The sequence below is a fragment of the Pontibacter sp. Tf4 genome (assembly GCF_014212495.1).
In the GTDB taxonomy this organism is placed as follows: domain Bacteria; phylum Bacteroidota; class Bacteroidia; order Cytophagales; family Hymenobacteraceae; genus Pontibacter.
In genome coordinates, this window is record NZ_JACKZC010000007.1 from 1 (window position 1) to 57,671 (window position 57,671).

General features: G+C 48.4%; 47 protein-coding genes (1 of these 47 running past the window's edge). 26 read left to right on the forward strand and 21 right to left on the reverse strand.

The window, feature by feature from the left end; translation table 11 throughout:
• Positions 1-941 precede the first annotated feature (941 nt).
• Positions 942-2,015 (forward strand): NADPH dehydrogenase NamA, encoded by a 1,074-nt coding sequence (gene namA, locus H7F15_RS12285; RefSeq protein WP_185197286.1) that lies wholly within the window; start codon positions 942-944, stop codon positions 2,013-2,015.
• A 367-nt stretch (positions 2,016-2,382) separates the two neighbouring features.
• Here namA and ligD read toward each other — a convergent pair whose 3' ends face one another.
• The 3 genes from ligD to H7F15_RS12300 form a co-directional block, all read right to left on the reverse strand.
• Complete coding sequence (gene ligD / locus H7F15_RS12290; RefSeq protein ID WP_185197287.1) at positions 2,383-4,917, reverse strand: DNA ligase D; 2,535 nt, start codon at positions 4,915-4,917, stop codon at positions 2,383-2,385.
• 160 nt (positions 4,918-5,077) lie between these two features.
• Positions 5,078-5,863, reverse strand: a complete 786-nt coding sequence (locus tag H7F15_RS12295; protein ID WP_185197288.1) for a Ku protein — start codon at positions 5,861-5,863, stop codon at positions 5,078-5,080.
• Between the two features lie 26 nt (positions 5,864-5,889).
• Positions 5,890-6,225: a hypothetical protein gene (locus tag H7F15_RS12300; protein WP_185197289.1), complete on the reverse strand. Its 336-nt coding sequence runs from the start codon at positions 6,223-6,225 to the stop codon at positions 5,890-5,892.
• 150 nt (positions 6,226-6,375) lie between these two features.
• Here H7F15_RS12300 and H7F15_RS12305 point away from each other — a divergent pair, with 150 nt between their 5' ends.
• Positions 6,376-7,674, forward strand: a complete 1,299-nt coding sequence (locus H7F15_RS12305; protein WP_185197290.1) for an NCS2 family permease — start codon at positions 6,376-6,378, stop codon at positions 7,672-7,674.
• On the opposite strand, the gene H7F15_RS12310 is transcribed toward H7F15_RS12305, so the two are convergent.
• Positions 7,671-8,396 (reverse strand): Mut7-C RNAse domain-containing protein, encoded by a 726-nt coding sequence (locus H7F15_RS12310; RefSeq protein WP_185197291.1) that lies wholly within the window; start codon positions 8,394-8,396, stop codon positions 7,671-7,673. The two genes, H7F15_RS12305 and H7F15_RS12310, sit on opposite strands and share 4 nt — an antisense overlap.
• Before the next feature lie 180 nt (positions 8,397-8,576).
• Here H7F15_RS12310 and H7F15_RS12315 point away from each other — a divergent pair, with 180 nt between their 5' ends.
• Positions 8,577-11,054, forward strand: coding sequence for a penicillin-binding protein 1A (locus H7F15_RS12315; RefSeq protein ID WP_185197292.1), 2,478 nt, complete (start codon positions 8,577-8,579; stop codon positions 11,052-11,054).
• A gap of 644 nt (positions 11,055-11,698) precedes the next feature.
• Here H7F15_RS12315 and H7F15_RS12320 read toward each other — a convergent pair.
• The gene (locus H7F15_RS12320) at positions 11,699-12,160 is read right to left on the reverse strand and encodes a DUF4268 domain-containing protein (protein ID WP_185197293.1); all 462 of its coding nucleotides are present in this window, start codon (positions 12,158-12,160) and stop codon (positions 11,699-11,701) included.
• Positions 12,161-12,203: 43 nt separating this feature from the next.
• A complete protein-coding gene (gene glgX / locus H7F15_RS12325) occupies positions 12,204-14,378 on the reverse strand; it encodes a glycogen debranching protein GlgX (protein ID WP_185197294.1) in 2,175 nt (724 codons plus the stop codon).
• Positions 14,379-14,638: 260 nt separating this feature from the next.
• Between glgX and H7F15_RS12330 the strand changes: the two genes are divergently transcribed.
• From H7F15_RS12330 to H7F15_RS12400, 15 genes are all read left to right on the forward strand, one after another.
• A complete protein-coding gene (locus tag H7F15_RS12330; protein WP_185197295.1) occupies positions 14,639-15,076 on the forward strand; it encodes a CBS domain-containing protein in 438 nt (145 codons plus the stop codon).
• 41 nt (positions 15,077-15,117) lie between these two features.
• Positions 15,118-15,549 (forward strand): NADH-quinone oxidoreductase subunit A, encoded by a 432-nt coding sequence (locus tag H7F15_RS12335; protein WP_185197296.1) that lies wholly within the window; start codon positions 15,118-15,120, stop codon positions 15,547-15,549.
• A gap of 131 nt (positions 15,550-15,680) precedes the next feature.
• Positions 15,681-16,319 carry an NADH-quinone oxidoreductase subunit B gene (locus H7F15_RS12340; protein WP_185197297.1) on the forward strand — a complete coding sequence of 213 codons (639 nt, stop codon included), beginning with the start codon at positions 15,681-15,683 and terminating at the stop codon, positions 16,317-16,319.
• A 181-nt stretch (positions 16,320-16,500) separates the two neighbouring features.
• Positions 16,501-16,773, forward strand: coding sequence for a DUF4242 domain-containing protein (locus H7F15_RS12345; RefSeq protein ID WP_185197298.1), 273 nt, complete (start codon positions 16,501-16,503; stop codon positions 16,771-16,773).
• A 96-nt stretch (positions 16,774-16,869) separates the two neighbouring features.
• Entirely contained in the window at positions 16,870-18,621 is a 1,752-nt protein-coding gene (gene nuoC / locus H7F15_RS12350) for an NADH-quinone oxidoreductase subunit C/D (protein ID WP_185197299.1), read from the forward strand.
• 71 nt (positions 18,622-18,692) lie between these two features.
• On the forward strand, positions 18,693-19,157 hold the full coding sequence (gene nuoE / locus H7F15_RS12355; protein ID WP_185197300.1) for an NADH-quinone oxidoreductase subunit NuoE: 465 nt from the start codon (positions 18,693-18,695) through the stop codon (positions 19,155-19,157).
• Between the two features lie 17 nt (positions 19,158-19,174).
• Positions 19,175-20,476, forward strand: coding sequence for an NADH-quinone oxidoreductase subunit NuoF (gene nuoF, locus H7F15_RS12360; RefSeq protein ID WP_185197301.1), 1,302 nt, complete (start codon positions 19,175-19,177; stop codon positions 20,474-20,476).
• Positions 20,458-23,193 carry an NADH-quinone oxidoreductase subunit NuoG gene (gene nuoG, locus H7F15_RS12365; protein ID WP_185197302.1) on the forward strand — a complete coding sequence of 912 codons (2,736 nt, stop codon included), beginning with the start codon at positions 20,458-20,460 and terminating at the stop codon, positions 23,191-23,193. Before nuoF ends, nuoG begins: the two co-directional genes overlap by 19 nt.
• Entirely contained in the window at positions 23,163-24,125 is a 963-nt protein-coding gene (gene nuoH / locus H7F15_RS12370) for an NADH-quinone oxidoreductase subunit NuoH (protein WP_185197303.1), read from the forward strand. The genes nuoG and nuoH overlap by 31 nt, the downstream gene beginning before the upstream one ends.
• A 137-nt stretch (positions 24,126-24,262) precedes the next feature.
• Complete coding sequence (gene nuoI, locus H7F15_RS12375) at positions 24,263-24,778, forward strand: NADH-quinone oxidoreductase subunit NuoI (protein ID WP_185197304.1); 516 nt, start codon at positions 24,263-24,265, stop codon at positions 24,776-24,778.
• Positions 24,779-24,782: 4 nt separating this feature from the next.
• Complete coding sequence (gene nuoJ, locus H7F15_RS12380) at positions 24,783-25,328, forward strand: NADH-quinone oxidoreductase subunit J (RefSeq protein ID WP_185197305.1); 546 nt, start codon at positions 24,783-24,785, stop codon at positions 25,326-25,328.
• Positions 25,325-25,633, forward strand: coding sequence for an NADH-quinone oxidoreductase subunit NuoK (gene nuoK / locus H7F15_RS12385; RefSeq protein ID WP_202923385.1), 309 nt, complete (start codon positions 25,325-25,327; stop codon positions 25,631-25,633). Before nuoJ ends, nuoK begins: the two co-directional genes overlap by 4 nt.
• Positions 25,634-25,639: 6 nt before the next feature.
• Complete coding sequence (gene nuoL / locus H7F15_RS12390; protein ID WP_185197306.1) at positions 25,640-27,526, forward strand: NADH-quinone oxidoreductase subunit L; 1,887 nt, start codon at positions 25,640-25,642, stop codon at positions 27,524-27,526.
• The gene (nuoM, locus tag H7F15_RS12395) at positions 27,523-29,121 is read left to right on the forward strand and encodes an NADH-quinone oxidoreductase subunit M (RefSeq protein WP_185197307.1); all 1,599 of its coding nucleotides are present in this window, start codon (positions 27,523-27,525) and stop codon (positions 29,119-29,121) included. Before nuoL ends, nuoM begins: the two co-directional genes overlap by 4 nt.
• Before the next feature lie 6 nt (positions 29,122-29,127).
• On the forward strand, positions 29,128-30,588 hold the full coding sequence (locus H7F15_RS12400) for an NADH-quinone oxidoreductase subunit N (RefSeq protein WP_185197308.1): 1,461 nt from the start codon (positions 29,128-29,130) through the stop codon (positions 30,586-30,588).
• Between the two features lie 678 nt (positions 30,589-31,266).
• On the opposite strand, the gene hemA is transcribed toward H7F15_RS12400, so the two are convergent.
• From hemA to H7F15_RS12430, 6 genes are all read right to left on the reverse strand, one after another.
• On the reverse strand, positions 31,267-32,529 hold the full coding sequence (gene hemA / locus H7F15_RS12405; protein WP_185197309.1) for a glutamyl-tRNA reductase: 1,263 nt from the start codon (positions 32,527-32,529) through the stop codon (positions 31,267-31,269).
• A gap of 205 nt (positions 32,530-32,734) precedes the next feature.
• Complete coding sequence (locus H7F15_RS12410; protein ID WP_185197310.1) at positions 32,735-33,244, reverse strand: hypothetical protein; 510 nt, start codon at positions 33,242-33,244, stop codon at positions 32,735-32,737.
• 29 nt (positions 33,245-33,273) lie between these two features.
• The gene (locus H7F15_RS12415) at positions 33,274-34,335 is read right to left on the reverse strand and encodes a response regulator (RefSeq protein ID WP_185197311.1); all 1,062 of its coding nucleotides are present in this window, start codon (positions 34,333-34,335) and stop codon (positions 33,274-33,276) included.
• Positions 34,332-35,570, reverse strand: a complete 1,239-nt coding sequence (locus H7F15_RS12420; RefSeq protein WP_185197312.1) for a hybrid sensor histidine kinase/response regulator — start codon at positions 35,568-35,570, stop codon at positions 34,332-34,334. Before H7F15_RS12420 ends, H7F15_RS12415 begins: the two co-directional genes overlap by 4 nt.
• Positions 35,571-35,717: 147 nt before the next feature.
• Positions 35,718-36,167 (reverse strand): response regulator, encoded by a 450-nt coding sequence (locus H7F15_RS12425; RefSeq protein WP_185197313.1) that lies wholly within the window; start codon positions 36,165-36,167, stop codon positions 35,718-35,720.
• Between the two features lie 11 nt (positions 36,168-36,178).
• A complete protein-coding gene (locus H7F15_RS12430) occupies positions 36,179-37,717 on the reverse strand; it encodes a PAS domain S-box protein (protein WP_185197314.1) in 1,539 nt (512 codons plus the stop codon).
• 381 nt (positions 37,718-38,098) lie between these two features.
• Between H7F15_RS12430 and H7F15_RS12435 the strand changes: the two genes are divergently transcribed.
• Positions 38,099-39,535 carry a M48 family metalloprotease gene (locus tag H7F15_RS12435; protein ID WP_185197315.1) on the forward strand — a complete coding sequence of 479 codons (1,437 nt, stop codon included), beginning with the start codon at positions 38,099-38,101 and terminating at the stop codon, positions 39,533-39,535.
• A gap of 301 nt (positions 39,536-39,836) precedes the next feature.
• Here H7F15_RS12435 and H7F15_RS12440 read toward each other — a convergent pair whose 3' ends face one another.
• The gene (locus H7F15_RS12440) at positions 39,837-41,765 is read right to left on the reverse strand and encodes an ABC-F family ATP-binding cassette domain-containing protein (RefSeq protein WP_185197316.1); all 1,929 of its coding nucleotides are present in this window, start codon (positions 41,763-41,765) and stop codon (positions 39,837-39,839) included.
• 200 nt (positions 41,766-41,965) lie between these two features.
• Between H7F15_RS12440 and H7F15_RS12445 the strand changes: the two genes are divergently transcribed.
• Positions 41,966-42,517 (forward strand): 2'-5' RNA ligase family protein, encoded by a 552-nt coding sequence (locus tag H7F15_RS12445; RefSeq protein ID WP_185197317.1) that lies wholly within the window; start codon positions 41,966-41,968, stop codon positions 42,515-42,517.
• Positions 42,518-42,688: 171 nt separating this feature from the next.
• On the opposite strand, the gene H7F15_RS12450 is transcribed toward H7F15_RS12445, so the two are convergent.
• From H7F15_RS12450 to H7F15_RS12475, 6 genes are all read right to left on the reverse strand, one after another.
• Complete coding sequence (locus tag H7F15_RS12450; RefSeq protein ID WP_185197318.1) at positions 42,689-43,945, reverse strand: outer membrane beta-barrel protein; 1,257 nt, start codon at positions 43,943-43,945, stop codon at positions 42,689-42,691.
• Between the two features lie 114 nt (positions 43,946-44,059).
• A complete protein-coding gene (locus H7F15_RS12455; RefSeq protein ID WP_185197319.1) occupies positions 44,060-45,031 on the reverse strand; it encodes a deoxyhypusine synthase family protein in 972 nt (323 codons plus the stop codon).
• 147 nt (positions 45,032-45,178) lie between these two features.
• A complete protein-coding gene (locus H7F15_RS12460) occupies positions 45,179-45,496 on the reverse strand; it encodes a multidrug efflux SMR transporter (protein WP_185197320.1) in 318 nt (105 codons plus the stop codon).
• A 67-nt stretch (positions 45,497-45,563) separates the two neighbouring features.
• Positions 45,564-46,130: a Crp/Fnr family transcriptional regulator gene (locus H7F15_RS12465; protein WP_185197321.1), complete on the reverse strand. Its 567-nt coding sequence runs from the start codon at positions 46,128-46,130 to the stop codon at positions 45,564-45,566.
• A gap of 11 nt (positions 46,131-46,141) precedes the next feature.
• Positions 46,142-46,684: an ATP-dependent protease subunit HslV gene (gene hslV / locus H7F15_RS12470; RefSeq protein ID WP_185197322.1), complete on the reverse strand. Its 543-nt coding sequence runs from the start codon at positions 46,682-46,684 to the stop codon at positions 46,142-46,144.
• 171 nt (positions 46,685-46,855) lie between these two features.
• Positions 46,856-48,673 carry a glycoside hydrolase family 15 protein gene (locus H7F15_RS12475; protein ID WP_185197323.1) on the reverse strand — a complete coding sequence of 606 codons (1,818 nt, stop codon included), beginning with the start codon at positions 48,671-48,673 and terminating at the stop codon, positions 46,856-46,858.
• Positions 48,674-48,899: 226 nt separating this feature from the next.
• Between H7F15_RS12475 and H7F15_RS12480 the strand changes: the two genes are divergently transcribed.
• Positions 48,900-49,448: a DUF922 domain-containing protein gene (locus H7F15_RS12480; RefSeq protein WP_185197324.1), complete on the forward strand. Its 549-nt coding sequence runs from the start codon at positions 48,900-48,902 to the stop codon at positions 49,446-49,448.
• Positions 49,449-49,945: 497 nt separating this feature from the next.
• Here H7F15_RS12480 and H7F15_RS12485 read toward each other — a convergent pair whose 3' ends face one another.
• Entirely contained in the window at positions 49,946-51,670 is a 1,725-nt protein-coding gene (locus H7F15_RS12485) for a pyruvate dehydrogenase complex dihydrolipoamide acetyltransferase (RefSeq protein WP_185197325.1), read from the reverse strand.
• 84 nt (positions 51,671-51,754) lie between these two features.
• On the reverse strand, positions 51,755-52,420 hold the full coding sequence (locus tag H7F15_RS12490) for a histidine phosphatase family protein (RefSeq protein ID WP_185197326.1): 666 nt from the start codon (positions 52,418-52,420) through the stop codon (positions 51,755-51,757).
• 58 nt (positions 52,421-52,478) lie between these two features.
• On the opposite strand from H7F15_RS12490, the gene H7F15_RS12495 reads away from it, so the two are divergent.
• From H7F15_RS12495 to H7F15_RS12515, 5 genes are all read left to right on the forward strand, one after another.
• Entirely contained in the window at positions 52,479-52,901 is a 423-nt protein-coding gene (locus H7F15_RS12495) for a PaaI family thioesterase (protein ID WP_185197327.1), read from the forward strand.
• A gap of 194 nt (positions 52,902-53,095) precedes the next feature.
• A complete protein-coding gene (locus tag H7F15_RS12500) occupies positions 53,096-54,274 on the forward strand; it encodes an isochorismate synthase (protein ID WP_185197328.1) in 1,179 nt (392 codons plus the stop codon).
• A 158-nt stretch (positions 54,275-54,432) separates the two neighbouring features.
• A complete protein-coding gene (menD, locus tag H7F15_RS12505; protein ID WP_185197329.1) occupies positions 54,433-56,124 on the forward strand; it encodes a 2-succinyl-5-enolpyruvyl-6-hydroxy-3-cyclohexene-1-carboxylic-acid synthase in 1,692 nt (563 codons plus the stop codon).
• Positions 56,125-56,976: 852 nt separating this feature from the next.
• Positions 56,977-57,432, forward strand: coding sequence for a DoxX family protein (locus H7F15_RS12510; protein ID WP_185197330.1), 456 nt, complete (start codon positions 56,977-56,979; stop codon positions 57,430-57,432).
• Positions 57,433-57,619: 187 nt separating this feature from the next.
• Positions 57,620-57,671, forward strand: the beginning of a protein-coding gene (locus tag H7F15_RS12515) for an AMP-binding protein (RefSeq protein ID WP_185197331.1). 1,061 nt of this gene lie beyond the right edge of the window; 52 of the gene's 1,113 nt are visible here — the first part of the coding sequence; it begins with the start codon at positions 57,620-57,622; its stop codon lies beyond the right edge, outside the window.

Sequence of the window (57,671 nt, forward strand, 5' to 3'; positions counted from 1 at the left end):
TCCACCTCAGCCACTACCTGGAGCTTAAAGCCTAAGGTATAATCGCGCTGACTACGCTTGCTTTTTTTCTCTGCTACTTTTTCCATAATAGGTTAATTTTAATGTCAACCTATTTTAGGACGGGACAATTTAAGCTTAAAAGCCGCTCGAACTATAGTTTGAGCGGCTTTTTGTTTGTCTGAATCAGGATTTACAGGATGAAAGGATTTTTAGGATTGGAGTTTAGCTATAAGTTCACAACTATAGTTTCATAGTTGCTGTAGATCAAACCACCCCTGCCCCTCCTTATCCAAGGAGGGGAACCCTAATATTGCTATAGGCTCAGCTACAGTTCTATAGTTTAAGACCACAAGCAGGACAGGTTTACCTGTTCCTTTGCGACTACAACCACGAGAAAAGCAGATCTGCTTTGACTAAGAGCAAGTAAAGCAATTATAGTTGCTGCCGTAGCTATCGAATGTATTATCAGTCTTTGGGTTGAGCGCCTTTGACTTGTTGCGGTGCCGCAGGCAATCCGAGGCACGAGGATAGCAAGAAGGCAGCAGCGCGATGCCCGAAGACGGGGCCTCCCGGCCCAGGAGGGAGCCAACGAAACTATAGCACTGTAGGTATGTAGAGCTCCCAGGAATAAAAGAAGCTATGGAATTGATGGCTTGTTTCGGTTAGTAGGCAAGGCAAACTATAGAGCTATAGCCTTTGAGTATCAACTATATTCTGAAATAGATTTCTCACTTTGTTCGAAATGACAGAAGAGTAGAAATGAGCTATCAGACATATAAGATGTCACGGCTGCGCTCGACATGACAAAGCTGAAACTTTAGCACAAGTATATTCCACTGACTTCGCTTGGGATAACGTGCAAAACGCCAAATCCATAATATTTATAAACTTTCTGAATCGCTTGTAGTTGTTATAAATTGTAACCAATAGCTCAATAAAGAATGGCCAATTTGTTCACTCCATTAACTATAAAAAACATCATCCTTAAAAATAGAATTGCTGTATCACCGATGTGCCAGTATTCCAGCGAAGATGGCTTTGCGAACGACTGGCATTTGGTGCATTTAGGAAGCCGCGCCGTAGGTGGTGCCGGGTTGGTAATTGCGGAAGCAACTGCTGTGTCGCCGGAAGGCAGGATTACACCAGATGATATTGGTCTTTGGAAGGATGAACATATTCCGATGTGGCAGCGCATTAATGCTTTTCTGGAAGAACATGGTGCTGTTCCGGGTGTACAGTTAGCGCACGCAGGCAGAAAAGCAAGCCATAAAAGCCCATGGAAAGGTGGGAAAGCATTAACTCCTGAGGAAGGTGCCTGGCAAACAGTTGCCCCAAGTGCCATCCCTTTTACAGACGCAGAGCCAGCCCCACTGGACTTAGACAAAGCAGGTATTCAGAAAGTGATCTCTGATTTCAGGGCGGCGGCAGTAAGATCCCTGGAAGCCGGCTTTAAAGTAATTGAGATCCACGCGGCCCATGGTTATTTACTCCACGAATTTTATTCTCCGCTCAGTAACAAACGTACCGATGAATACGGAGGCTCTTTTGAGAATCGTATACGCTTGCTGTTGGAAGTAACCGAAAGTGTAAAGGAAGTTTGGCCTACTGATTACCCGCTATTTGTGCGCATTTCAGCAACCGACTGGACCGAAGGCGGCTGGACTGGTGAAGACTCTGTAGCGCTGGCAAGAATTCTAAAAGAGAAGGGTGTTGACCTGATCGATTGCTCTACTGGAGGTAATGTACCGGCTGCCAAAATTCCGGTGGGTCCACTGTACCAGGTGGCGTTTGCAGAGAACATCAGAAAAGAAGCAGGTATTATGACCGGAGCAGTCGGCATGATTACGACAGCGCAGGAAGCGGAAACTATAGTTACAACCGGCCAGGCAGACATCGTGTTACTGGCCCGAGAACTTCTTCGCGACCCGTACTTCCCGATGCATGCTGCCCTGGAACTTGGCTACGACCATACCTGGCCATCGCAGTACGAGCGGGCAAAGCCACGGAAGTCATAATTGTCTGAACCGGGATTAATAGGGATTTAGTGAATTAGACAGATATTGTAGAGACGCAATACTTTGCGTCTCCACTTTGAAACTATAGGTCTGAATGAGGAATGGCCCTGTTTTGATATACAGGATGAGCCAGAAAATAGCGTCTTCCTGAAAATCTATTCACCCCCCTAATCCCAAGTTTCATTTTGTAAATAATAGTAACTATAGCGCGAGCGTCATCGCTCGTGTCGAACTATAGTTTGGGCCTCCGGCCCAGTTGGATCACAGATCCAACAATAACAGATAAGTCACGGATCACAGATCCGCGCCAGCAAGAGATAATTCCTATTAATCCATCTAATCCACATTAATCCCGGTTCAGACAAAATTAACCAAGTTTCTCCAAGCATTGCTGCAAATCAATACCTTTGCCTAGTACTCCTTTAAACAAATCGCCTTTTTCCTTAATCCGTGCCGGTACATTTCTGATGGTGAATGCTTCCGGAGTTAAGCCTGGTTTTACTTCATCCCAACCGAGCGGTGTGGAAACAGAGGCTCCAGGCTTTGGCCGAACGGTATAGGCTGTAGCTATAGTTTGGCCAATTGAATTCTGCAGAAAATCCAGGTACACTTGCTTTCTTCGCTCTTTCGGACTGCGCTCCAGGCTGGTGAGTTTCGGCAGTTTTTTGTGTATCAGTTGCGCTACCAAATGGGCAAAATCACGTGCCTGATCGAAACTATAGTTTGCGCCGAGCGGTACGAAAATATGCATACCTGTTGCGCCAGATGTTTTGCAATAAGCTTCTGCTCCTGCCCTATCCAGCACTTCTTTCGTAGCCAGCGCCACTTCTACCACATCATCATAGGTATTTTCCCCCGGATCTAAATCTATCACCATGTAATCCGGTCTTTCTAAATCTGATATTCGGGAGTTCCAGGGATTAAGCTGAATGCAACCCAGGTTGTTCATATAGGCCAACGTGGCTTTATCATCGCAAACAAGATATTCCACATCTTCCCCAGTGCTTTCAGCACGTAGTTTTATAGTTCGTACCCAATCCGGTGCATTTGTTACGTCCTTCTGGAAAAAGCCGGGTTTTACAATGCCTTCCGGGTTGCGGAAAAGGGACTGTGGTCTGTCCTTCAGGTAAGGCAAAATGACGTCGGCTATAGTTTGATAATAGTCTATGATATCGCCTTTTGTAATCTGCTCATCGGGCCAGTATAGTTTATCCAGGCTGCTGAACTGTACTTCCTGACCGGCTATAGTTTGAGTCGTCCGGTTTTTGTCTTTTGCTGTCGCCACTTTCTTCGTCTCCGTCTCTTTTGCTTTAGGTTGATGTTCTGCTTCTTCTACTGCTTCAGTGGTATGGATAGCTTTTTCGCGCACTACATCAGTAGCTTTTTTGTCTTCGCGCAATCCTTCATAGATCGCCTGTCGCATGATGCCTTCCTTTGTCCATTCGGCAAAGGTTATTTCTGCAACCAACTCTGGCTTAACCCAGGTGGCAGGGGCATTTGGCTTTACCTTGCCCACAAACGGCGATTCAGGCTGTACCAGTTTATCAAGTTTAGCTTTCAGCGCTTCCAGCGATTTAGTGTTAAAGCCGCTCCCGCTCTGTCCAACATAGGTAAGCTTTCCATCTTCATACACCCCGAGCAACAACGCGCCGATGTGTTTGCGTTTGCCCTTTGGTTCTGTAAAACCGGCGATTACGGCTTCCTGGCGCATGTGTGTTTTGATCTTGAGCCATTCTGGGCTACGCTTGCCGGTGCGGTATGGACTGTCGGCTTTTTTAGCCATAATACCTTCCACATTATTTCGCTGTGCTTCTTTAAAGAAAGCTACCCCATTTCCTACCACATGGTCAGAGTAACGCACTGCCGGCAACTCATCAACTAACAATTCTTCTAAACGTTTTTTACGCTCCAGCAAAGGCAGGTCTCGCAGGTCTTCTCCATTTAAGTACAGCAGGTCAAATACATAAAAGTAAAGATGCTCCGATGGCGTATTCTGGTAATTTTGCAGCTGCTGAAACGTCGCATATCCCTTATCATTTAGCACCACAATTTCACCATCCAGCACCGCATCCTGCCCCAGCTGTTTTAAACCATCCAGTATGGGTTTATAAGTTTCGCCATAGGATTTACCGTTGCGCGAGTATAGTTCAACGTTGTCACCCTGCACTTCGGCCACTGCCCTGAAACCATCCCACTTTATTTCATAAATCCAGTCATCGCCATCAAAAGGACCGTCGGTGAGTTTCGCCATCATGGGCACAATATGGTGCGGCATCTTTGCCTTTTTAGCGGTTGGCTTCGTCTTGGTTGATTTAGCAGAAGCACTTTTAGAAACCGACTTTGCAGGTGTTGTTTTAGGGATTCTGCCTAAGTGCTCTTCGCTGTCATAAGCATCTGCAACGGCATGATCGTCTTTCTTCTTCACCAGCAACCAGGCACCTTCCTGCCGGCCTTTCATTTTTATCAGTGAGAAAGCTCCCTGTAGTTTATCTCCATCCAGCACAAAACTAATGCTTCCGTTTTCCAGCCCCTGCAACAGCAGCTTCTCCCCTTCTTGCGGATTGTCGGTTTCAACAGAACTATAAAAGCCTTCGTCCCAGATATCCACATGCCCGGCGCCATAGTTGCCTTCCGGTATATCACCTTCAAAGGTGCGGTATGAGTACGGATGGTCTTCTACCTGCATAGCTAGGCGCTTGTCTGCCGGGTTCATAGACGGACCTTTAGGCACTGCCCAGCTTTTGAGCACGCCTTCCATCTCCAGCCTGAAATCGTAATGCAGTGTGGATGCCTGGTGGCGCTGCACCACAAATCGCAGCTGGCCTTTATGTTTCTGCTGCTTTCCTTCCGGCTCGGGTGTCTCGCCGAAATTACGCTTCTGGTTATATTGCAGTAAAGCCATGGTTTGGTTGCTGGTTGTTAGTTGTTGGTTGTTAGAATTAAGGGAGTCAATGATTTTATGTTGTTTATAGTTTGCTATAGTATTACCAGTTGCAGCATAAAAGTCAGTTTAACCATTCTAAAAAGACCTAATAACTAACAACCAGCAACCAATAACTATACTAAGATGCCCGCATGCGTGGCTGCCCAGAACTCAGGCTGGCCTTGAGCTGAGCCATCAGGTCTTTTGTTTTGGTTGGGATGGTTTCCACCTTTTTAGCTGTTGGTTTCTTTTTGCCTTTTGCTTTGGCCTCAATGGTCTTCATAAGCTTTTCGGTATAGGTATCGCGGTAGTCGCGTATGTCGAAATCGGTAGTAAACTGGTTGATGAGTTCTACGGCCATATCTAACTGCGCGCCGCCGATGTCTACTTTATGTGGTAGGTCCAGGTCTTCGGTTTTGTTCACTTCTTCTACAAAGCGTAGTTTCTGCAACACCAACGCATCGCCCAGCGGCCTGATCACCGCCAGATCTTCTTTGCCACGCATTACCACAGTAGCAATACCTACCTTGCCGGTTTTGCGCATGGCATCGCGCAGCAAACCATAGCCGGTTTTGTTGCCTTTTTCAGGAGTCAGGTAATAAGGCTTTTTAAAGTAGATCTCGTCTATGTCTTCTTCCTCTACAAAAGAATCCATTTGTATGATGGTGTTTTTTTCCTGTTCGGCGCGTTCCAGTTCTTCATCGGTCAGCTCTACGTATTTGCCTTCGTATTTATAAGCTTTCACGATCTCGTTATAAGGCACTTCTTCGCCGGTTTTCTCGTTCACACGTTTGTTGCGCACACGGGCATGGTTACGGCGGTCAATCAGGTCGAAGTCCAGGCGACGATCTTTGGTGGCGCTATACATTTTTACCGGGATATTTACCAGGCCAAAGCCCAGCGATCCCTTCCAGATTGTTCTCATAGTTTTATAGTTTGTGTTGTTTATAGTTAGCTTCGGGTGTCAAGGTTTTTGCCCATATCCGGCACTTGCCGCATAAAGGCCTCTACCTGAGAATCTGAATAGGGACCATAGGCGTCTGAAATGGTACCTTTCTCACCGGTATTGGTTTCCAGCACATAAAGTATAGCCATGTCATCGGGGTTGCTTTCGCCTTCAAACCGGTAAAAATTCACGATCTTTAGCTGGTCCGGACCGAACTTCAGCTTGCTGTCCATAGTGTGCATCAGGCCATCGTCACCAACCATAAAATCGGTAGTGTACCCTTCCTTACGTACGTGGGCAAGTACATTTATAAGTGTTTTTAACTGTTCTTTATCCTGCATTTCCGGGGTTGTTTATATGTTTAATAGACTTTAACGCTATAAGTTGCTATAGGTATAGCATTTAGCTTTTTTATGCTTTGCTAAGGCGTATTTTTAATACTTTTGCGGGATTACCGTAAGGAGTTTATAGTTGCCAAACCTGCGTTACCTATGCCTGACTTTTTCGAACTGAAGAAAAATAACACCACGTTGCAGACCGAGCTGTTTGCCGGAATTGCATCCTTCCTGGCCGCATCCTATATCATTGTCGTTAACCCGGGCATACTCAGCGAAGCCGGGCTGCCATTTTCGGGCGTGCTCACGGCTACCGTGCTGGTATGTTTTATAAGTAGCGTGGCGATGGGCCTTTATGCCCGGAACCCTGTACTGATCGCGCCTGGCATGGGCCTGAATGCTTTCTTTACTTACTCCGCTGTTATCGGCATGAACATACCGTGGACTGTTGCGCTGGGAGCAGTGTTCTGGTCTGGCATTGTGTTTCTGCTGCTGTCGGTGTTCAACATCCGCACTTACATTATTAAAGCTATTCCAAAGCCGCTACGTTATGCCATTGCCGCCGGTATCGGTTTATTTGTTACCCTGATCGGGTTGGCAAATGCACGCTTTATAGTTCAGGCTCCCGGAACTATAGTTGGCGTAAACGAGCTGAGCCCTGCTATCATCACCTTCCTGGTGGGTTTACTGATTACAGCGGTGCTTCTGGTTAAAAATGTAAAAGGTGGAATCCTGATCGGGATCATCGTCACTACCTTCCTGGCTTACCCCCTAGGCCGCTGGTGGGGTACCGAAACGATCGTTAATTTCCAGGGCATCTTTTCGGCACCGGATTTCAGCCTGCTCCTGAAACTCGACCTTGTAAATTCGCTGCAGTTTGCGTTGTGGCCCGTAATTTTCGCCTTTGTTTTTACCGATCTGTTTGATAGCCTGTCGACATTTGTAGGATTGGCCGAAGCCGCTAACATGGTGGATGAACATGGCGAACCGCTCAACATTAAACGTTCGCTGTTTGTGGATGCCGTGGCTACTACCATTTCGGGCTTGCTGGGTTCCAGTCCGGCTACAGCCTACGTGGAGTCAGCGGTAGGAATTGAAGCGGGCGGCCGCACAGGACTGACTGCGGTAGTGGCTGGCATGTTGTTTCTGCCTTTTCTGTTTCTGGCTCCTCTTTTATCAATGATTCCCGCGATTGCCACGGCTCCGGCGCTGGTGCTGGTTGGGGCGTTTATGATCCGCCCGGTTATACGGATTAACTGGCTGCACCTTAGCGATGCGATACCGGCTTTCCTGGCGATGGTGCTGATTCCCTTTACTTATTCTATTACGCAGGGCATTATTTGGGGCTTCCTTAGCTATACCTTGCTAAAAGTAGTTGATGGCGAGTACCGCAAAATTCCGATCACACTCTGGATCATCGATGTGTTCTGCGTGCTTGCCTTATTTGTGCACTAAGCCAAGTTATTGATAAACTGCTGCATGCGCTCGTAATGGGAGCCTTTCCAGTAAACGCGCCGGCAGTGCTGGCACTGGTAAAATTCGTGAAAGTATAGTTTGGTTTTAGGTGGAAGAAGCTCCTGAACCTGCTCTTTAGGCACCTGAACTATAGTTCCGTTGCAAACCATGCAGCGTGTAAAAACACTAAACTCACCAGCTAAACTATAGTAGCGGATCACTTCCAGTAACTGCTCTTCCGGTTGCTGTGAACGGAGCCAATAGCCATGAACTATAGTTTTGTATTTCAGGATGTTTACGCCACGGCTCAGCAAGATCCGGTTTTCTTCTACAGCTATCCTTACCAGTTCTTTTTCAGAGAGTTCGGGATCGAAAAAGGTATCAAAACCCAGCAGCCTAAGAAACCGCACCAGCTTGCCTAAGTGTACATCCAGCACAAACCGGTAAGGCAGACTATAGGTTGGGGTCAGGTTTATAGTTGCCGGAAAGCCTTTTGGGTAAACCTCTACTTCATCGCTGGGCTGTAATTTATAGGTAAAGTCTACTTTATTGCCATTTACAACTATAGCATTTACTTCAGGATGCGGCACGCCCATAGCTTCAATGGCATCTTTTACAACCGGGTTTTCCGGGAAACTATAGTTGATCCAGCTTTCCTGTTCCTGTTTAGGTAGAAAATCATTCAGCGAAGCATAAAATTTAAAATGCGCCGTACCTGCCATAATTAGGTTATAGTTAAACTATAGATACGTAACCTACCCACGGAATTTAAACTATAATTGCACAATTTTACCGGCATTTACGTTACTAACCGGACCCGGAAGTGGCGCAGTATTTGTGCAACACCTACCAACTGCCTCAGCTTAAAACTATAGTTGCGGGCAGCGAATTTAACAGCATACATGAAGCGAGCGCTTTTAAAATTAATCAGACTTATCGTTATCGGCATCCTGGAGCCACTGGCCAGGTTTATGAAGGTAGAATGGTCGGCCTTTTTCAGGAGTCAGAAACCGAAACTAACTATAGCTTACTGGGAACAGAAATGGGCTCGGCTGCGCACCTTTAATTGGCAGCGCGACCGCAGATCAGTACTGCGTATTGCTTACCGAACAGGCCTGTACCTGGTGCTGCTTTTCACGTTTTTTTACCTGCTGGTATACATGGGTGCGATGGGTGCCATGCCCTCGCGTAACGAGCTGAAATCGGTGCAGAACAACACGGCTTCGGAAGTATATGCTGCCGGTGGTGAACTGCTGGGCCGCTATTACATACAGGACCGTACCAACGTGAAGTACAGCGACATTGCCCCTGCTGCCATTCATGCGCTGGTTGCCACCGAAGATGCCCGTTTTTACGAACATGCCGGTGTAGATGTACGCAGCCTGGGCCGGGTTATAGTTAAGTCGATATTAATGCAGGACCAGAGTGCCGGCGGTGGCAGTACGCTTAGCCAGCAGCTGGCCAAAAACCTGTATCCTCGCAAAAATTTCTGGTTCTGGGATATGCCGGTAAACAAGCTCCGCGAGATCATTATTGCCCGTAAACTGGAAGGCATCTATAGCAAAGAAGAGCTGCTGGAACTATACCTGAATACGGTGCCGATGGGTGGAAACCTATACGGCATCGAGCGGGCATCCAGCCGTTTCTTTAACAAATCAGCAGCAGACCTGAAAATTGAAGAAGCAGCCGTGTTGATTGGCATGCTGAAAGCTACCACCACCTATAACCCACGTCTTAACCCCGAAAAGTCGAAAACAAGACGTAATGTGGTGTTGAACCAGATGGTGAAATATGGCTACCTGGAAGCTGACAAAGCCGAAGAACTGAAGAAGAAGCCCCTGAAACTGGACTATAATGTAACCAACCACAACGATGGCATAGCACCTTATTTCAGGGAGCAACTTCGCCTGGAACTGGTAGAATGGGTGGCAACCAAAAAAAATAAAAACGGCGACCCTTATAACCTGTATACTGATGGTCTGAAGATCTACACCACGATTGATGCCGGTATGCAGGCACACGCCGAAAAAGCTGTTCGCAATAAAATGGCGGCCTTGCAACTCACGTTCGATGCCCACTGGAAAGGCCGTAATCCGTGGGGCCGCGATGCAAACTTTTTACAGGAAGCCATGCGCCGAACCGACCGCTACAAAAAAGCCAAAGCCAACGGAAAAACCGATACCGAGATAATGGAAGCTTTCCGGAAAGAGCGGCCGATGAACGTTTTCAGCTGGCAGGGTAACAAGCAACGCACCATGTCGCCGATGGATTCGCTGGCCTATTACCAGAAATTTCTGAATGCTGGTTTACTATCGATGGACCCGTACACCGGCGAAATAAAAGCCTGGATAGGCGGCATCAACCATCATGTTTTCAAGTACGACCATGTGCGTTCTCGTCGCCAGGTAGGCTCTACGTTTAAACCTATAGTTTATGCCGCAGCCTTAGAGCGTGGCGTAGCGCCGTGTACCTGGTTCCCGAATGAGCGGGTGGTATATTCGGAATACGATGACTGGTCGCCCAGAAATGCGAATGAGCAGTATGGAGGTGAGTATACCATGCGTGGCGGACTGGCCCATTCTGTAAACACGGTCTCTGCGCAGGTAATGATGAAGGCCGGTGTGAACAAAGTAGTAGATGTGGCACATCGGTTAGGAATAAAAAGTGATATCCCCGAAGTGCCATCTCTTGCGCTGGGCGTGGCAGATCTGTCGCTTTATGAAATGGTAAATGCCTATGCAACTATAGCAAACCAGGGGTATAAAATAGAGCCTATTTATATCAGTAAGATAGAAGACCGAAGCGGTAAAGTACTTTTAAAGAATGACCTGGACAGGCCTGTGCGAAGGGCTATCTCAGAGTCTAATGCGGCCATTATGTTGTATTTGATGCAAGGTGTGGTAGAAGAAGGAAGTGCGGCAAAACTACGTTCCCAGTTTGGCTTGCAGATGGATATTGCAGGCAAAACGGGTACGACGCAGGATCATGCCGATGGCTGGTTCATCGGCATTACGCCGAACCTGGTTACCGGTGTGTGGGTAGGCGCCGAAAGCCCGAAAGTCCGTTTCCGAACCTTAGCATTAGGCCAGGGTTCCAATACAGCCTTGCCTATCTGGGGCGATTTTACCAGACGTGTTGCCATTGATCCTGGCTATGAAGGTTATTACAGAAGCCAGTTCCCGGAGTTGTCGCCTTACCTGCAAACCCTGGTAGATTGCGCCTCTTTCCGGGAAGAGCCGCCACACAAAGGCTTTTTAGACAGGCTGTTCGATACGTTGGGTGAAAAAGTGAAAGATACTTTTAAAGACTGGAAAGAAGAGCGTAAAAAGCGTCGCGAGGAACGCAAGCGCGAGCGGGAAGAGCGGCGTAACCGGGATTAAGGTTGTTTGAATCTTTAAATAGGGCCCCTACCCTAGATGAATGGATTTTCAGGATCTGGGCTTTTGCTATAGTTATAGTTACAGTTCTATAGTTGCTTTAGGTCCAACCACCCCTACCCCTCCTTATCCAAGGAGGGGAACTCTGTCTTCGCTATAGTTTGAACTATAGTTCTATAGTTACAGACCACGAACAGGACAGGTTTACCTGTCCCCTCAAAATTATAGACACGAGAAAAACCGGTCTGCTATAACTACAAGCAGGTAAACCAACTATAGCTAAGGCAAAAGCTATCGAATGTGATATCAGTCTTTGGGTTGAGCGCCTTTGACTTGTTGCGGTGTCGCAGGCAATCCGAGGTACGAGGATAGCAAGAAGGCAGCAGCGCGATGCCTGAAGACGCGGCCTCCCGGCCCCAGAGGGAGCCAAATAAACAATAAAACAGTAGGCTCTTAGAGCTCCCAGGATTAGAGGTAACTATAAACAATGACTTGGTTCAAGTAGTAGGCAAAGCAAACTATAGAACTATAGCTTTTCAGCATCAACTATAAACAGAGATAGATTTCTCACTCTGTTCGAAATGACAATAGTGGAAGTATAAGACATATAAGATGTCTCGGCTGCGCTCAACATGACAAAAATGCTCTTACTTCAACGCTTCAAAACTATACTTTGCATCGCTCCAGAACTCATCCAACGCCAGAATACGTGGCTTAAAGAATGATATCAGTTCGGGCCAGTCATCCTTATTGAAAACATTAACCGGAGATATTTCCCTGTAAATGCGGCTTATCGTCCTGCCTTCTTCATCCAAACTGTGCATTTCCCACTCCCACTCTTCTCCAAGCGTTTCGTGGAGCAGGGTTTTCAGCTCCAGGAACTGCTCGCAGTACAGTTCCTGAATTTCCGGGTCCGGGTGGGTGAGCTCGATGCCAATGTAGGCAGTTTTCTTTTCGGCGCGCATCCGAAAGTACACATGTTTAAAACCGGTCTTATAGTTAGACCAGTTGGTACGGTAACCATCTGCCGATAAATGCGGAGCGATATACTGCCCAAAGGTTGTCCAGAAAGCCTGCCGTAGTTGTGATGCCTGTTCGCGGGTATACATGCTGCAATTTGGTGATATCTCCGTAAAAACAGAACATACGGCCCTACATCTTTATAGCTTCTTTATGGGCCTGCGCTGCTACCTTAGGGAGTTTTTTGGTCTGAGAATGCAACAATACCACCGACCGGGGCCCTACTACAATGGTTTTGCCGGCGCTGTATAATTTGTCGTTTCCATTAACGTGTCCGGTGGTTGTATCTATCAGTTTGCTCCACTGCGTACCGTACTTTTTGGGTGGTAACTTATACTTCAGCGCTTCGTGGTGGGCATTAAAGATCACATAAAAATCATCGTCCATAATGGCTTCACCAGTCGGGCCGACACTACGCAGCCCGTGGCCATTCATGTACACAGCCAGCGACTTGGCAAAATCGTTGTTCCAGTGCTGTTCGTCCATTTCGGTGCCTTCCGGTAAAAACCAGGCAATATCTTCCACACCCAGGCCTTTAATTGGCACGCCCTGAAACCAGCGGCGGCGGCAGAAAACCGGGTGCTCTTTGCGCAACTTTATCAGTTGGCGGGTAAACTCCAGCAGTTCTTTGTCTGCCTGCTCCCAATGTAACCAGGAGACTTCGTTGTCCTGACAATAGGCGTTGTTGTTGCCTTGCTGTGTGCGGCTTATCTCGTCTCCGGCCACCAGCATAGGCACGCCCTGCGATAAGAACAAGGTGGTCAGGAAATTGCGTTTCTGGCGCTGGCGCAGTTCAACTATAGCTTTGTCGTCAGTCGGGCCTTCCACTCCACAGTTCCAGGAACGGTTATGGCTTTCGCCGTCCTGGTTGTTCTCCCCGTTGGCTTCGTTGTGCTTTTCGTTGTAAGATACCAGGTCGTTCAGTGTGAACCCATCGTGCGCTGTCACAAAATTGATACTGGCAGTCGGTCGTCTGTAATCGTCCTGATACAGGTCGGAGCTACCAGTAAAACGCTCAGCAAATTCAGCCAGCATGCTATCGGCGCCACGCCAGTAGTCCCGGATGCAGTCTCTGTACTTGCCGTTCCACTCCGTCCAGCCAGGCGGGAAATTACCAACCTGGTAGCCGCCCTCTCCTACATCCCAGGGCTCTGCAATTAGCTTTACCTGCGAGATAACCGGGTCCTGGTGAATGATATCGAAAAAAGAACCCAGCCGGTCTACTTCGTGAAGTTCGCGTGCCAGTGTGGCAGCCAGGTCGAAACGGAAGCCATCCACGTGCATCTCCAGTATCCAGTAGCGCAGACTGTCCATGATCAGGCGAAGCACGCTGGGCAGCATCACGTTCAGTGTATTGCCGGTGCCGGTGTAGTCCATATAATAGCGCGGGTCCTCGGTCAGGCGGTAATAGGCCGTATTGTCTACCCCTCTAAAGCACAGCGTAGGCCCCAGGTGGTTGCCTTCGGCGGTATGGTTGTACACGACGTCCAGTATCACTTCTATGCCCGCCTTGTGCAGTGCCCGCACCATTTCCTTAAACTCCCGCACCTGCTCCCCTAACTGCCCTGAGCTGGAATAACGCCCATCCGGCGCAAAAAATCCGATCGTATTATAGCCCCAGTAATTGGTCAGGCCTTTTTCTACCAGGTGGCGATCCTTTATAAAATGGTGTACCGGCATCAGTTCAATGGCAGTTATACCCAGATCCTGCAGGTATTTTATAATAACCGGGTGTGCCAGCGCCGCATACGTGCCCCGTATCTCCTCCGGAATTTCGGGATGCAGATAGGTCAGGCCTTTTACATGCGCTTCGTAAATAATGGTTTTGTGGTACGGGATCTTCGGCGCTTTGTCGCCCTGCCAGTCAAAGTTCGGATCAATCACTACAGACTTGGGTAGGAACGGGGCACTGTCGGATTCGCTGAAGCTCAGGTCCTCGGCCTGATCGCCGACTTTGTAGCCAAACAGCGAGTCGTGCCACTCTACGGCACCGGAAATAGCTTTGGCATAAGGGTCGAGCAACAGTTTATTGCTGTTAAAACGATGTCCTTTGGCAGGGTCGTAGGGTCCGTGCACGCGGTAACCGTATAATTGGCCTGGTTCTATGCCTGGCAGGTAAGTATGCCAGATCTGGTGGGTGCGCTCCACCATCGTTATCTTCATCGATTCTTCTTCACTGGTCACATCGTTGAACAGGCACAGCTCAACGCCAGTAGCATTCTCGGCAAACAAGGCAAAGTTTACACCTTCACCATCCCAGGTGGCGCCCAGCGGGTACGGTTGGCCCGGATATACAGGTAGACTCATACAGTAGCAACGTATTGGTTATTGCCTTTAAAATGAGATAAAAGCATCCTTGGTATACTTTATTGCTTTCAAATAGTTAGCACTTCTGCCTGGCAAAAGCTCTGTATTTTATCCGCTGTAAACCTTTGGCAACTACAAGCAACTATAGTTCAGGCAAAATCAATTACAGTATTTTGCAGATATATTTTTTACTTTTTTTTTATTATGTTCGTATATAACCTTAAAATATTCAAATTAACTTATTTACGGAAGGGGGAAGTATGGGCACCGTAAGATGCATTCTGCAGAAAAAACAGGGCGATGTTATCTCTGTAAGTCCGGACACAACCGTTTACAGTGCGCTCGAAAAAATGGAAGAGAATCATATCGGTTCTCTGCTGGTAATGGATAACGGCCGGTTTTGCGGCATCCTTACCGAACGCGATTATGCCCGCAAAGTGATCCTGAAAGGGAAGTCGTCTAAAGAAACACTGGTCAAAGAGATCATGACTGCGCATCCCGCCACCGTATCTCCCGACACAACCATGGAGCAATGCATGGCCCTCATGACAAGCAAGTACATCCGGCACCTGCCGGTTTTTGATAATTACAATCTGGTTGGTATTGTCTCTATCGGTGATATTGTAAAATACATGATAGAAGAACAGCAGTTTATTATAGAAGAGCTGGAACATTACATTACCGGCCACCAGGAGTAAGTATTTTATAGTTTGGCGTGCAGTAAAAAACCAGAAACGTTATGGACGCTTCGGAAGTGAATAATGTGCCTTTGTGGCCCCTGCTGGTATATGGTGCTATAGTTCTAAGCCTTGTTGGAGCTATACTTGGCATTTCGTATGTGCTGGGCCAGCGAGGCAAAGGCCGCGCCATGACAGAGCCTTACGAAGGCGGTATTGTTAGTGAAGGTTCTGCCCGTATCCGTTTCTCCTCGCAGTTTTACATGGTAGCTATGCTATTCGTGATCTTTGACGTGGAAACCGTCTTTATACTTTCCTGGGCAATTGCTTTCAGAGATTTAGGCTGGTATGGGTATGCCGGCGTAGCCATATTTATGGTGATGCTGGTAGTTGTACTGGTTTACGAATGGCGCATGGGCGCCCTGGACTTTGGCCCGGATGGCAAAAAGATACTGGCAGCCTACAAACGCCTGTCGCAAAAACCGGTGATTTAGAAGTTAGATACTAGATTTGAGACAATAGCCTTATACTTCGAATAACGAGCAACGAATAACGAACAACGACACTCCTCACCCTAATGCACTGACGAAACACGACATACGAAACACCAAACACGAAAAAGCCTATGAAATGGTGGCTTAGTAAACCGGACGAACCTGCCAACGCCGTAAAGGGCACCAGCTCTTACGAAGAAACCGTGCAGCAAAGTATTATGCTCACCACCGTGCAGGATCTGATAGCCTGGGGACGCAAGAATTCTATGTGGCCATTCCACTTTGGCTTGAGTTGTTGTTTTGTTGAGATGGCTACTTCCATGACGCCCAAATATGATGTGGCCCGTTTTGGAGCAGAAGTAATCCGCGGCACTCCCCGCGAAGCAGATATCATGATCATTGCCGGTACCGTTTTCATCAAAATGGCCCCGATCATCAAGCGATTGCACGAACAGATGATGGAACCGAAATGGGTGATCTCGATGGGCTCCTGTGCCAACTCCGGCGGTATGTACGATATCTATAGTGTGGTGCAGGGCGTGGATAAATTCCTGCCTGTAGATGTGTACGTACCTGGCTGCCCTCCCCGCCCCGATGCGTTTATGGAAGGGCTGATGTTACTGGCAGAAAGTGTAGGTAAAGAACGACGCCCACTCAGCTGGACCATTGGCGAACAAGGTGTAATAAAACCTGAAAAGATAGATGTGAAAGCACGCAAACGCGAACGCTGGGACCAAATGACGGAGTTTCGGTCGCCGGATGAACTATAGGTAGTTTGGGAGTTTAGGAGTTTAGGAGTTATAGAGTTTAAGAGTTTGGAAATGTAGAGACGAAATATCCTGCGACTCCGCTATGAAACTATAATTCTGCAGTAAGAAGCAAAAGTATAAAACCGACCTCACAGCGTCTTCCAGATCTGTGAGCGTCTGATAAACTATAAAAGTAAAAGCTATGCCTAAATATGTAATCGAGCGCGCTATTCCGGGTGCAGGTAACTTATCTGCCGAAGAATTAAAAAAGATTTCTCAGACCTCTAACAGTGTGCTTCAGGACATGGGGCCGCAGATACAATGGGTGCAGAGCTATGTAACCGGTGATAAAATTTACTGCATTTACAATGCGCCCAACGAAGAGATGGTACGCGAACATGCCCGCAAAGGTGGGTTTCCAGCAGACTCAGTAAGCGAAGTGAAAACGATCATAGATCCGGTTACAGCAGAATAAGTAGCTATAACAACGAATATATTTACCATAATAAAGCAAATTTAGAATTAGCATGAGTTAACAATTTACTGGTCCCCTCAATTAAAGAACCTGGCCATGGAAAACAACAGCAGCACATTACTACAGCTACAGGCACGCTTCGGCGAAGATACTTTTACGCAGCAGACAACCAAAGATGAAATGCTCACGCTTTGGATGCCGATGGATAAAATTGTGGACGTGCTGACTTTCCTGAAAAAAGAAGTTACCGAGCCGTTTAAGTTGTTGTTTGACCTGACCGCTATAGATGAGCGGACCAAAAACCATGGCGCCAACCACGTTCCAAAATCCAGCTTCATATTAGTTTACCATTTATTTTCTTTCCCCCGAAATGAGTTTATTCGCTTAAAAGTAGCCTTGGTGGGCGATTTCCCGACAGCACCAAGTATAAGCAGCCTGTGGGCTAATGCCAATTGGTACGAGCGCGAAGTATACGACATGTTTGGCATCCGTTTTTCCGGTCATCCGCACTTGTCGCGTATACTTATGCCACGCACGTGGGTAGGCCATCCGCTCCGTAAAGAACACCCGGCCCGCGCCACTGAAATGGGCCCTTTCCAGTTGTATGACGACAAAGTTGATCTAGAGCAGGCAGCACTGAAATTCCACCCGGAAGAATGGGGATTACAGCGCCAGAGCGACGACAGCGACTTTATGTTTCTGAACATTGGTCCGCAGCACCCTGGCACGCACGGCGTTCTAAGAATTATACTTCAGTTGGATGGTGAAGACATTGTAGATGCCATACCTGATATTGGTTTCCACCACCGTGGGGCCGAGAAAATGGGTGAGCGCCAGTCGTGGCATACCTATATTCCTTATACTGACCGCGTGGATTACCTGGGTGGCGTGATGAACAACCTGGCTTATTTACAGGGCGTGGAAAAACTGGCGGGGATAGAAGTACCGGAACGGGTTAAGTATATCCGTGTCATGCTCTGCGAACTCTTCCGGATTGCCAGCCACCTGGTGTGGTACGGCACCTTTGCCCAGGACGTAGGCCAGCTCTCCCCTGTGTTTTACATGTTTACCGACCGCGAAAAGATCTTCGATATCATAGAAGGCATCTGTGGTGGGCGTATGCACCCGAACTGGTTCCGGATTGGTGGCGTAGCACAAGACTTGCCAATAGGCTGGGAAAAGTTGGTGCAAAGTTTTATTGATTACTTCCCGAAACGGCTGAAGGAATACGATGCCATGGTAATGAAGAACAGCATCTTCAAAGCCCGCACCGTTGGCATCGGCATTTTTACCGCTGAAGAAGCCATTGAATGGGGCGTGACGGGGCCAAACCTGCGCGCCTGCGGTATGGACTGGGATTTCCGTAAGAAGCGTCCATACTCTGGATACGAACTATTTGATTTTGAAGTGCCAGTTGCCAGTAACGGCGATTGCTACGACCGGGCTATAGTTCGTGTAGCTGAAATGCGTCAGAGCCTGAGAATAGTTGAGCAGTGCCTGAAGAACATGCCAGCAGGCCCGTTCAAATCAGATCATCCGCTCACCACGCCGCCAGTCAAAAAGAATACTATGCATGATATTGAAACACTCATCACGCACTTTTTAGGTGTGAGCTGGGGACCAGTTATACCTGCCGGCGAAGCCATGAGCTGCATAGAAGCTACCAAAGGAGCCAACGGCTACTACCTGACCAGTGATGGCAATACATCGCCGTACCGGGTGCGCATCCGCACTCCATCGTTCCCGCACATGCAGATGCTCCCCTACATCAGCAAAGGCTACACCGTCGCCGACCTGCTGTCTATACTCGGAGCCATGGATTACGTGCTGGCAGACATTGATAGGTAAGAGTTAAAGAGTTTAGGAGTTAGAGAGTTATAAATTAGTCATTAGTCATTATTAATTCATCATTAAAAGCCATGCTTACTGCTGAAGAGAAACATCAGATTGACCATGAAATAAGCCTGGTGCCGGCACCTAAAAATGCCTGCATTGAAGCGCTGAAGATCGTGCAGCAAAACCATGGCTGGATCTCAGATGAAAGTCTGAAAGACGTGGCCGATTATGTGGGGATGTCTTCAGCTGAACTTGACAGTGTGGCTACGTTTTATAACCTGATCTTCCGCAGGCCGGTTGGTCGGCATGTGATCCTGCTCTGCGATAGCATTAGTTGCTATGTAATGGGCTACGAAGGAATAAAAGAAGCACTGCACGAAAAATTAAACATACAGTATGGCCAAACAACAGCAGATGGCCGTTTTACTTTGCTCCCGAACTGCTGCCTTGGTACCTGCGACTGTGCCCCCGCCCTTATGATTGACAACGACCTGTACCGTAACCTGACGGTGGAACAACTGGATGAGATCCTGAACAAGTATACTTAACCCAAACAAGCGGGCCTATGGAGAAGCCGCTTACCCAACACATTGTACCCGGTCGCGCACCACTCAGCTTAAAGGAGTATGAGAAGGTGGGCGGTTACCAGTCTGTGCGTAAAATTCTGAAGAAAATGACACCCCAGGAAGTACAGGCACTGGTAAAGGAATCGGACCTGAAAGGCCGTGGCGGAGCTGGTTTTAACACCGGCTTAAAGTGGAGCTTTGTGCCGATGGGACCCGATACAGCCACACCAAAATACTTGGTAGCCAACGCCGACGAAATGGAGCCCGGCACCTTCAAAGACCGCGTACTTTTAGAAGGAAATCCGCACCAACTGATTGAAGGCATGATCGTGGCTGCTTATGCAATACAAGCAAGTATAAGTTACGTTTTTTTGCGTTGGGCTTATAAAGTAGCTGCCCGCGAGATCACCAAAGCCATTCAGGAAGCATACGACGCAGGTTACTTAGGTCAGAATATATTGGGTTCCGGCTTTAACCTGGACATGCACCTGCACACCGGTGTTGGTCGCTACATGTGCGGCGAAGAAACGGCTTTGCTTAATGCATTGGAAGGCAAACGGGCTAACCCAAGAGCCAAGCCACCTTTCCCGCAGGTGAGCGGTTTGTTTGGCAAGCCTACTATAGTTAACAACGTGGAGACGCTGTGCTGTTTGCCGCATATTGTAAACAATGGCGCGGAGTGGTTTAAAGGATTGGGATTAACAGCTGATGCAGGGACCAAGCTTTTTGGCGTGAGCGGAAGAGTTAAAACACCCGGCTGCTGGGAGCTGCCGATGGGCACCACGATACGGGAGATTTTGGAAGATTATGCCGGCGGCATGCAGGACGGTTACCTGTTCCGAGGACTATTACCTGGCGGCGCATCAACCGACTTTTTAGTGGAAGAACACCTGGACCTGCCGATGGATTACTCTTCGATACAAGCCGCTGGAAGTCGTATGGGTACAGGCACTATGATCATCATGGACGACCAGACCTGCCCGGTTGGCTTTACACTGAACCTACAGCATTTCTTTGCACAGGAGTCGTGTGGGTTCTGTACACCTTGCCGCGAAGGGCTGCCCTGGGTAGAGAAAATTTTACTGGCCATAGACAAAGGCGAAGGCAAACCGGAACACCTGCTGACACTTGATTTCCATACAAAATACCTTGGTCCCGGCAACACGTTTTGCGCGTTGGCACCCGGCGCCATGGAACCCCTGCAGAGTGCTCTGAAATATTTCAGAGAAGATTTTGAACGGCACATTCACGAACACCACTGTCCCTGGAGCAAAGCAAAAGCATGGCAACCATCTATATAGATAACACCCCCTTCGAAGTACCGACCGGAAAGAACCTATTGGAGACTTGCCTAACACTGGGCCAGGATGTACCCTATTTCTGCTGGCACCCGGCCATGGGCTCTATCGGCGCCTGCCGCCAGTGCGCGGTAAAGGTGTATAAAGATGAAAATGATACCAACGGCAAGCTCTTTATGTCGTGTATGGAGCAGGTGCGCGACGGTATGCGCATCTCCATAGCTGATCCCGAAGCTAAGGAATTTAGAGCACATGTTATTGGCTGGTTAATGACCAACCATCCCCACGATTGCGCCGTGTGCGACGAAGGCGGCGCCTGTCACTTGCAGGACATGACCGTGATGACCGGCCATAACTATAGAAACTATACATTTGATAAGCGCACCTACATAAACCAGTACCTAGGCCCGTTCCTGAACCATGAGATGAACCGCTGCATACAGTGCTACCGCTGCGTGCGCTACTATAAAGACTATGCCGGCGGCAAAGACCTGGATGTATTTGCAGCCCATAACCATTTATACTTTGGCCGTGCTGAAGATGGTGTGCTGGAAAGTGAGTTCAGCGGAAACCTGGCAGAAGTTTGCCCGACCGGAGTATTTACTGACAAAACCTTAAAGCAACACTATACACGCAAATGGGACCTGACCATGGCCGCATCAGTGTGCCACCACTGCAGCTTGGGCTGTAACATTACGGCTGGTGAACGCTACGGAACCTTACGCAACATCACCAACCGCTATAACGGCGAAGTGAATGGATACTTCCTGTGCGACCGTGGTCGCTTTGGCTATGAGCACGTGAACAGCGTAAGCCGCATCCGCAAATCCTTGGTCCGCAGTAACCTACCAGAAGCTACCGATAAACTAACCGCTTTGCAGGCAGCAGCACAGGCCATGCGCCAGGGCAGTGTTATAGGCATTGGTTCACCACGCGCATCGCTGGAGTCTAACTTTATGCTGAAGACTTTGGTAGGAGAAGATAATTTCCACCATGGCGTATCCGACACAGAACACGACCTGACAGAACTCTCGCTGAAGATACTCCGTGAAAGCAACGCCCCTACTCCAAGTATGCGCGAAGTTGAGAAAGCGGATGCCGTATTTATACTTGGCGAAGACCTGACCAACACCGCTCCTATGCTGGCACTTGCTGTACGGCAGGCAGTTAGGCAGGAACCGTTGCTGGAGCAGGTATCCAAAGCCAACATACCGGTTTGGCAGGATGCAGCTGTGCGCGAACTAGTACAAACAGAAAAAGGTCCCTTGTTCATTGCCGCACCAACTATAACCAAACTGGACGCACTGGCAACCCAAACATATTTCTCTGACCCTGATGCTATTGCCCGTTTAGGCTTTGCGGTTGCCAACATCATTTACCCCAAATCGCCGGGCGTGCGTGGCTTAAAGAACGATGACATGCACCTGGCGCAGCAGATTGCTGATGCCTTGATGAAAGCTAAAAACCCGGTTGTAATTTCTGGTACATCATCTGGTAGCGAAGCTATACTTAAAGCAGCCGCAAACATCGCCAATGCCTTAATCGCCAAAGAGAAAGAAGCAGGTATAGTGCTTACCTTACCAGCCAGCAACAGCATGAGTTTAGCCATGTTAGGCGGCCACCGATTACAATCTGCTTTTGAAGCGGTAGAGAATGGCTATGCTGATACAGTTATTATACTTGAGAACGACCTGTACCGACAAGCCAGCGAAGGCGCAGTTACCAACTTCCTGAAATCCTGTAAAAAAGTGATCGTGCTGGATTACCTGCACAACCAAACTACCGAACATGCCGATGTGTTGCTGGCTGCCGGAGCATTTTCAGAAGCAGACGGCACACTCATTAACAACGAAGGACGGGCACAGCGCTTTTACCAGGTACACCCAACTATAGAAGACATACAGGAAAGCTGGCGCTGGCTTGGTGAACTCGGAACTATAGTTGCCCACGACCAGATTAGTTGGTGGCACGGCTACGACGATATTCTGAGTGCTATAGTTAAAGAACACCCGGAAATGAAGGGAATAGAAATGGTAACGCCACCTTCTGATTTCCGCATTGCAGGCCAAAAGATACCGCGTGCGCCGCATCGTTTCAGTGGCCGTACTGCTATGCGGGCAAACATCAATGTAAGTGAACCAAAACCTGCCGAAGACCCGGATTCTCCGCTATCCTATACCATGGAAGGCTACCGGGGCCAACCACCTTCTGCTATGATTCCGTTCTTCTGGGCACCGGGCTGGAACTCAAACCAATCTGTGAACAAATACCAGCAGGAAGTAGGCGGACATCTGAAAGGCGGTGACCCGGGAATCAGATTGATAGAGCCAAATCCGGAACACAAGTTCTCGTACTCGGCAGCTGTTCCTGAAAAGTTCGAGCCAATGGACGGGCACCTGTTTATACTTCCGATGCACCACATTTTCGGGTCTGAAGAATTGAGTGCACAAGCTGCTGCCATACAGGAGCGCATACCTGAACCATACATTGCAATTAACACCGACGATGCGCTACGCATGAAGCTGGACGAAGGCCAGTTGATGCCATTTGCCATTGACGGAAATCTCTACCAGTTGCCAGTAAAATTAAGCCCAACTATAGCCAGCGGCACCGCCGGTTTACCTGTGGGCTTGCCTGGAGTAAAATTTGCCGAATTACCTGCCTGGGCCATCCTAAACCGAGAACTGCAATGGAAACAGCAGCACCAAACTACTTACTGATCATCGGCGGCGTACTCTTCGTAATGCTGAATGTGGCAGCCGCCCTTATCTGGGTGGAGCGCCGCATGCTGGCCCTCTGGCAAGACCGCTATGGCCCGAACCGTGCTGGTCCGTTTGGCTTACTCATCATAGCCGCCGACTCCATCAAGCTGTTCTTTAAACAGGACTGGGTTCCGCCTTTCTCGGATAAACCGGTGTTTGTACTGGCCCCGGCTATAGTTGTGATCAGCGTGCTGCTAAGCTTTGTAGTGATACCATTTGCACCCGGAATTGTAGTGGCCGACCTGAATATCGGGTTGCTTTTCTTCCTGGCAATGTCATCGATGGGTGCTTATAGTATCATCCTGGGTGGCTGGGCTTCTAATAACAAGTATAGTTTGCTGGGTGCCATGCGCGGCGCGGCGCAGATGATCTCCTACGAAGTTTTTATGGGACTCGCGCTGATGGGCGTGGTGCTGATGGCTGGCTCTTTTAACCTGCGAGAGATCGTGGAAGCGCAACGTGGTCTATGGTTCTTTATTCCACAGATACTAGGCTTTGTGATCTTTTTTATCGCCGGCATCGCCGAAACGCACCGCCTGCCCTTTGATATTCCGGAAGCGGAAAGTGAGCTGATCGCCGGTTTCCACTCGGAGTATTCGGGCATGAAGTTCGGGATGTTCTTTATTGGAGAATACATGGGCATCACGCTCATTTCCTGCATGCTGGTAACGCTATACTTCGGCGGCTGGCTTGGCCCTGATTTTCTGCCGCCTATCGTGTGGTTCATCATCAAAGTAGTCGCCTTCCTGATGATCTTCATCCTGCTGAGAGCATCTATGCCAAGACCAAGATATGACCAGTTGATGGAATACGGCTGGAAGATATTGCTACCACTGACATTGGTTAATCTGATGATTACTGCTGCTGTGGTGCTGTGGATGGAAGGGTAATAATTAATTAAGAATTAAGAATGACGAATTACGAATGACGAATTATGAATGATTACACATTGTCATTTCGAGCCTCCTACCGTCGAGATGACAAAGAATAAAATGTCAATACACAAAGTATAAAGAAAGGAGCAGCTATGTTTAGTTTGTTGCGCAGTATGTGGCTCACATTTCTGCATGCATTTCACAAGCGGGACACCATACAGTACCCCGAGCAGAAAGCTATACTTCCTACCCGTTGGCGCGGCCGCATTGTGCTCTCCCGCGACCCGGATGGTGGAGAGCGCTGCGTAGCCTGCAACCTGTGTGCTGCTGCCTGCCCCGTAGATTGTATCTCGCTGCAAGCTACCGAAGACGAAACCGGCCGCCGTTACCCGGAATTTTTCCGCATTAACTTTTCGCGATGCATTTTCTGTGGCTACTGCGAAGAAGCCTGCCCTACCTACGCCATTCAACTTGTCCCTGATTTTGAAATGGGAGAATATAACCGCCAGAACCTGGTGTATGAGAAAAAAGACCTGCTGATAAACGGGCAGGGCAAGTACCACGGCTACAACTACTATAAAGTAGCGGGCATGGCCATCGGCGGAAAAGACAAAGGCGAAGCTGAAAATGAGCGGCCGCCGGTTGATGTTAAAAGCTTAATCCCTTAAGTCCATGGAACTGACATTTTACATCGCGGCAGCAGTTGCCACACTTGCTACCATCCTAACGATAACCCGCTACAACATCATCCACGCGCTGCTATACTTAGTGGTTTCTTTCCTGGCAGTGGCGGTGGTGTTTTTCACGCTTGGTGCTCCGTTTATGGCTGCGCTCGAGATCATCATTTACGCCGGTGCTATAGTTGTACTCATCATTTTCGTGATCATGATGCTGAACCTGACGCACGAAGATGTAGACAAGGAAAAAGAATGGCTGACACCAAGGGTTTGGGTTGGTCCGGCTATACTTTCGCTTGTGCTACTAGCCGAGCTGGCCTACATTATTTTAGCCCCTGATACACAACCTACCGAAGCCTTGGTGGCCGTAGATGCCAGGTTAGTGGGCATGTCGTTGTATGGGCCTTATATGTTGGGTGTGCAGTTGTGCGGTATATTGTTGATGGCCGGTATAGTTGGCGCATACCACCTGGGCCGCCAGAAGAAAAAAGTGGTGCACCGGTTCTTACAACCAAAAGAAGAAAGGAGCGCAGCCATATGACACCTGCACACATGGAAGCCGCACTTATGCTGGCAGGCGTACTTTTTATGCTGGGCCTGATCAGCGTTCTCATCCGCCGCAACATCATCTTTATGCTCATTTCTGTCGAAATCATGCTCAACGCTGCCGGGCTGGCTTTTATAGTTGCCGGCTCTAAATGGGTGCAACCCGACGGGCAGGTGATGTTTATTTTTATACTCACTATGGCTGCTGCCGAAGTGTCGGTGGGGCTCGCGCTTATACTTCAGATCTATCACCAGCTCAAAACCCTGGACAGTGATGCCGCTAACTTAATGAAAGGATAACCAACTATGGAAAATCTACTCTGGCTTATACCTGCGCTGCCGTTTTTGGGAGCACTGCTGCTGATACTTCTCGGCACCCGTTTGTCGCGCATGTTAGTAGCTATACTTGGTGTGGGAAGCGTGGCGGTTTCAGCTATCATCACTATACTTCTGGGAATCGAATTCCTGAGCAACCGGCCGGAGTTTTACCACCAGGAAGTATGGCAATGGTTTAGTGTGGCTGGCTTCACGCCTTCCATCGCTTTTCATGTAGATGCCCTTTCTATAGTCTTTGTTTTTGTGATCACGTTTGTAGGCGCGCTAATCCATTTTTACGCCACTGCCTACATGGCCGACGACCAGGATTATTCCCGCTTTTTTGCCTGCATGAATCTGTTTGTAGGCTCCATGCTGGTGCTGGTAATGGCCGATAACCTGCTGCTTTTATACTTAGGCTGGGAAGGTGTAGGTCTGTGCTCGTACCTGCTCATCGGGTTCTGGTACAAAGAGCCTGAAAATGGTTACGCTGCCCGAAAAGCTTTCCTCATTACCCGTGTCGGCGATACCGCCATGGCCATTGGTTTGTTCATGCTGTTCCAGGCTTTTGGAACGCTGCACATCCAGACTATACTTAATCAAGCACCTGAAGCGTGGAGCGTTGGCTCACAGATGGCCGTTATAGTTGCGCTGCTGCTGTTAGGTGGCGCAGTAGGTAAATCGGGTCAGTTGCCGTTGCAAACCTGGTTACCTGACGCGATGGCTGGCCCTACGCCGGTGTCTGCACTGATACACGCAGCTACCATGGTGACGGCTGGTGTGTACCTGATCGCGCGCATGTACGTCATCTTTGAACTGGCTCCGCTGGCCCAAACGATTGTGGCTATAGTTGGCGCTGTTACCTTGCTGCTGGCTGGCTTCTCGGCCCTTACCCAATACGACTTGAAACGCGTGCTCGCCTACTCTACTATCAGTCAGATCGGGTATATGTTCTTAGCGTTAGGAGTTGGTGCCTGGTCGGCGGGTATTTTTCATTTCATGATTCATGGCTTCTTTAAAGCGCTGCTTTTCCTCTGTGCCGGGGCAATCATCATGGCGCTGCACCACGAGCAGGACATGCGCAAAATGGGCGGTCTGCGACACAAAATGCCCGTCGTGTACTGGACCTTCCTGATCGGCGCTGCATCGCTGGCGGCCTTGCCACTTATCACTGCGGGTTTCTATAGTAAAGACCAGATTTTGTGGTATGCGCTGGCCGGGGAGAATGGTAGCATCTGGCTATACTTAGCGGGATTGTTTGGTGCGTTTATCACATCCATTTATACGTTCCGGATGGTGTTTATTACCTTCTTCGGGGAAAGCAAAACACACCTTGAGTATCCCCCTGGCAAAGTCATTACTATTCCACTTATCATACTGGCTATTCTTTCGCTGGTGAGTGGCTTTATAGAATTACCGCACAATTTCGGTCACGTTACTTTATTTTCTAACCTGATGGCGCCGGTACTGCCGGGTATAGTTGCTAATGAAAGTCTGGCCGCAAACGAATGGTTGTTTCAGTTAGTGGCGGCTATAGTTTCGCTGGGTGGTGTGTTTGTGGCGTACCTATTTTACATCAAGAGTCCGCAGTTCCTGGGAAGCATAGAACGGTCTGAGTTTGCTATGGCACTGCACCGCTTCTGGCATTCTGGCTGGGGCTTCGACGCGCTGTATGATGCCCTGATCGTGCGGCCGTACGTGTTCATCTCCAAGCTCAACAAACGTGATTTCATTGACAGCTTCTACACCGGACTTGCCCGACTGGCCGAAGGCTTCCATGTGATGTTCTCGGAAACGCAGAACGGGGTGCTTCGCAACTATGTGGCCGGCATTGTGGTCGGCGCGATCATGATTCTAACTATAAGCCTGTTCCTATGATACTCGTCTGGCTGATTGTGATACTGATGGCTGGCGGACTGCTGGCCTGGCTCTCTAAAAAAGTTAGCCCGGAACTTCCAAGATGGGTAGCGTTGGGCGCCGTTTTGCTCGATCTTATACTTATAGTTTATCTATGGATCAGCACGGAAGCAACAACTGGTTCTGCCTGGCTGCTGCGCTACGATATACCCTGGATTCCGCAATGGGGAGTGAGCTTTAGTTTGGCGTTGGATGGATTAAGTCTGCTGATGTTATTACTGACCTTCTTTCTCGGATTGCTGTCGGTGCTCATCTCCTGGAAAGAGATCAAAACCAAAGTCGGCTTCTTCCATTTTAATTTGCTCTGGGTGTTGGCCGGTATTGCGGGTGTATTCCTGACCATGGACCTGTTCCTGTTCTACTTTTTCTGGGAAGTAATGCTGATTCCGATGTACTTCCTGATCGGGGTTTGGGGACATGAGAACCGCACCTACGCAGCTTTCAAATTCTTCCTCTTCACCCAGGCAAGCGGCCTGTTCATGTTGCTGGCGATCCTTGGTCTGTATTTCATCCACGGCTCCGAAACGGGCAACTATACATTTAACTACTTTCAACTCCTTAACACACCGCTTGCCCCGGATGCTGCACGCCTGCTGATGTTTGGTTTCCTGGCTGCGTTCCTGGTGAAATTGCCGGTGGTACCCTTCCATTCGTGGCTGCCCGATGCACACTCACAGGCTCCCACTGCAGGCAGTGTTATACTAGCAGGGCTGTTGCTTAAAACCGGGGCTTATGGTCTGCTCAGATTCGTCGTGCCACTCTTCCCGACTGCTGCTGTCGAATTTGCGCCTTGGGCCATGCTGTTAGGTGGGATCGGCATACTATACGGAGCCATAGTGGCTTACTCACAAACTGACCTAAAACGATTGGTAGCCTATACTTCGGTGAGCCACATGGGTTTTGTGATACTGGGTGTTTTTGCCTTTAACGAATGGGCGCTGCAGGGCGTAGTGATGCAGATGATCGCACACGGACTAAGTACCGGTGCGCTGTTCATTTTGGCCGGCTTCCTGTACGAGCGCCTGCATACCCGCGATCTGGCACAGATGGGCGGCTTCTGGTCAAAAGCTCCGAAAATGGGCGTTGTGGCATTAGTTTTTGTCATGGCAACGCTGGGCCTTCCCGGGCTCGGCAATTTTATAGCTGAATTTCTGACCCTGGTTGGCTCGTGGCAGGCAGCTAACTGGCTTACTGTTTTCGCAACAATAGGCATTGTACTGGCAACTGCTTACTCGCTGCGCATCATGCAAAAAGTATTTTACGAACCCGGTCCGCAACAGGAATCATTCCACGACCTGAACTTCCGTGAAATGCTGATCGCTGTACCCATGGTGCTTGGTTTGCTCTGGCTGGGGCTGTATCCGCAACCCATCATCGACATGGCCAGACCTTCCATTAAAGAACAACTTCAGGCTTACAATATGGAGGGCCCAACTATAGCTGAACCCAAAACTGCGGTTGTACAGCCGCAACCTGGAGCAACTATAGACGCAGAGCAACTGGCCATAAATCAGCGAGCATTTTCAAATCTCCAGATCTTCCAATCACCAAAATAAAAGAACATGAGCCAGACAGATTTTTTATACCTGATGCCGCTGTTGATCCTCACATTTGCAGTACTTGTCTCGATGCTGGTCATTGCCGCATGGCGCAACCATAAAATCATTTATGTCATTACGGCACTGTCTTTTATTGCAGCTTTTGGTTCGCTGTTTGAGTTAAGAACTACTACAGCTTATGTCATTGAACCCATGTTTGTGATCGATGGCTTTGGTGTGTTTTATATCGGGATGATCCTGCTTACTTCGCTGCTCGTGAGCATGCTGTCGTACGCTTATTTTGAGCAGCGCGAAGAACGGAAAGAAGAGTACTACCTGCTGCTGGTGCTTGCTACATTGGGCGCCTGCGTACTTGTCATCAGTACACACTTTGCTTCGCTGTTCCTGGGCCTGGAGATTCTCAGCATTTCCCTTTATGCGCTCATCCCCTACCTGCGCACCCGTCCCCGCTCCGACGAAGCTGGGATCAAATACCTGATTTTAGCTGCTTTCTCATCTGCCTTTATGCTGTTCGGGATGGCGCTAGTATATTTTAGTACAGGAACCATGATGTTCTCCGGATTGGCTCAAAGTATAGCCGGTATGCAGGAGTTGCCGCTGTTGCTACTCACAGGTATCGGCATGATCTTGATAGGAGTTGGTTTTAAACTGGGCATCGTACCCTTCCATATGTGGACCCCGGACGTGTATGAAGGTGCGCCTGCTCCTGTTACAGCTTTTATTGCTACCGTTTCTAAAGGTGGTGTGTTAGGTCTGCTGGTGCGTTTCTTTATGGAAGTAGATGGTTTCCGTTACCCGGTACTGATAACGATTTTTACTGTTGTTGCCATTACATCTATGTTCGCCGGAAACCTGCTGGCCCTGATACAGAAAAACGTAAAACGCATCTTAGCTTATTCATCTATTTCGCACCTAGGCTATATTTTAGTCGCGTTTATGGCTGGAAACCAGATGGGTGTAGAAGCGATAACTTTTTACCTGGTAGCTTATTTTATTACCAGCGTCGGGGCATTTGGTGTAGTTGCCATGCTCTCAGACAAAGACAGCGACGCTGAGTTACTGGACGATTACAAAGGCCTGCTCTGGCGCCGCCCCTGGACAGCAGCTGTATTCTCTGCTATGTTGTTATCGCTGGCCGGCATTCCATTAACGGCTGGTTTTGTGGGTAAATTCTATATCATCGCCGCTGGTATAAATGACCAATTATGGCTGCTGGTGGTGATGCTGGTACTCAACAGTGTGATAGGATTATACTACTACATCAAGATCATCGCCGTTATGTTCCAGCAACCGGAAACAGAACGTGAACCAGGTACACGTTTGCGCCCATCAATTTATGTAGCCAGTGCCGGGACATTGGCTGTGTTAGCGCTGTTGCTGGTGTATGTAGGAGTTTATCCAACTGGGCTGGTGCAGTTGATTCAGAATGTGCTGGTGAGTGTGCCGGAGATAGTAGCCAAGTAGGATTTGAGCTTGTCTGAATCAGGATTTCCAGGATTTTAGGATTGAGGCTTTTGCTATAGTTGGGGCTATAGTTCTATAGCTGCGGTAATCCAACCACCTCTGCCCCTCCTTATCTAAGGAGGGGAACCTTGCTGACTTATCATTTCATAGACTATAGTTTCATAGTTACAGCCTGAGAGCAGGACAGGTTTACCTGTCCCTTTGAAATTACAACCGCGAGTAAAACCGATCTGCTCTAACTAAGAGCAAGCACAGAAACTATAGCTAAGGCAGTTACTATCGAACTGATCTCAGTCTTTGGGTTGAGCGCCTTGTAGATTTCTGGTGGCGTAGCCATTGCGAGGAACGATCAAAGGAAATGTACACCGCGCGATGCCCGAAGGCGGGGCCTCCCGGCCCTAGAGGGAGCCAACGAAACTATAAAACTATAGGTTCTTAAAGCTCCAAGGATCAGAAGGAGCTATAGAACAACGGCTTGGTTCCAGCATTAGGCAAAGTAAACTATAGCAGGATAACTTGTAAACTTCAACTATAGGTTGAGATAGATTTCTCACTGCGTTCGAAATGACAAAAAAGGACAATTGAGTTCCTTCAACTTCGCTCAGGATGACAAAAAATCATAACAACAAAAAAGGCTCTTGAAACAAGAGCCTTTTTATATTCACCTATACTAAACTTCTAAACTTTATCTTTCTCTAAACTAAACAACGCAGCTAAACCCTCTACCAGCGCTTCCGACTCACCACGCATGCAGGCGGCTTTCAGCTCTAAGGCTGGCAATTTTACGATCTTATTCAGAATACCCAGTGTTAACTTTTCTACTACTTCACGCTCCGCTTCGCCCAGGTTTTTAAGGTAACGGTTCATTTCCTGCTGACGGATCTCTTCCAGCTTGCTTTTGAACTGCTGCAGCGCCGGCGACATGGCCATCTCACGGGTCCAGGTGCTGAACTCAACTATAGCTTCTGCAATGATCTGCTGTACCTGCGGAATGGCAGCCATACGCATTTCCAGAGCTTCTGAAGCGCGGTTTTTAATGGTATCTACATTGTAAACTTCTACACCTGCCAGTTCTTCCAGGGTACTATCGATGCTGCGTGGCATGGAAAGGTCCAGGAAGAATTTTGGAGTAGTGACGCCCTGCTTCTCCACCATCTCTTTGTATATGTAAAAGCAGTCGCCTGGCACAGAAGAGATCACCACATCGGCTTTCGCAATCTCTTCCCACACATTTTCCCAGTACACAGCGGTAGCGTTTGTTTTCTCGGCTAAGGCTTGTGCTTTATGGTGCGTGCGGTTAACTATAGTTACATTCTTAACAGCAGATTTCTGGAAGTTATCGCACACGTTGGCTCCTATCTCACCCACACCGATCATTAGCACACGCGGGTTTACCAGGTCTGTGATCAACTCTTCTACCAACTCTACTGTGGCATAAGATACCGATGCAGCGCCATCAAAGAAGGCAGTTTCGTTGAAAACCTGTTTGTTGGTAGCGAAAATGGTGTGCAGTAAACGGTGCAGAAACGGGCCAGCCATGTTCGCATCTGCCGACCACTGGTAGGCTTTCTTTACCTGGTTCAGTATCTGCATATCGCCTACTACCTGCGACTCCAGCCCAAGGCCAACATAAAATAAGTGCTGAACAGCTAAGGCAGGATCAGTGATGTGCTTGAAATAGGGCGTAATATTTTTGGTGGCTACAAAACCGCGCTCCATCGCAATAAGTTTAATAATTGCCTGGTCCAGCTCTGTTTCAGCGCTATAGTATACTTCGGTGCGGTTGCAGGTCGAAAGCACCAGCACATCCTGGGCATCAGTAAATTCCTTTATTTTATCCAGCAAATTACGGCAGCCGATCTCGTTCAGGGCCACAGCTTCGCGCACATTTATCGGTGCATGCTTGTATGATAAAGTAAGGGCTTTAAAGTTGTTCTGCATCTTGGTCTTTCAGATTACGTTGCAAATTTCCGAAATGCAACGCAGCAGAAACATGACATAAGTCAATAACTGCTATTGATTGATGTCAGCTTTGGTGTTTTTTGTGATTGATGTTTTGAGTTTCGAAGTATTGTAAAAAACTATAGCCCGAACTTCATTTCAGAAGCCCGGGCTATAGTTTAATTTTTGCAATATAGAACTTAAATCACATATAAATTTTATCGCTTTGTGGCAGGTTTTTCACTTTATCTTTGCTTTGAAGAATCTCCCACAATGTATCAGTGATTAAGTCAAATCTCTCCTCTATAGCCTTATCTTTTACATCACAATATATTAAGTCATAAACTCTTTTCTCCTTAGAACCAATTCTCACTTTCACTTCCATTGTAAAAGCAGGCAACATGCATGTGCCACCCCCCCTCTCAATAGTGTCAGGCAAGCTTAAAAAATCTACCTTCTTTACTACCTCAAAAATTTTCTGCTTTTCTTCAGCAGTTAGCTCTACTTTAACTTTTCTAGTTTCATTAACATAATCCCGAGCATAAATCGAATCAATAGAAGAAAAATAATTATCCCCCCTATTTACATCATATTCAATATCGAAATCTGAAAAGCCTTCAGGATCAGACAGCATATAATCACTCTTTTCTCCTGAATCAGTTCGATTATTACAGGATATAAGTAATGCCAAAAAGCAAAAGATGAAGTATTTCATTATGTTGCTATAAATTTATATGCAAGCAGTTAATTCCGCATTTTGGCCAGCTTCTCCGAGTTGAGTATAAAGATACGGCTGCCCTGGCTGTCGATCAGTTTTTCGTCTTTAAAATCAGCAAGGGTACGGATAACAGTTTCTTTGGACGCACCAACTATACTGGCCAGGTCTTCGCGGGTAATACTGATCTGGGTTTTGTCGCCGGCCTGTTGCTGGTATTGTTTTTCTACTAAAAGCAGAGCTTCGGCTACACGCTTGCGCACCGAATTGTAAGCCAGTTTCAGCAGGCGCTCTTCGCGGTCGGCCAGGTTATCAGATAGCAGCCTGATAAATTTGTTGGCAACGTCGCGGTTATGGTTCAGCAGTGTAAAAAAGTCCTCTCTCGGGATGATGTATACTTCAGAATCTTCCAGCGCTACCGCCGATTCTCTATAGTTAGAATCTTCCAGCAGATCGAGGTAACCAATAAAGTCGCCGTCTTTAAACAGGTTGGTAATGTACTCGCGGCCTTCTTCGTTGGCTTTAAATGTTTTTATCTTACCCTTGTTCAGAAAGTACAGAGCTGTAGGGCGGTAGCCTTCCATAAACAGGTGCTGCTTCTTTTTAAACACCGTTACTTTGCGCTTATCCGAAAGCAGTTTGTTCAGGTCTTCGTAGCCGCGTGCTTCCTGTATAAAGTTGTCGATGCCTTCCACGCTTTTCTTGAACTCGGCTTTCAGGATCTCGTTCTTTTTCAGGCGCATTTCTACAGCATCCAGCAACTCCAGGTCGTCGAAAGGCTTGGTCAGGTAATCATCGGCACCCAGGTTCATGCCTTTCCGGAAGTCGTCTTTCTCTGATTTGGCTGTCAGGAAAATAAAGGGAATGCTGGAGGTAGCCGGGTTTTTGCTTAGCATGTGCAGTACACCATAGCCGTCCAGTTGGGGCATCATAATGTCGCAGATGATCAGGTCCGGATGCTCGTTTTTGGCAAGCTCCACCCCTACTTTTCCGTTCTCTGCCTCCAGCACCTTATAGTTGGCCAGCGAGAGTATTTCGGCGGTGTTTTCCCTGATTTCCTGGTTGTCTTCAATCAGCAATATCTTTTTCATGCGTCGGGTGTTGTGTTTGGCAAGGTTATGTAAAAGGTCGTGCCTTCGTTCAGTTCACTTTCATAATTCAATGTTCCGCCCATAATATCTACGTAGCGGTTCACAATATTAAGCCCAAGGCCGGTACCCTGTATGTTGGTTACGTTCTGAGCCCTGAAAAACGGTGTAAATAAATGTACCTTATCCGCATCCGGAATACCGATGCCCTGGTCTTTTACGGTCAGGTTTATAGTTGTATTTACCTCTGTGTCTATGTAAATCTGTTTCCCCTCGCCGGAATACTTGCTGGCGTTGGAGAGCAGGTTCAGCATAATATTCTTGAGCAACTGCTTATCCAGGGTAACTATAGTTTCGGGGCCCGAGTGGGTGTAATGTATCTTCTGACCGATCTTTACAAGTCCCTGCATCTCATCTACTATTTCGGCTGTGAAATCTTTCAGATCGAAGGTAGTGGGCACGTTGTAGATCTTGCCTTCCTCGATGCGGCTGATCGATAGGAAATCGTTGAGAATATTGGTCAGGTGACTGACAGCGGACTTGATGCGCTCCACGTGTTTCTGGCGCTTCTCGTCGTCTTCGGTGGTTTTGTATTTGCCTATCAAAGATGCAGAGGAAAGCACCGTGCTAAGCGGCGTTCTGAACTCGTGCGAGGCAATTGTTACAAACCTGGATTTAAGTTCGTGCAGCTCTTTCTCTTTTTGCAACGCCTTCCGGATCTCGACCTGTGCCTGGTAAAGGGTGCGGTTGGTGTCCTCAAGTTTGCGGATGGCTTCGCCCAGTTCGCGGGTACGTTCGTCCACACGCTGCTCCAGCTCGGTGTTCAGCTTCTGTATCTCGGCCAGGTTTTTGGCGTGCTCTATGCTATACCTCACCGACCGCTCCAGGCTGAACGGGTCGAAGGTACCTTTTACCAGGTAATCCGAAGCCCCGACACGCATGGCCTTTTCGTCGGTTTCGCAGTCGCTCTGGCCGGTTAAAAGGATAAACGGGGCATGGCTGCCGGCCTCTACAGCCTGCGATATCAGCTCCAGCCCGTCGTGTGCTCCCAGCCTGAAATCCACCAGGTACACATCGTGCTGCTCCCGGCTGATCAGCTCCAGTGCTTCGCTGAAAGAAGCCGTCCAGTCGAGCGCATAGTTCCGCCCGGGGATATCGTCCATAATATCCTTGGTAATGATGAAGTCATCCTCATCATCATCAATCAGCAGCACACGAATCTTATTGCTATCAGGCATATTTATAGTTTGTGAGTTTAGGAAGTATGAGGTAAGAGTTTGAGAAGTAAAAAGTGTTTTGATTAATATAGTCAGACAATTCCCTGACACTTTTCAACTATAAACTTCTCACTTCTCTAACTCTTACTTCCTAAACTATTTAACTCTTTAACTTTTCGGCAGTTCTACTATTTCGAACCAGTATTTGCTGAGGGTTTTCATCACATCTACCAGCGAGCTGAAGGTTACCGGTTTGGTGATGAACGAGCTCACGCCCAGGTCATAGGTTCTCAGAATATCTTCTTCGGCTTTGGAAGTGGTAAGCACTACCACCGGAATCATGCGCAGGTGATCCTGTGCTTTGATGTCTTTCAACGCTTCGCGGCCATCTTTTTTAGGCATGTTCAGGTCCAACAGTATCAGGCCCGGCGTCGGGTACTGGTGTTTGTCTGCAAATTTGCCTTTGTTGTTCAGGTAGTCCAGCAGCTCTTCGCCGTTCTCTACAAACTCGATGTGGTTGTTCAGGCGGCTTTCTTCCAGCGCTTCCTTCACCAGCATACGGTCTTCGGCATCATCGTCGGCAATAAGTATAACTATAGATTTGGGGTTCGGACTCATGGGTTCTTATTTTATTCCTGAAGGTGTTTTTTTGCTAAGGTAATGATAAAACGGGTGCCTTCGCCGGCTTTGCTTTTCGCGGTAATGTCGCCGCCGTGGCGCACGGCTATTTTACGACAAACGGCCAGGCCAATGCCAGAGCCTTCGTACTTCTGCCCCTCCAGACGCTGGAAGATGTTGAAGATACGGTCCAGGTACTTTTCATCGAAGCCAATGCCATTATCTTCTATGCTTATCTCCACCAGTTCGTCGCCTGGTGTCGAGGTCATATGGGCCTGGCGCTGCACGGCTCTCGCAGAAATGGAAACAACCGGCGTTACGCCCTCTTTCCGGAACTTAATGGCATTGCTGATCAGGTTCTGGAAGAGCTGTCGCATCTGGGTTGGTTCGGCTTCAATAACCGGCAACGGCGACCGTACAATCCGGGCACCCGTCTGTTCTATAGTTACCTCCAGGTCCGAAAGCACTTCCGACAGAATATGGTCAAGGTCTACCTTCACAAAAGCCTTGGATTTGCTGGTAACTCTCGAGAAATCAAGCAGGTCGTTTATCAGGTTCTGCATACGCATGGCAGCGTTCAGCATCCTGTCTACGTAATCTTTACCCTGTACACTCAGTTTATCGTATTCCTTGGTTTTCAGGCGGTCGCCGAAGGCCTGTATCTTGCGCAGCGGTTCCTGCAGGTCATGCGACGACACGTAGGCAAAGTCCTGCAGCTCGCGGTTACTGCGCTCCAGTTCGGCAGCATAGCGGCGCAGGCGTTCCTCGTGTACCTTTTGCTGGGAGATGTCGTGCACAAAGCCGGTGTAAACCTTGCGGTCTGCCAGCTGTACTTCACTGATACTTAAGAAGAACGGAAACGTTGTACCGTCCTTTCGCAGGCCTGATACTTCGCGCCCGATGCCGATGATGTGCGGAATACCGGTCTGGTGGTAACGCTCCATGTAGCCATCGTGCAGGCTGCTGTCCGGCTCCGGCATCAGCATACTGATGTTACGCCCTAACAACTCACTTTCGCTGTAACCAAAAAGCTTCTGAGCCGCCGGGTTTACCATCTCCATCAGCCCGTGCGTATCAATAGTGATAATACCGTCTACTGCCGTCTGTATAATCGAGTTGAATTTGTTCTCGCTTTCGCGCAGGGCGGTTTCCGTTTTCTTTAGCTCCGTAATGTCGTGCACAATGCCGGTAAAGATCTGCTTATCCTGCAGGCGCACTTCGCTTATACTCAACAGAAACGGAAAAATAGTACCATCCTTCTTTTTGCCCAGCACCTCTCGCCCTATCCCGATGATCTGCCCCACTCCGGTGCGGTGGTAGTTATCAATGTACACATCGTGCAGGCTTTTATCGGGCTCCGGCATCAGCATTTTTATATTGTGGCCGATCACCTCTTCGGGCTCATACCCAAAAATGCGGGCGGCTGCCGGGTTCATGGTCTCTACAAGGCCCCTGTTATCGATGGTGATAATGCCGTCGATGGCTGTATCAATAATGGCCCGCAACCTGGACTGCGAATCGGTGCTATAGTTGTTTTGTTTCTCTTCCAACGCTTCAGTATTTTACTAAATATAAGTGTTCTGCTTTAAATGGCAAACTATACCTATACGTCCAAATTTAACTATAATACCAGTATGTGCCACCATGCAGCTTGTCTATGAATGGTATCCGGTTAAGCTTCAGCTACAATAATGAACAGCTCCGCCCCCAACTATAGCTCAGAATTATAATCCTGAAAGTATAACAAACTATAGATTCTACCGGGCAGGCACAGACACAAGCGCCGGTACTGAAACGAACTATAAAAGCACCAGCAGGCGGTTTAGGCCGGCTGCTGCAACCAATCATAACTATACTCGTTGCAATTACAATATAGGTTTTTAAAGATTATAGTGATCGTACAAAAACCGTAGACTAAAAATTAAGAGACAATGAAGAGATTACAGATAACCGTGTTTATTACAAGTCTGCTGTTGCTCTTTAACTCCTGTTCTACCAACCCGGTAACAGGTAAAAAAGATGTGATCCTGATGTCGGAGGGCCAGGAGCTGGCCATGGGCCAGGAAGCAGACCCGCAGATTGTTGCGCAGTTCGGATTGTATGAGAACCCTGCTGTGCAGCGCTTTATAGATGAGAAAGGACAGAAAATGGCTGCCATCTCGCACCGCAGCAACATTAAGTACAATTTTAAAGTGCTTGACTCTCCTGTTATAAACGCTTTTGCCGTGCCGGGCGGCTACGTTTACTTTACGCGTGGCATTATGGCGCATTTTAACAACGAAGCGCAGTTTGCCGGTGTACTTGGCCACGAGATTGGCCACATTGCGGCACGCCACTCGGCGCAGCAGCAAAGCAAAGCCGTGCTGAGTCAGGTTGGCCTTATTGCCGGTATGATACTGGTGCCCGAGCTGGCGCAGTTCGGTAACGAGGCTATGCAGGGCCTGAGCCTGCTATTCTTAAAATTCGGGCGGGACGATGAGCGCGAATCGGACAGGCTGGGCGTGGAATACTCTACTAAAATTGGCTACGATGCCGACGAAATGGCCGACTTCTTTCTGACCCTGAAACGCAAGCAGGAAGAAAGCGGCCAGGCCATTCCGGAGTTTATGAGCACCCACCCCGACCCGGGCAACCGTTATACCACCGTGCACGAACTGGCCGCCGAATGGCAGAAAAAGCTTAACGCCACCAACCTGCAGGTTGGCCGTAACTCTTACCTGCGCATGATAGACGGCATGGTGTATGGCGAAGATCCGAAGCAGGGTTTTGTGGAGGACTTTGTATTTTACCACCCTGTACTGAAATTCCAGTTCCCGATACCAAACGGCTGGAAGTACCTGAACTCGCCACAAAGTTTCCAGATGGCCCACCCCGAAGGCAAAGCCATCATTAACCTGACACTTGCGCCCGGTACCTCGCTGGAAGATGCTGCCCGCCAGACCCTGGAAGGCTATCAGCTTACGCTGGTAGAATCGAAGAATACCACCGTGAACGGCAATAATGCGCTGGCTGTAGTGGCCGACCAGAAGCAGGAACAAGGCGTGATCCGGACGCTGACTTATTTTATACAGTATGGTGGCAACATCTATAGTATCATGGGCATCACGTCGGGCAACGATTTCAACAACTACTTCAACACCTTCTCTGGCACCATGACCAATTTCAGGCAGCTGACCGACCAGAGCAAACTGAACAAAAAGCCAGAGATAATACGCATTAAAACAGTAGCCCAGAACACCACCCTGGCGCAGGCCCTGCAATCGAATGGCATGCCAAGCGCCCGTATGGAAGAACTGGCCGTACTGAACGGGATGCAGCTAAGCGACCGCGTAGAAAAAGGCATGTTGATAAAAGTGATCACACAATAGCAACTTCTGCCGGAACCCTGGTTTTTACTGAGAGCAAGCCGGTCAGGAACTATAGCAATATAAAACAGGAGCGCCAGGTAAAGTTTACCTGGCGCTCCTGTTTTATAGTTTAAATTACTAACAATATTCTCTCTCGTGTTTTGCCCTGTTTTAAACTATAGCACTATAGTTGAGGTGCCGCCTGAACTATAGCTCAAACTATAGCTATAGCAACCGGAGTCTGGTTGTTAGATCACACTCGCGTGCCACAGGCGAGGGGGTTAACTATAGATTCTAACTAAAGCTATAGTTTACGTACGTTTTAGCCCAGCTTACTTTCCAGCTCTTCCACTTCCAGCATCTGTTCTTCCCATTGGTTGTTGGCCTGTTCCAGCTCTTTCTGTACGGCTTCAAACTTACGGGATGTTTCCTGCAGCAAATCTACGTTTCCGTATACTTTCGGGTCGGCCAGTTCGGTCTCATATGTTGCCAGTTCCTGCTCCAGTTGCTGTACTTTTTTCTCCATCTCTGCCAGCTTTTTGTTGGCCTGTTTCAACTGGTTGTTCAGCTGGTTAAATTCGGAGTTGTTACGGTTCTGCTTGGGCTCCTCTTTTTTGGGAGCGGGCGCTGCGGCTGCCTGTAGTTTTGCTTCCTTCTCGCGCTTCTCCTGAAAAGCCTCAAATTCGTGGTAAGTGCCCGGGTATTCTTTCAGCTGATAATCTTCGATGTACCAGATCTTGGTCGCTACATTTTCCACAAAATAACGGTCGTGCGAGATGATGACGAACGTACCTTCGTACTGCTCCAGCGCCTGTATCAGGATGTTCACCGATTGCATGTCCAGGTGGTTGGTAGGCTCATCCAGCATCAGGAAATTAGCCTCAGAGATCAGTGTTTTGGCCAGCGCCACGCGGCTTTTCTCGCCACCCGACAGCACCTTTATCTTCTTGAACACATCGTCGCCGGTGAACAGGAAAGAACCCAGCAGCGTGCGCAACTCAACCTCTGTTTTTTTGGAGCCGGCCTGCTGTAGTTCCTGCAGTATCTCGTTCTCCACGTTAAGGGCTTCAAGCTGGTGCTGCGCGTAAAACGACATGATGACGTTATGGCCCAGTTCACGCTTGCCCTGTATCGGTTCGGTGCCGGCAATAATGCGTAGCAGCGTGGATTTACCCTTACCATTGGCACCTATCAGCGCAATTTTATCGCCACGCTCAATGTGCACGTTGGTATCCCGGAAAATGACCTTGTTGCCAAAGGCTTTGCTCATGTGTTCGAGGCGAAGGATGTGGCGGCCGGGCTGTGTACTGAACCGGAAACTGAAGTTCACTTTCGCTGCTTCCGGGGCAACCTCCTCAATGCGCTCCATCCGCTCCAGCTGCTTCATGCGGCTCTGGGCCTGCTTGGCTTTGGTGGCTTTGGCTTTAAAGCGCTCAATAAACCGTTCTGCCTGTCGTATCTGGGCTTGCTGGTTTTCGTAGGCACCTTTCTGTATCTCGTTGCGCAGCGCTTTTTCTTCTACATAAAAACTATAGTTGCCGGGGTAATAATTCAGCTTGGCACCCGATACCTCTACCGTAATATTGGTGGTTCTGTCCAGAAACTCGCGGTCGTGCGACACGATCACTACTGCTCCTTCGAAGCGCTCCAGGTAACTCTCCAGCCACTTAATGGAAGGCAGGTCCAGGTGGTTGGTAGGCTCATCCAGCAGCAGCAGCGAGGGTTTCTGCAAGAGTATTTTGGCCAGCATCACGCGCATGCGCCATCCACCCGAAAACGACTCCAGCGGCTGCTTCAGTTCTTCGGTCGTAAAGCCCAGTCCTTCCAGTATCGCTTCGGCTTCGGCCTGCATGGTGTAACCGCCTAAAGTTTCAAAGCGCTCCTGCAGGTCGGCTAATTTGCCCACCAGGTCATCATGGAAATTATTTTCGAACTCCACCAGCACTTTATCTATCTCGGCCTGCAGGTAAATCGCCTCTTCAAAGGCCTGCATCGCCACCGACAAAATACTTTCGTGGGTCTGGTAGCTGAGCAGGTCCTGGTTCAGGAAACCAATGGTTGTTTCCTTGCTCATCTGTATACTGCCGCTGTCGGGTTTGTATTCGCCAACTATAATGCGCAGCAACGTAGACTTGCCCGTACCATTTAACCCGATCAGACCAATTTTATCTTTTGGCCGAATGTGCAGGTTGGCATCGTCGTACATGGGGCGGCTGCCGAAATGAAAGCTAAGGTTGTTTATGGAGATCATGTATCCGTATCAAGCTGTAAAGTGCAAAGTTACTTAAAATCGTAAGAACTGCGCAGGTTTAGCAAAGTGTAAGAGCGCTACAGCAGGCATGTTTTAGCCGGTTTTACTAAACAAAAGCCCGTCGCAGCCGTTTCAACTTCTGTTATCGTACACAATTGCTTACCTTTGCCGTTTGGCAAACCATACTTTACCAGGTAACTATGATCGCGATCACTTCGCTTTTAGATAAAAAACATTCAGACCGGGTTTCGGAGCTTACTGAGCATCTTGAAAAAAGATTTGGACTGAGCGGAGTAAAAGTGACCCCTTACCCCCACCTGACCCTGCTTACCGCCGAAGTGCCCGACATGGAAGAGCTGAAGCAATACCTGGAGCTTACCTGTTTTGAAATGCCTGACTTTACCATTCGCACGACCGGACTGGGTATTTTTCCGGGTCCTACGCCAGTGGTTTACATACCTGTTCTGCGTACCACCCAGCTAAACCAGCTGCACGCCAAACTGCACCGCGATATATCCGAAATGAGCAGCGAAATGGGCCTGTACTATAACCCCAACATGTGGCTGCCCCATATCTCGCTTGCCCTCGGCGATACCACACCCAAAATGCTCGGCCCTGTGCTTGCTTTCCTGAGCAACTTTAATTTTACCTGGGAGATAACCCTCGATAACATTACGATCCTGCAGAAAAGCGGTGATTACTTCCTGAAGGAAGAAGAGTTCCGGTTCGGAAGACGCGAGCTGATCAGTTAGACCGGCAACTATAGTTTGGAACCTTTTACCAGGCTATAGCTTAAGCTCCTGATAACTGCGAATAACGAGCACCTAAAAACTGAAAACGAAAAGCTATAGTTGCCTGAAACAGAAGCGGCTGCCGGGTTTTTCCTGCAGCTGCTTCTGTTTATAGTCCAGCTAATCGTCAGTTTAATTAAAACTATAACCGACCAGCAGATTGAACGAATTGCGGGCAGTGCTTACTTCTGTAAATGCCGACATGCCATTGCTTGTTTCGATCCGTGCTTCTGCCCGCAGTCTGCGCAGTTCTATACCGGCACCAATCAGCAGGCCCTGCTCATACTTCCGGATCGGGTCCAGCATGGGGGCGGTTGTGGTTCGCTCCATTGTAAACACGCGCGAAAAGGTTTCGATGGTATTGTTGTTTACGATGTTATAGTTGTTAGCCATACCAACACTCACAAAAGGCTTCCAGGAAAGGAGCGAGAACTGGTAACGCACCATCGTATTCAGGCCGATGTAGCCCATGTCAAAATCTAATTTCTCGTGTCTGAACTCTCCGTAAATCCTGCGCTCCTGCTCGCCTTTTACCTGGTAGGCTTTCCAGGCCAGCTCGTTATAGATAGACCATTTTCCGTTTCCGCGTGGCAAAACCGCATTCATCGAAATGCCTGCTGTATAGTTACGGCTCAAATCTCCGCTGCTCAGATCGTACTCTGTTCCGCTCCTGTTTATCTTCAGCTGAGATGGCATCAGGCCACCAACTACGCCAAATTTGAACGTTACTTTTTCGGTGCTGGCAACATACTGTTTTTCGGTATCTGCAAAGCAGGAATTATAGTTGGTAAAAAGCTTAACAAGTGGCTGTGTCTGTAGTTGGGTACTTCTGATCTGTTTCAGGGCTTCCGGGCAGTCCTGCATGTTAAGCTTCAGTATTTCCTGGTACACATTTACTCTGCTGACAGCTTTCGTACCGTCCAAGGCCACCATTCGTTTCCGGATAATTAGTTCACTCGGCTGTTCTCCGGCTTTCTGCAGGAAAAAGTGTTTCTTGGAGTTCTCGTCTTCCATATAAAGCAGGGTAAGCTTTCCGCTTGCCAGCACACGCAGTAAAACGGTATCCGTTACAATAAGGGGCAAATCATCTACTTTCATCTGGTTCAGGTTTTCCGGCGACTTGTCTATCTGCACTATTTCGCTTTTAAAAATATCGCCGGTGGTCAGGCCAAAGCCTTTTATCTGGGCTGCTGATAAGGTGGTGAAGGAGGAACTTTCAGGGGAAGAAGCTACGCGGATATGGTCCGGGCTTTTGATCCAGTTGCGGTCGTCGATATAACTTTTTACGGTGTCGCCGCTGGTGGTAAGGTAATAACCGGGCACAAAGTTCTTCTGTGCTGCGGCTGCAAAGGTTAGCAGGCAGCAAAATGCGGTAAAGATTGCTTTCATTTAAAATTGGTTGGAAATAATGCTCAAAGATACACTTAAGTATCTGAAAATAAAGAGGGCTGCAAGTGATTTACCTGCAGCCCTCTTGCTTATAGTTCAGCCTTACGGCCTGTGTTACATATCCAGTACAATGGCAAAAATAAGTGGCGCTACTATAGTTGCATCCGACTCAATTACGAACTTAGGCGTTTCTTTGCCCAGCTTACCCCAGGTAATCTTCTCGTTAGGCACGGCACCTGAATAAGAACCGTAGCTGGTTGTAGAATCAGAGATCTGTGCAAAATAACCCCACAACGGAACGTTGGTGCGACGCAGGTCCTGGTGCAGCATTGGTACCACGCAAATAGGGAAGTCGCCGGCAATACCGCCACCGATCTGGAAGAAACCTACAGTAGAATCGTCCTGTGCATTCTGCGTATACCAGTCGGCCAGGTACATCATGTACTGGATACCGGTTCGCATGGTGTGCACGTTTTTGATGTCGCCGCTGATCACGTGGCCTGCGTAGATGTTACCCAGCGTTGAATCTTCCCAACCCGGGCAGATGATAGGCAGGTTCTTTTTAGCAGCTTCCAGCATCCAGCTGTTTTTCGGATCGATCTGGTAGTACTGCTCCAGCTCACCTGATAACAGAATCTGGTAGAAGAACTCGTGCGGGAAGTAAGATTTGCCTTCCTGGTCTGCTTTTTCCCAGAACTTAAGCACCGTATGCTCAATGCGGCGCATCGCTTCTTCTTCCGGAATACAGGTGTCGGTCACGCGGTTCATGTGGCGCTCCAGCAGGGCTTCTTCATCAGCTGCCGATAGTTCGCGGTAATGCGGTACGCGCTCATAAAAATCATGCGCCACCAGGTTAAAGATGTCTTCTTCCAGGTTAGCGCCTGTACACGAAATGGCATGCACCTTGTCCTGACGGATCATTTCGGCCAGAATAATGCCCAGCTCTGCTGTAGACATAGCACCCGCCAGCGTGATCATCATTTTACCACCGTTGTTCAGGTGTGTCTTGTATCCTTCGGCAGCGTCTATCACAGAGGCCGCATTAAAATGCTTGTAGTGCTTCTTTAAAAAGTTGGTTACGTTCATCTTTCTGTTATTCAGTTCTTTTGCTATTCGTGTTTATACTCTAATTAAACTCCGGGAGTTCAGTAAGTTGTATTTCGGGCAAAGATAAGCCTAATAAATGTATTTTGCCTGCCCGTTGCAGCTATAAGGTTCACCCCGCCTTTTTCCTTATTTCGATACCAGTTTAAGTCCGATAATGGAGCCGATCAGCAGGAAAATGAAGAACAGTCTCCAGAAATCGGCTGGCTCCTTATACAGGATCATGCCAACTACAACGGTACCCACCGCTCCTATTCCGGTCCAGACGGCATAAGCTGTTCCCATTGGGATAGTGGCGATCGCTTTGTTGCGCAGGAAGAAACTGGCAGAGATGCAGATAAAGAACCCTACCGACCACTTTAACTGAGTAAAGTTATCAGAGAGTTTCAGGCAGGTTGTGAAACCGATCTCGAACAGTCCGGCTACGATAAGATATATCCAGGCCATTGCTTTAAGTTTGTTTATGCAAAGATCCGGACAATAGGGCAAAAGAAATTTAACAAATGTTAAAAAGTTACCTTACCTCGGCCCGTATGCGGCTAAGTGTAACCTGCGTAACACCAAGGTAGGATGCGATCTGGCTGAGCTGCACGCGTTGCACCAGTTGCGGGTTGTGCTCAAGCAGGCTTTTATACCGCTCAGTAGCCGACTGAAACTGGAAAGCCATAAACCGCTCTTCCGTTTTGATCAGCTCGTATTCGGCCAGCTTACGCCCCCAGTTTGCCAGCTCAATGTTAGTAAGATATAGTTCCTGCAGGCGGTTCAGGTCCATTACGTAAACTTCCGATTTCTCCAGCAGTTCTATGGTTTCGTAGCCGGGTTTATTGGCTATGTAACTATAGTATGAAAAGATAAGGTCGCCTTCGGCCCCGAACCAGAAAGTAACTTCCTGGTCGTTGCGGTAACAGAAAGCCCGAGCAATGCCCTGCTCAATAAAGAAAACCTTGTTGGTGATCTCCCCCTCCCGGAATAGGATATGCCCTTTGGGCAGCTCCAGCTTCTCCATTAAAGCTGCGAGCTGCCTAAAAGTACTGTCTGAGATCGGGTAAAGCTGCCTGATGGCCCGGGCGATAGTTTGCACAGGTTTATAGTTTACTTGGCCGGTTTCTCGATGATGAGATTGTGGTTGGTGTAGATGCAGATGTCGGCTGCAATGTTCAGGGCTTCGCGCACCATTTCTTCTGCCGTTAAATGTGGGGCATGCTTCTTAAGAGCCAGGGCAGCCGAATGGGCAAACATACTTCCGGAGCCAATCGCTGCAATCTGATGATCCGGTTCCAACACGTCGCCGGTACCCGATATGATCAGCAGCTCGTCTTTGTTGGCCACTACCATCATGGCTTCGAGTTTGCGAAGGTACTGATCTTTGCGCCAGTCTTTGGCCAGCTCTATGGCAGCGCGTTTCATGTTATGCTGGTAGGCATTCAGTTTTTCTTCAAATCGCTCCAGCAGCGTAAATGCATCAGCGGTTGAGCCTGCAAATCCGGTCACCACTTTGCCATCCAGCAGTTTGCGGATCTTTTTCACGTTGCTTTTAGCAATGTGCTTGTCCATCGTGGCCTGTCCGTCGGCGCCCAGAGCTACCTCACCGTTATGGTAAATGCCTAAAACGGTGGTTGATCTTATCTTGGTCATGTGTATGCTTTGTTGGTTATAGTTTGCTGCAACTATTGTTTACAGCAGTTATCAGTAAAACTACGGTATCTTCAAACAAAAAGCCAACTCTATAGTTTGCGCCAAATTGTCGGTATCGCTTATAGTTGTTTTGTGGAATCTATAGTCTGAAACAGGCATAAGCTATAGTTGCTATAGTTTCTTTTTGTTCTCGTGGCCTTCCAGGATGTCATTTATGGTCAGGGCGGCGCTTATCAGGCCCAGGTGCGTAAAGGCCTGCGGAAAATTACCGAGGTGGTTACCTTTCAGGCCCAGCATTTCGGCGTACAGGCCCATGTGGTTGGCATAGCCCAGCATCTTATCGAAATATAACCGTGCCTTGTCTATCTGTCCTGCCTTGGCCAGACACTCCACATACCAGAACGTACACATCGAGAAAGTACCTTCATTCCCTTTCAGTCCATCGAATCCTTCGCTGTTACGGTAACGGAAAACCAGTGCATCAGACACCAATCGCTCTTCTATCCGTTTCAGTGTAGACAGCCAGCGCGGGTCCTTTGGGCTGATAAACCGGATCAGTGGCATCAGCAGCGTAGCGGCGTCTACAGTTTCGGCGCCCTTGTACTGCACAAAGCTTTGCAGTTCTTCGTTCCAGAACTCATGGTGTATCGAAAAAAAGATCTTGTCGCGCTCCACGCGCCAACGGGCAGGAAGCGGATACGAATGGTTTTCAGCAATTTTCATGGCCCGGTCTATGGCTACCCAGCACATCATGCGCGAGTACAGGAACTGCCTTTTGCCGCCACGCACTTCCCAGATGCCTTCATCCTCGCGGTGCCAGTTGTCGCAAACCCATTCCACCTGTTGCCGCAGGTCGTTCCAGAATTCAAAAGCGATGGGCGCGCCATACTTGTCGTAGAGGTACACTGCATCCAGCAGCTCGCCGTAAATGTCCAGCTGCACCTGGTCGTAAGCAGCATTGCCGATACGTACCGGCCTCGAGCCCTTGTAGCCTTCCAGGTGGTTCAGTGCGATCTCGTCCAGTTCCAGTTCACCACTCAAGGTATACATCAGCCTGAGCCTGCCGGCACTGTGTATGGCATCGCACTGGCGGTCTACCCAATCCACAAAGTTTTTGGCTTCCTGCTTGTAGCCCAGCCGCAGCAAGGTGTACACAGTAAACGAAGCATCCCGGATCCAGGTGTAGCGGTAATCCCAGTTACGTTCTCCGCCTAATTCTTCAGGTAAACCAAAAGTGGGCGCTGCCACCAGCGAGCCGTATTTGTTCGATACCATCAGTTTCAGCACCAGCGCCGAACGGTTCACCATTTCCATCCAGCGGCCTTTGTAATGGCAGCGGGCAACCCAGTTCTTCCAGTAAGCTATAGTTTCGTACAGACTTTTGGTCACAAAGTTTTCAAGTTCCTGTGTAGGTGGCTGCTCGTCAGCGGCGCGTTCCAATAGCAGATCTACTTTTTCGCCGGTTTTCAGGGTAAAGGTAGCCGTGGCATCGGCATTGGTAATCTGCAGTGGTGATGTGCTTTTTAACCTTACAGCCAGGCCATTGGTTTCTGTACAGGTAAATACGATTTCGTACTCGTTTACCTGGGTAACGGTGTGGGGAGAGCGGGCATAGTTAAAACGCGGGCTGCACTGCATCCGAAACGTCATATCGCCGTGCACGCATGACACGCGGCGAATGAGCCGGCTGCCTTTGGTCTGCTCTTCTACCGGCATAAAATCGGTCACTTCCCCTATCCCTTCATCCGACAAATAACGCGTAAGCAGCACATTGGTATCCGGCAGATACATCTGCTTATGCTTCATGTCATTGTGCGTAGGCTCTATCGTAAAATTGCCCCCTTTCTTTTCATCCAGCAATGACGCAAAAATGGAGGGTGAGTCGAAATCAGGAAAGCACATGAAGTCGATGGAGCCGTTGAGACCGACTAGCGCCACTGTGTTCAGGTCGCCGATCACGCCATGATCTTCGATGGGTAAGTATGCCATAGTGCCGTGTAGGTGTGTGATAAAACTGGTACGGCTGCTGTAGGTATGGGTTTATATGGTTTGCCGGTTAAGGGCATTGCCAGTTGCTTCTTTGGTGGTGGCTTATAACTGGCGTGGTGCTTAAACTATGCCCGACAGCTCAAATTAAATCTGAATCCCCCAGACACCAATTTCACACTTGGCCCGTTTTATGCTTTATAGAATGCAGTACAAAACAAAACTATACATGAAACGGACTTTTCTGCTCTTTTTGGGTTTGCTGCTGGGGCTGCAGGGTTTTGCGCAGGACTATAATGTGCTGGCTTACGAAACAGGCCGCAAACTAACGTGGCAGGACTTTAAAGGCACACCTAAACCTTCGGATGCGCACAAAGGCGCTGAGATCACGGTCAGTATTTTCCTGAAGATACGGGATACTAGTTTCTGGTCGGGCAGGATTACGTACGATGCGTATGCGGTGGCTTTTAAAGATGAATCGTGGGTAAAACCGGCTTACCGGGAGAACTACTCGTTGCAACACGAGCAGCTGCATTTTGATATTGCGCACCTGTACGCCGAGACCCTGGAAGTAAAACTAAACAGCCTGGACAGCAAAACATCGAAAAACGAAGCCGAGGTAGAAAAGATCCTGAAAAACCACCTGGCAGAAATGCGCCAGTTCCAGGACAAATATGACCGCGAAACCAACGGCGGCAACAACTATAAACAACAAATGCGCTGGGCCAGAAAGATCAGCAAAGCGCTCGGAATTATCAGTACACCGGTAGAAGTGTAACTATAGTTAAGCAAGCGATAAGTCTGAACCGGGATTAATGATGATTTAAATGATTTGCGGGACACATGCCGCAAGTTTAGCGACAGCGCAACTTGTGGCTGAGCATGGCAGCCAGTTTGTAACTGGCTTTGCTTTGCAAAAGCAATAACGGCGATGGCTGCAACTACTGATCTATAGTTTGATGCTGAGTTATAGTTCCTGCAAACTATAGTTCTAAGCTGGCGCGGATCTGCGATCCGTGACCTATTTATAAAGTTGGATCTGTGATCCAAATGGGCGGGACGCCCAACTATAGTTCGACACGAGCGAGGACGCTCGCGCCATATTACTCATCGCAACTATAGCTCTTTCAAACTATAGTTTTCTGCTTGTTAAGGAAGCCAGTTACAAACTGGCGCCAAGTTAAACCACAAGTTGCGCATCCGCTAAACCTGCGGTATTTCAACAAAAAAGCCTTTCCGTTTCCGGAAAGGCTTTTTCTATAGTTAAGCTTAGAGTTATACCAGTATTCTAACCGGGTTCTCCAGCAGGTTCTTGAATGTCTGCAGGAAGGCTGAACCAACAGCACCATCCACTACGCGGTGGTCGCAAGATAACGTAACTTTCATCACGTTACCGATCTGGATGTTACCATTTTTCACAACAGGTGTCTGCTTGATAGCGCCAACGGCCATAATGCATGCATCTGGTGGGTTGATGATAGCTGTAAATTCTTCGATACCGAACATGCCCAGGTTAGAGATAGTAAACGTGTTACCTTCCCAGTCTGATGGCTGTAATTTCTTGGATTTCGCTTTGCCACCCAGGTCTTTCACTTCAGCAGCTATAGTTGAAAGCGATTTATAGTCTGCGTTGCGCACAACCGGTACCAGCAGGCCTTCTTCTACCGCTACGGCTACACCAATGTTGATGTGCTTGTTGTAACGGATCTTATCGCCTAACCACGAAGAGTTAACCGCAGGGTGCTGACGTAATGCCGCAGCGGCCGCTTTAATTACTAAGTCGTTGAACGATACCTTAACCGGAGATACTTCGTTGATGCTGGCACGCGCTTCCATGGCCTTGTCCATGTCAATTTCCATGGTCAGGTAGAAGTGCGGTGCAGAGAACTTGCTTTCTGCCAGACGACGGGCAATTACTTTGCGCATCTGCGATACAGCAACTTCTTCGTACTCTTCTCCCGAAGCACCAGGTATAGTTGCCGGTGCAGCGGCAGGTTTGGCAGCCGGAGCAGCAGCAGCCTGAGGTGCAGGGGCAGCGCCTGGCTTATAGTTCTCGATGTCGCGCAATACAATGCGGCCACCTTCGCCGGAACCTTTAACCTGTGCTAAGTTAATGCCTTTTTCTTTGGCCAGTTTCTTAGCAAGCGGAGATGCTTTTACACGACCACCTTCTGTAGTTGCGCCTTCGGTTGCAGCGCCTTGTGCAGGCACAGCAGTAGTTTCTACTTTATCTGAAGTAATGGCATCAACACCAGCTTCAATAGCTTCGTCAGTCTGCGCGTTTTCCTGGCGCTCCTGCTTGTCGGCAGTGCCTTTATTGTCAGATGCATCACCTTCCAGCAGCGCTTTATAGTCTGCGCCTTCTTCGCCAATAATCGCGATGATCGCATCAATGGCAACAGCATCACCGGCATTTACGCCAGTGTAAAGCAGTGTACCGTCTTCGTAAGACTCCAGCTCCATGGTTGCTTTATCAGTCTCTACTTCGGCCAGCACATCACCTGATTTTACTTTATCACCTACTTTTTTCAGCCAGCTAACCAGTACACCTTCCGTCATGGTATCGCTCATCTTCGGCATTCTGATAACAGATGCTTTAATGTTGCTTGTATCGACAGAGGTTTTAGCGGCAGGGGCTTCCTGTTTGGCTGCAGCAGGTTTTGCTTCTTCTTTTTTCTCTTCTTTCGGAGCTTCGGTTTTGGCAGGAGCAGCGGGCTGAGCGCTTCCGCCTGCTTCGTTCAGCAAACCAGATATGTCTTCGCCTTCTTTACCGATAATCGCTATAACAGCATCAATCGGCACAGCTTCACCTTTTTTAGGTCCAATGTAAAGCAGCGTACCGTCGTTGTACGATTCCAGCTCCATGGTTGCCTTATCGGTCTCCACTTCGGCCAGCACATCGCCGGAACTTACTTTATCACCAACCTTTACAAGCCAAGATGCGATCACCCCTTCGGTCATCGTGTCACTCATCTTTGGCATTCTTATCACTTCAGCCATAATTTCGTATCGTTTAATCGCCCTGTCCCGGGCATCTCATAATCCGCCCAAAATTAGATTTAAAAATATTTTATTCAAACTATACTACCTAAATTGTTCGTGAGCACCCTGCGCGGCAATGTCGGGCAATTTGGTAACGTGCAGATGCTCTGTGTCGCAGTAGCGTTTTACGGTGAACATGCTGCCCGTGTAATCGAGCTGGTACAGGCACAGGTTGCGGTGCTCGAACTGGTCCATGCAGCGGAGCGGGTACTTTAAAAGCTGACACAGCAGAATGCGCATAGCGCGGCCGTGCATGCAGATCAGAATCGTTTCTTCTTCAGGGCGGCTTAGGATAGTTTCTATTACCGATACCTGTCGGGCCGCTACCAGGTCGGGACTCTCGCCGCCTTCAATGCAAACGCCGGTTTCACCGTCGCACCAGGTCTGCAGCAGGCCGTGGTAGTAGGCATCTTCTTCGGGCGTGATGCGTGTGCCTTCGCGGGTTCCCCAGTTTATCTCGTTCAGGCCTGCGTGTGTTTCGTGCGGGATGCCCAGATCCAGAAAACCCTGCACCGACTGAATGCTGCGCTGCAACGTGGAAGTATAAACTTTATTAAAAGGAACGTGTTTGTAATGCTGGAAGAACAGGTTTGCCTGCCTGCGGCCTTCATCGTTGAGGTGCGCATCTACGCCGCTGCCCTGCACAATGCCCTGCACGTTGTAATCGGTTTGCCCGTGGCGGATCAGGTATACTTTCTTAATACTCAAAATTCTTCTACTTTTGCTTTCAGCGTTAATTTTAGCGCGAAAATAGCCATCGCAGCCCATGGATAAAAATATTAGTACGTTAGAGCGCGTAAAGGAGTGGAATAAAAATACCATGGTAGAGCACCTGGGTATTGAAGTGACCGAAGTTGGTGAAGGCTTTCTGGCCGGTAAAATGCCTGTCGATTTCCGTACGCACCAGCCCATGGGCCTGCTGCACGGTGGCGCATCGGTGGTGCTGGCCGAAACGCTGGCAAGCATAGGTGCAGCCCTGCAGGTTGATCTAACAAAAAAAGCCTGTGTTGGTTTAGAGATAAACGCAAACCATATACGCGGTGTAAAAGAAGGCTGGGTTTACGGCAAAGCAACTGTTTTGCACAACGGCCGCAGCACGCAGGTATGGGAAACTAAAATTACAAACGAAGCTGGCGACCTGGTATGCATTAGCCGCATGACGGTGGCCGTTATCGACAAGAAAGTATAGTTGTTGGTTGTTGGTTATTAGTTGTTAGAGTACTATACTTTACCTCACCCCTATCCTCTCCGAGGAGAAGAATGTTTCGTAAAGGGAATTCTCCCCTTGAGGGGAGCCCAGAGGGGTGTTTACGCAAGCTGAGTTAATACAAATTTATGGGCCGCTAAAACTTATGTAAACCGGCTTAAATCAGAAATTAAATAATGGGTACAGATACCCCGCATTATACTACAAAACAAATTATTAACGCTGCTCTGGCATTGGGCCTTCCGGTTGCTGCCTGGCGCTTGCCGTTAACAAACGTTACACATGTCTGCATTTCATTAGAAAAGGCTCTCCAAATCGAACATCCAGAGCTTGAGAACAGCCCTTACGGGTTCCTTTTCAGCCCGTTTGTTACAGGTGAGCAGCCCTCTGTTTTTATTAAAGCCGACATAACCTATAGTTCCGAAACAGGGCTTTTGCAGTTTTCAGAAACAGTAGCGCAGGCACAACAACAGGAATTTATAGTTGCCCTGGAGAAAGCCCGGACCGCAAACTATAGCTGGCATCTGCACACCTCCGAAACCATCCATCAGCAGACTGAAACCGGTTTTAAAAACGCCGTAACAGAGGCCGTTAAAACTATAACTGACGGGCAGATGGAAAAAGTGGTGCTCTCACGCACTGCTGCAAAACCATTGCCTGAAAAGTTTGACCTGGTTGATGCCTATAGTTTGATGCTGGAGGCTTACCCGCGCGCATTTGCTACGCTGGTTTCTGTTCCCGGAACCGGAACCTGGATGGGTGCCTCGCCGGAGATTCTGGTAACTATAGATCCGGAACAGATTTTCAGAACGGTGGCGCTGGCCGGTACACAACCAGCCATAAACGGCGAACCGGTAGGCAACGCGATCTGGCGGCAGAAAGAAATTGAAGAACAGGGCATGGTGGAGCGCTATGTGCTGAGCTGTTTTAAAAAACTGCGTTTGCGTGAATATACCGAAGTAGGCCCAAGAACTATAGTTGCCGGTAACCTGATGCACCTGCGCACCGATTTTAGTGTGGATTTAAAAGAAGTGGATTTCCCGACGCTGGGCACCGATATGCTGCATCTGCTCCACCCTACATCTGCTGTTTGTGGCCTGCCAAAAGAGCCGGCCCTAAACTTTATACTTGCCCACGAAGGCTACAACCGAAGCTACTACAGCGGCTACCTGGGTCCCGTAAACTCACCTGATGGCACGCATTTGTACGTAAACCTGCGCTGCATGCAGTTGCAGAAAGAACAGGCCATTCTGTACGCCGGCGCCGGCATTACCGGAGAATCTGACGCAGATAAAGAATGGCAGGAAACCCAGCACAAAATGCAAACCATGCTTAAAATTCTTGCTGAATTTTAAGCAAATTTGAAGATGTGGAGATTTGAAAATCTGGAGATGAAACTATAGTTGTAAATTTCCTTAATTTCAGATTTCTACTTTTATCAAAACAGTAAGACCGTAGAGTTGAAGAAATTAATTTTCACATCTTCAAATCTTCAAATTTTCAAATCTACAAAATGATCATCCAGCCAGTTGTAAATATAGCCGAGATCTGTGCCCGTAAGGGAGTGGAAAATGTGGTGTTGTCGCCGGGCTCGCGTTGTGCACCTTTAACGATCGCGTTTGCGCGTCACCCCAAGCTGAAGGTAAAAACGGTGAGCGATGAGCGTGCAGCGGCCTTTATTGCACTGGGCATGGCACTTACAACCGGCAAACCAACCGTACTGGTCTGCACATCAGGCACAGCCGCTTTAAACTATGCGCCTGCCGTAGCCGAAGCCTTCTTTCAGCAGGTGCCGCTACTGATCCTCACTGCCGATCGTCCGCCCGAATGGATTGATCAACTGGACGGACAAACGATAAGGCAACAAAATGTATATGGACAGCACATTAAACAGAGCTATAGTTTCCCGGTAGATTTCTCGCATAAAGACAGTGTGTGGCACAGCGAGCGCATGGTTTCGGAAGCATTGAATGAAACGATGAGTTACCCTGCAGGTCCGGTGCACATCAACATTCCGCTGCGTGAGCCCTTCTACCCTGCTCCGGGTGAGGAACTGGTTTTTGATGCTAATGTAAAGATTATAGAAGAAGAACAACCAGACTATAGTTTAAGCGTAGCGCAGGCGCAGCAGCTGCAGCAGGAGATCAGCAACTATAAACGCGTACTGGTTGTAGCCGGTCAACAGAACCATACAGCAGAATTACAGCCTGTTTTACAGCAATTTGCAAAGCAAACCGGCGCCGTTATAGTTGGCGACCTGATCGCAAATGTGCACGAGTTACCGGAGATCATCCGACATCAGGATGCCATGCTTGCCTGTCCTGATCCGGAAAAACTGGCCGCTTTGCAACCAGATCTGTTGATTACGTTCGGGAAATCAGTTATCTCCAAAGCCCTGAAACTATATCTGCGCAAATACAAACCCAAGGCGCATTGGCACATACAGCCAGCTGGCCAGGTAGCAGATACATATCAGTCGCTGACTAAAATTGTGCGCTGTACGCCAAAGGCCTTTTTCTCCACTATAAAAGCTGATTCAGATAAAAACTATAGCTCCGCCTGGTCTGCTTTAGAAACAAAAGCTACCGGTTTTCTGAAGAGTCATACTTGTGAAGCAGCATTCAGCGAACTAACCGCTGTAGCACGTATTTTTGAAAACCTGCCTGCCCAAAGCAACCTGCATTTAGCCAATAGCATGGCCGTACGCTACGCCAATATTGTAAGTCTGGGTGCCGGAAAAAACATAGAAGTGTTTGCCAACCGTGGCACCAGCGGCATAGATGGCAGTAACAGTACAACTGTCGGCTGCGCCCTTGCAAGCAACAATATCACCACGCTGCTCACCGGCGATATGGCTTTCTTCTACGACCGCAACGGCTTGTGGCACAATTACCTTCCCCAGAACCTACGTATCATCATCCTGAATAACCATGCTGGTGGTATTTTCCGGTTGATTGATGGCCCCAAACAGCAACCAGAACTGGAAGAGTTCTTCGAAACAAGACAGACCCTGGATGCCGCCAACACGGCCAAAGATTTTGGAATGAGCTATAGTTCGTGTAGTTCGCTGGAAGAGTTAGAGACCATCCTTCCCTCCTTTTTTGCTGCAGATGCCGGTGCTGGTATTCTGGAGATCTTCACCGACAGTAAAGCCAACGCCACCGCCTTTGCCAACTATAAGCAGGAGCTGCTGAAAGCGTTGTAGTCTGAATCAGGATTTACAGGATTAAAGGATTTTCAGGATTGGGCTTTTGCTATAGTGGAACAGCTATAGCTTTATAGTTAGCAAACACACCCCTACCCCTCTCAAGAGGGGAATCTTGGCTATAGTTATAGTTTGAGTTATAGTTCTATAGTTGCTGTAATCAAACCACCCCTACCCCTCCTTATCCAAGGAGGGGAGCCTTGCTGCCCTACCATTTCACAGACTATAGTTTTATAGTTACAGTCCACGAGCAGGCAGGCGTAGCCTGACACAAGAAACTATAGCCACGAGAAAAACTGATCTACTTTTACCAAGAGCAAGCACAGCAACTATAGCTAAGGCAGGAGCTATCGAATGCGTTATCAGTCTTTGGGTTGAGCGCCTTGTAGATTTCCGGTGCCTGCAGGGCATTGCGAGGAACGAGCAAAGGAAATGTACACCGCACGATGCCCGAAGACGAGGCCCCGCGGCCGTGAGCGCACCAAAGCAAACTATAAAACGATAGGCTCTTAGAGCTCCCAGGGTTAAAGGTGGCTATGAAATAAACGGCTTGGTTCGAATGGTAGGCAAAGGCAGCTATAGCACTATAGCTCTTGAGCATCAACTTTAGTCTGAGATAGATTTCTCGCAACACTCGAAATGACAAGAAAAGGACACATAAGATGTCTCGGCTGCGCTCGACATGACAATAGTGGAAGTATTTGATATAAAAGATCTTCGGTTATCGCTCTGGATGATGATTAAGAAATCATAAAACCATAGCCAAACTATAACCTGTTACCAACTTATCCAAAATCTTGCAATAAACGTTTAAATAATTGTATATCAATTGTTTCATTAAATACTTTAGCCATGAACTTAACACACGACATGCACCGCGTAGAGCATTGGGCAGATTCCCACCATCCGGCCTGGCTCGATTTCCTGAGAATGGCGCTTGGCATTTTCCTGATGATCAAAGGCTTCATGTTTGTGCAGGACACAGAGGCGTTGTTCCGCATACTGCATAAGAGCCAGTTTCCGTGGGTTTCGGTAGGTCTGGCACATTATGTAGCGTTTGCGCACCTGGTTGGCGGCTTCTTTATTGCCATCGGCCTGATCACACGGATTGCCATTCTTTTCCAGATACCGATCCTGCTGGGGGCTGTTTTCTTTATAAACCCAAACCACGGCTTTTATTCTGAGAACACAGAGCTTTGGTCCTCCATCATCGTACTACTGCTACTTATCGCATTCCTGATCTTCGGTTCGGGCCGCTTTTCAGTAGACTACCTGATCCGGAAGCCAAAACGCGACTGGCTTTATTAATGAATGATTAATAATGAGTAATTATTGAGAAAATAATTATTCATTCCTGATTATTAATTAGTCATTATAATCCGCTTTTTCCCATTTTTGCAGATGCACGTACCGTAGTAAGTAGTGGCCTGATCTGGTGCTGTAACAGAAATAAAAAATTCCTGTTTACTACTTACTGTTAACTGATAACTGCAAAATGGCTGAGAGATACCTGCTGCTGAACGGCAAAAAATTTTATTACGACGAAA

Coding starts and splice junctions, on each gene's coding strand:
- namA (WP_185197286.1), top strand. CDS start 942: ATGGCCAATTTGTTCACTCCATTAACTATAAAAAACATCATCCTTAAA.
- ligD (WP_185197287.1), bottom strand. CDS start 4,917: ATGGCTTTACTGCAATATAACCAGAAGCGTAATTTCGGCGAGACACCC.
- H7F15_RS12295 (WP_185197288.1), bottom strand. CDS start 5,863: ATGAGAACAATCTGGAAGGGATCGCTGGGCTTTGGCCTGGTAAATATC.
- H7F15_RS12300 (WP_185197289.1), bottom strand. CDS start 6,225: ATGCAGGATAAAGAACAGTTAAAAACACTTATAAATGTACTTGCCCAC.
- H7F15_RS12305 (WP_185197290.1), top strand. CDS start 6,376: ATGCCTGACTTTTTCGAACTGAAGAAAAATAACACCACGTTGCAGACC.
- H7F15_RS12310 (WP_185197291.1), bottom strand. CDS start 8,396: ATGGCAGGTACGGCGCATTTTAAATTTTATGCTTCGCTGAATGATTTT.
- H7F15_RS12315 (WP_185197292.1), top strand. CDS start 8,577: ATGAAGCGAGCGCTTTTAAAATTAATCAGACTTATCGTTATCGGCATC.
- H7F15_RS12320 (WP_185197293.1), bottom strand. CDS start 12,160: ATGTATACCCGCGAACAGGCATCACAACTACGGCAGGCTTTCTGGACA.
- glgX (WP_185197294.1), bottom strand. CDS start 14,378: ATGAGTCTACCTGTATATCCGGGCCAACCGTACCCGCTGGGCGCCACC.
- H7F15_RS12330 (WP_185197295.1), top strand. CDS start 14,639: ATGGGCACCGTAAGATGCATTCTGCAGAAAAAACAGGGCGATGTTATC.
- H7F15_RS12335 (WP_185197296.1), top strand. CDS start 15,118: ATGGACGCTTCGGAAGTGAATAATGTGCCTTTGTGGCCCCTGCTGGTA.
- H7F15_RS12340 (WP_185197297.1), top strand. CDS start 15,681: ATGAAATGGTGGCTTAGTAAACCGGACGAACCTGCCAACGCCGTAAAG.
- H7F15_RS12345 (WP_185197298.1), top strand. CDS start 16,501: ATGCCTAAATATGTAATCGAGCGCGCTATTCCGGGTGCAGGTAACTTA.
- nuoC (WP_185197299.1), top strand. CDS start 16,870: ATGGAAAACAACAGCAGCACATTACTACAGCTACAGGCACGCTTCGGC.
- nuoE (WP_185197300.1), top strand. CDS start 18,693: ATGCTTACTGCTGAAGAGAAACATCAGATTGACCATGAAATAAGCCTG.
- nuoF (WP_185197301.1), top strand. CDS start 19,175: ATGGAGAAGCCGCTTACCCAACACATTGTACCCGGTCGCGCACCACTC.
- nuoG (WP_185197302.1), top strand. CDS start 20,458: ATGGCAACCATCTATATAGATAACACCCCCTTCGAAGTACCGACCGGA.
- nuoH (WP_185197303.1), top strand. CDS start 23,163: ATGGAAACAGCAGCACCAAACTACTTACTGATCATCGGCGGCGTACTC.
- nuoI (WP_185197304.1), top strand. CDS start 24,263: ATGTTTAGTTTGTTGCGCAGTATGTGGCTCACATTTCTGCATGCATTT.
- nuoJ (WP_185197305.1), top strand. CDS start 24,783: ATGGAACTGACATTTTACATCGCGGCAGCAGTTGCCACACTTGCTACC.
- nuoK (WP_202923385.1), top strand. CDS start 25,325: ATGACACCTGCACACATGGAAGCCGCACTTATGCTGGCAGGCGTACTT.
- nuoL (WP_185197306.1), top strand. CDS start 25,640: ATGGAAAATCTACTCTGGCTTATACCTGCGCTGCCGTTTTTGGGAGCA.
- nuoM (WP_185197307.1), top strand. CDS start 27,523: ATGATACTCGTCTGGCTGATTGTGATACTGATGGCTGGCGGACTGCTG.
- H7F15_RS12400 (WP_185197308.1), top strand. CDS start 29,128: ATGAGCCAGACAGATTTTTTATACCTGATGCCGCTGTTGATCCTCACA.
- hemA (WP_185197309.1), bottom strand. CDS start 32,529: ATGCAGAACAACTTTAAAGCCCTTACTTTATCATACAAGCATGCACCG.
- H7F15_RS12410 (WP_185197310.1), bottom strand. CDS start 33,244: ATGAAATACTTCATCTTTTGCTTTTTGGCATTACTTATATCCTGTAAT.
- H7F15_RS12415 (WP_185197311.1), bottom strand. CDS start 34,335: ATGAAAAAGATATTGCTGATTGAAGACAACCAGGAAATCAGGGAAAAC.
- H7F15_RS12420 (WP_185197312.1), bottom strand. CDS start 35,570: ATGCCTGATAGCAATAAGATTCGTGTGCTGCTGATTGATGATGATGAG.
- H7F15_RS12425 (WP_185197313.1), bottom strand. CDS start 36,167: ATGAGTCCGAACCCCAAATCTATAGTTATACTTATTGCCGACGATGAT.
- H7F15_RS12435 (WP_185197315.1), top strand. CDS start 38,099: ATGAAGAGATTACAGATAACCGTGTTTATTACAAGTCTGCTGTTGCTC.
- H7F15_RS12440 (WP_185197316.1), bottom strand. CDS start 41,765: ATGATCTCCATAAACAACCTTAGCTTTCATTTCGGCAGCCGCCCCATG.
- H7F15_RS12445 (WP_185197317.1), top strand. CDS start 41,966: ATGATCGCGATCACTTCGCTTTTAGATAAAAAACATTCAGACCGGGTT.
- H7F15_RS12450 (WP_185197318.1), bottom strand. CDS start 43,945: ATGAAAGCAATCTTTACCGCATTTTGCTGCCTGCTAACCTTTGCAGCC.
- H7F15_RS12455 (WP_185197319.1), bottom strand. CDS start 45,031: ATGAACGTAACCAACTTTTTAAAGAAGCACTACAAGCATTTTAATGCG.
- H7F15_RS12460 (WP_185197320.1), bottom strand. CDS start 45,496: ATGGCCTGGATATATCTTATCGTAGCCGGACTGTTCGAGATCGGTTTC.
- hslV (WP_185197322.1), bottom strand. CDS start 46,684: ATGACCAAGATAAGATCAACCACCGTTTTAGGCATTTACCATAACGGT.
- H7F15_RS12475 (WP_185197323.1), bottom strand. CDS start 48,673: ATGGCATACTTACCCATCGAAGATCATGGCGTGATCGGCGACCTGAAC.
- H7F15_RS12480 (WP_185197324.1), top strand. CDS start 48,900: ATGAAACGGACTTTTCTGCTCTTTTTGGGTTTGCTGCTGGGGCTGCAG.
- H7F15_RS12485 (WP_185197325.1), bottom strand. CDS start 51,670: ATGGCTGAAGTGATAAGAATGCCAAAGATGAGTGACACGATGACCGAA.
- H7F15_RS12495 (WP_185197327.1), top strand. CDS start 52,479: ATGGATAAAAATATTAGTACGTTAGAGCGCGTAAAGGAGTGGAATAAA.
- H7F15_RS12500 (WP_185197328.1), top strand. CDS start 53,096: ATGGGTACAGATACCCCGCATTATACTACAAAACAAATTATTAACGCT.
- menD (WP_185197329.1), top strand. CDS start 54,433: ATGATCATCCAGCCAGTTGTAAATATAGCCGAGATCTGTGCCCGTAAG.
- H7F15_RS12510 (WP_185197330.1), top strand. CDS start 56,977: ATGAACTTAACACACGACATGCACCGCGTAGAGCATTGGGCAGATTCC.